At 30.2% G+C, this 57,671-nt stretch carries 62 protein-coding genes, 1 tRNA gene and 1 other RNA gene (2 of these 64 only partly in view); 56 read left to right on the top strand and 8 right to left on the bottom strand.

The window, feature by feature from the left end:
• The 4 genes from dnaJ to rpsU all read left to right on the top strand — a co-directional run.
• Positions 1-552, top strand: the end of a protein-coding gene (dnaJ, locus tag GAN53_RS08325; protein WP_151410638.1) for a molecular chaperone DnaJ. Its footprint begins 567 nt before the window's first position; only the last 552 of its 1,119 coding nucleotides appear in the window; the start codon falls outside the window, past its left edge; the stop codon is at positions 550-552.
• Positions 552-1,847, top strand: coding sequence for a tRNA (N(6)-L-threonylcarbamoyladenosine(37)-C(2))-methylthiotransferase MtaB (mtaB, locus tag GAN53_RS08320; RefSeq protein WP_151410637.1), 1,296 nt, complete (start codon positions 552-554; stop codon positions 1,845-1,847). The genes dnaJ and mtaB overlap by 1 nt, the downstream gene beginning before the upstream one ends.
• A 79-nt stretch (positions 1,848-1,926) precedes the next feature.
• Complete coding sequence (locus tag GAN53_RS08315; RefSeq protein ID WP_099320534.1) at positions 1,927-2,262, top strand: histidine triad nucleotide-binding protein; 336 nt, start codon at positions 1,927-1,929, stop codon at positions 2,260-2,262.
• Between the two features lie 47 nt (positions 2,263-2,309).
• Entirely contained in the window at positions 2,310-2,492 is a 183-nt protein-coding gene (gene rpsU, locus GAN53_RS08310) for a 30S ribosomal protein S21 (RefSeq protein ID WP_099320535.1), read from the top strand.
• A 45-nt stretch (positions 2,493-2,537) separates the two neighbouring features.
• On the opposite strand, the gene rsmI is transcribed toward rpsU, so the two are convergent.
• Both rsmI and GAN53_RS08300 read right to left on the bottom strand, forming a co-directional pair.
• On the bottom strand, positions 2,538-3,371 hold the full coding sequence (gene rsmI, locus GAN53_RS08305; protein ID WP_151410636.1) for a 16S rRNA (cytidine(1402)-2'-O)-methyltransferase: 834 nt from the start codon (positions 3,369-3,371) through the stop codon (positions 2,538-2,540).
• Positions 3,372-3,383: 12 nt separating this feature from the next.
• Positions 3,384-4,085, bottom strand: a complete 702-nt coding sequence (locus GAN53_RS08300) for a tRNA1(Val) (adenine(37)-N6)-methyltransferase (protein ID WP_151410635.1) — start codon at positions 4,083-4,085, stop codon at positions 3,384-3,386.
• A 274-nt stretch (positions 4,086-4,359) separates the two neighbouring features.
• On the opposite strand from GAN53_RS08300, the gene purF reads away from it, so the two are divergent.
• Genes purF through GAN53_RS08260 form a run of 8 tightly spaced genes read left to right on the top strand, consistent with a single transcriptional unit; the run spans position 4,360 to position 16,305 of the window.
• A complete protein-coding gene (gene purF / locus GAN53_RS08295) occupies positions 4,360-5,712 on the top strand; it encodes an amidophosphoribosyltransferase (protein WP_151410634.1) in 1,353 nt (450 codons plus the stop codon).
• Positions 5,709-6,263: a phosphoribosylglycinamide formyltransferase gene (locus GAN53_RS08290; protein ID WP_151410633.1), complete on the top strand. Its 555-nt coding sequence runs from the start codon at positions 5,709-5,711 to the stop codon at positions 6,261-6,263. The genes purF and GAN53_RS08290 overlap by 4 nt, the downstream gene beginning before the upstream one ends.
• Positions 6,251-7,756, top strand: coding sequence for a bifunctional phosphoribosylaminoimidazolecarboxamide formyltransferase/IMP cyclohydrolase (gene purH, locus GAN53_RS08285; protein ID WP_151410632.1), 1,506 nt, complete (start codon positions 6,251-6,253; stop codon positions 7,754-7,756). The genes GAN53_RS08290 and purH overlap by 13 nt, the downstream gene beginning before the upstream one ends.
• Positions 7,757-7,766: 10 nt before the next feature.
• A complete protein-coding gene (locus GAN53_RS08280) occupies positions 7,767-12,659 on the top strand; it encodes a phosphoribosylformylglycinamidine synthase (RefSeq protein ID WP_151410631.1) in 4,893 nt (1,630 codons plus the stop codon).
• Positions 12,659-14,110 carry an IMP dehydrogenase gene (gene guaB, locus GAN53_RS08275; RefSeq protein ID WP_151410630.1) on the top strand — a complete coding sequence of 484 codons (1,452 nt, stop codon included), beginning with the start codon at positions 12,659-12,661 and terminating at the stop codon, positions 14,108-14,110. Before GAN53_RS08280 ends, guaB begins: the two co-directional genes overlap by 1 nt.
• A gap of 9 nt (positions 14,111-14,119) precedes the next feature.
• A complete protein-coding gene (gene purE / locus GAN53_RS08270) occupies positions 14,120-14,596 on the top strand; it encodes a 5-(carboxyamino)imidazole ribonucleotide mutase (protein ID WP_151410629.1) in 477 nt (158 codons plus the stop codon).
• A complete protein-coding gene (gene purM / locus GAN53_RS08265; protein ID WP_151410628.1) occupies positions 14,596-15,615 on the top strand; it encodes a phosphoribosylformylglycinamidine cyclo-ligase in 1,020 nt (339 codons plus the stop codon). The genes purE and purM overlap by 1 nt, the downstream gene beginning before the upstream one ends.
• Positions 15,616-15,624: 9 nt before the next feature.
• Positions 15,625-16,305, top strand: a complete 681-nt coding sequence (locus tag GAN53_RS08260; protein WP_151410627.1) for a phosphoribosylaminoimidazolesuccinocarboxamide synthase — start codon at positions 15,625-15,627, stop codon at positions 16,303-16,305.
• A gap of 149 nt (positions 16,306-16,454) precedes the next feature.
• Here the strand turns inward: GAN53_RS08260 and GAN53_RS08255 are convergent, their stop codons facing one another.
• Positions 16,455-16,904, bottom strand: coding sequence for a hypothetical protein (locus tag GAN53_RS08255; protein ID WP_151410626.1), 450 nt, complete (start codon positions 16,902-16,904; stop codon positions 16,455-16,457).
• Positions 16,905-17,247: 343 nt separating this feature from the next.
• Between GAN53_RS08255 and glmM the strand changes: the two genes are divergently transcribed.
• From glmM to rplL, 8 genes are all read left to right on the top strand, one after another.
• Positions 17,248-18,594 carry a phosphoglucosamine mutase gene (gene glmM / locus GAN53_RS08250; RefSeq protein WP_151410625.1) on the top strand — a complete coding sequence of 449 codons (1,347 nt, stop codon included), beginning with the start codon at positions 17,248-17,250 and terminating at the stop codon, positions 18,592-18,594.
• Positions 18,595-18,694: 100 nt separating this feature from the next.
• Positions 18,695-18,844, top strand: coding sequence for a 50S ribosomal protein L33 (gene rpmG / locus GAN53_RS08245; RefSeq protein WP_151410624.1), 150 nt, complete (start codon positions 18,695-18,697; stop codon positions 18,842-18,844).
• Positions 18,845-18,853: 9 nt separating this feature from the next.
• A complete protein-coding gene (gene secE / locus GAN53_RS08240) occupies positions 18,854-19,036 on the top strand; it encodes a preprotein translocase subunit SecE (protein WP_151410623.1) in 183 nt (60 codons plus the stop codon).
• A 7-nt stretch (positions 19,037-19,043) separates the two neighbouring features.
• Positions 19,044-19,646 carry a transcription termination/antitermination protein NusG gene (gene nusG / locus GAN53_RS08235; protein ID WP_151410622.1) on the top strand — a complete coding sequence of 201 codons (603 nt, stop codon included), beginning with the start codon at positions 19,044-19,046 and terminating at the stop codon, positions 19,644-19,646.
• 64 nt (positions 19,647-19,710) lie between these two features.
• Entirely contained in the window at positions 19,711-20,139 is a 429-nt protein-coding gene (rplK, locus tag GAN53_RS08230; protein WP_099320550.1) for a 50S ribosomal protein L11, read from the top strand.
• Between the two features lie 38 nt (positions 20,140-20,177).
• The gene (rplA, locus tag GAN53_RS08225) at positions 20,178-20,888 is read left to right on the top strand and encodes a 50S ribosomal protein L1 (protein ID WP_151410621.1); all 711 of its coding nucleotides are present in this window, start codon (positions 20,178-20,180) and stop codon (positions 20,886-20,888) included.
• Between the two features lie 200 nt (positions 20,889-21,088).
• On the top strand, positions 21,089-21,643 hold the full coding sequence (rplJ, locus tag GAN53_RS08220) for a 50S ribosomal protein L10 (RefSeq protein WP_151410620.1): 555 nt from the start codon (positions 21,089-21,091) through the stop codon (positions 21,641-21,643).
• A gap of 67 nt (positions 21,644-21,710) precedes the next feature.
• A complete protein-coding gene (gene rplL, locus GAN53_RS08215) occupies positions 21,711-22,094 on the top strand; it encodes a 50S ribosomal protein L7/L12 (protein ID WP_151410619.1) in 384 nt (127 codons plus the stop codon).
• Positions 22,095-22,175: 81 nt separating this feature from the next.
• Here the strand turns inward: rplL and GAN53_RS08210 are convergent, their stop codons facing one another.
• On the bottom strand, positions 22,176-23,084 hold the full coding sequence (locus GAN53_RS08210; RefSeq protein ID WP_151410618.1) for a neutral zinc metallopeptidase: 909 nt from the start codon (positions 23,082-23,084) through the stop codon (positions 22,176-22,178).
• A gap of 731 nt (positions 23,085-23,815) precedes the next feature.
• On the opposite strand from GAN53_RS08210, the gene GAN53_RS08205 reads away from it, so the two are divergent.
• The 3 genes from GAN53_RS08205 (at position 23,816) to GAN53_RS08195 (ending at position 24,849) form a co-directional block, all read left to right on the top strand.
• A complete protein-coding gene (locus GAN53_RS08205; RefSeq protein WP_151410617.1) occupies positions 23,816-24,046 on the top strand; it encodes a hypothetical protein in 231 nt (76 codons plus the stop codon).
• A gap of 11 nt (positions 24,047-24,057) precedes the next feature.
• The gene (locus GAN53_RS08200) at positions 24,058-24,258 is read left to right on the top strand and encodes a hypothetical protein (protein WP_151410616.1); all 201 of its coding nucleotides are present in this window, start codon (positions 24,058-24,060) and stop codon (positions 24,256-24,258) included.
• A 183-nt stretch (positions 24,259-24,441) separates the two neighbouring features.
• Positions 24,442-24,849, top strand: coding sequence for a type II toxin-antitoxin system HicB family antitoxin (locus GAN53_RS08195; RefSeq protein WP_151410615.1), 408 nt, complete (start codon positions 24,442-24,444; stop codon positions 24,847-24,849).
• Positions 24,850-25,221: 372 nt separating this feature from the next.
• Here GAN53_RS08195 and GAN53_RS08190 read toward each other — a convergent pair.
• Positions 25,222-25,297, bottom strand: a tRNA-Thr gene (locus tag GAN53_RS08190).
• A 124-nt stretch (positions 25,298-25,421) separates the two neighbouring features.
• Between GAN53_RS08190 and tuf the strand changes: the two genes are divergently transcribed.
• Entirely contained in the window at positions 25,422-26,618 is a 1,197-nt protein-coding gene (gene tuf, locus GAN53_RS08185) for an elongation factor Tu (RefSeq protein ID WP_151409903.1), read from the top strand.
• 419 nt (positions 26,619-27,037) lie between these two features.
• Positions 27,038-28,411 (top strand): putative glycoside hydrolase, encoded by a 1,374-nt coding sequence (locus GAN53_RS08180; protein ID WP_151410614.1) that lies wholly within the window; start codon positions 27,038-27,040, stop codon positions 28,409-28,411.
• Positions 28,412-28,483: 72 nt separating this feature from the next.
• On the opposite strand, the gene GAN53_RS08175 is transcribed toward GAN53_RS08180, so the two are convergent.
• Positions 28,484-29,341, bottom strand: coding sequence for an AraC family transcriptional regulator (locus GAN53_RS08175; RefSeq protein ID WP_151410613.1), 858 nt, complete (start codon positions 29,339-29,341; stop codon positions 28,484-28,486).
• 335 nt (positions 29,342-29,676) lie between these two features.
• Between GAN53_RS08175 and dnaG the strand changes: the two genes are divergently transcribed.
• The 8 genes from dnaG (at position 29,677) to GAN53_RS08135 (ending at position 38,634) form a co-directional block, all read left to right on the top strand.
• On the top strand, positions 29,677-31,323 hold the full coding sequence (dnaG, locus tag GAN53_RS08170) for a DNA primase (RefSeq protein ID WP_151410612.1): 1,647 nt from the start codon (positions 29,677-29,679) through the stop codon (positions 31,321-31,323).
• Positions 31,324-31,340: 17 nt separating this feature from the next.
• Positions 31,341-33,155, top strand: coding sequence for an RNA polymerase sigma factor RpoD (gene rpoD, locus GAN53_RS08165; protein ID WP_151410611.1), 1,815 nt, complete (start codon positions 31,341-31,343; stop codon positions 33,153-33,155).
• Positions 33,155-33,847 carry a tRNA (adenine(22)-N(1))-methyltransferase gene (locus tag GAN53_RS08160; protein WP_151410610.1) on the top strand — a complete coding sequence of 231 codons (693 nt, stop codon included), beginning with the start codon at positions 33,155-33,157 and terminating at the stop codon, positions 33,845-33,847. Before rpoD ends, GAN53_RS08160 begins: the two co-directional genes overlap by 1 nt.
• Positions 33,829-34,602 (top strand): Nif3-like dinuclear metal center hexameric protein, encoded by a 774-nt coding sequence (locus GAN53_RS08155; protein ID WP_151410609.1) that lies wholly within the window; start codon positions 33,829-33,831, stop codon positions 34,600-34,602. Before GAN53_RS08160 ends, GAN53_RS08155 begins: the two co-directional genes overlap by 19 nt.
• Positions 34,603-34,643: 41 nt before the next feature.
• Positions 34,644-34,980, top strand: an RNA gene (gene rnpB / locus GAN53_RS08150) — RNase P RNA component class A.
• Between the two features lie 211 nt (positions 34,981-35,191).
• Positions 35,192-36,808 (top strand): C40 family peptidase, encoded by a 1,617-nt coding sequence (locus GAN53_RS08145; RefSeq protein WP_192574104.1) that lies wholly within the window; start codon positions 35,192-35,194, stop codon positions 36,806-36,808.
• A gap of 45 nt (positions 36,809-36,853) precedes the next feature.
• The gene (locus GAN53_RS08140) at positions 36,854-37,645 is read left to right on the top strand and encodes a bifunctional 5,10-methylenetetrahydrofolate dehydrogenase/5,10-methenyltetrahydrofolate cyclohydrolase (RefSeq protein ID WP_151410607.1); all 792 of its coding nucleotides are present in this window, start codon (positions 36,854-36,856) and stop codon (positions 37,643-37,645) included.
• A 2-nt stretch (positions 37,646-37,647) separates the two neighbouring features.
• A complete protein-coding gene (locus tag GAN53_RS08135) occupies positions 37,648-38,634 on the top strand; it encodes a lipid II:glycine glycyltransferase FemX (protein ID WP_151410606.1) in 987 nt (328 codons plus the stop codon).
• A 43-nt stretch (positions 38,635-38,677) separates the two neighbouring features.
• On the opposite strand, the gene tpx is transcribed toward GAN53_RS08135, so the two are convergent.
• Positions 38,678-39,184 (bottom strand): thiol peroxidase, encoded by a 507-nt coding sequence (gene tpx / locus GAN53_RS08130; protein ID WP_151410605.1) that lies wholly within the window; start codon positions 39,182-39,184, stop codon positions 38,678-38,680.
• 118 nt (positions 39,185-39,302) lie between these two features.
• Here tpx and GAN53_RS08125 point away from each other — a divergent pair, with 118 nt between their 5' ends.
• The 6 genes from GAN53_RS08125 (at position 39,303) to GAN53_RS08100 (ending at position 42,944) form a co-directional block, all read left to right on the top strand.
• Positions 39,303-39,944, top strand: coding sequence for a 50S ribosomal protein L25 (locus GAN53_RS08125; RefSeq protein WP_151410604.1), 642 nt, complete (start codon positions 39,303-39,305; stop codon positions 39,942-39,944).
• A gap of 147 nt (positions 39,945-40,091) precedes the next feature.
• Entirely contained in the window at positions 40,092-40,715 is a 624-nt protein-coding gene (gene tmk / locus GAN53_RS08120) for a dTMP kinase (protein ID WP_151410603.1), read from the top strand.
• Position 40,716: 1 nt separating this feature from the next.
• Positions 40,717-41,046, top strand: coding sequence for a cyclic-di-AMP receptor (locus GAN53_RS08115; protein WP_151410602.1), 330 nt, complete (start codon positions 40,717-40,719; stop codon positions 41,044-41,046).
• The gene (locus GAN53_RS08110) at positions 41,043-41,831 is read left to right on the top strand and encodes a DNA polymerase III subunit delta (RefSeq protein ID WP_151410601.1); all 789 of its coding nucleotides are present in this window, start codon (positions 41,043-41,045) and stop codon (positions 41,829-41,831) included. Before GAN53_RS08115 ends, GAN53_RS08110 begins: the two co-directional genes overlap by 4 nt.
• A 4-nt stretch (positions 41,832-41,835) precedes the next feature.
• Positions 41,836-42,642 carry a stage 0 sporulation family protein gene (locus GAN53_RS08105; RefSeq protein WP_151410600.1) on the top strand — a complete coding sequence of 269 codons (807 nt, stop codon included), beginning with the start codon at positions 41,836-41,838 and terminating at the stop codon, positions 42,640-42,642.
• Between the two features lie 128 nt (positions 42,643-42,770).
• A complete protein-coding gene (locus GAN53_RS08100) occupies positions 42,771-42,944 on the top strand; it encodes an indolepyruvate ferredoxin oxidoreductase subunit alpha (RefSeq protein ID WP_151410599.1) in 174 nt (57 codons plus the stop codon).
• 66 nt (positions 42,945-43,010) lie between these two features.
• Here GAN53_RS08100 and GAN53_RS08095 read toward each other — a convergent pair whose 3' ends face one another.
• A complete protein-coding gene (locus tag GAN53_RS08095) occupies positions 43,011-44,168 on the bottom strand; it encodes a nucleotidyltransferase family protein (protein ID WP_151410598.1) in 1,158 nt (385 codons plus the stop codon).
• Positions 44,169-44,296: 128 nt separating this feature from the next.
• On the opposite strand from GAN53_RS08095, the gene efp reads away from it, so the two are divergent.
• The 17 genes in view from efp to miaB are tightly spaced (at most 60 nt apart) and all read left to right on the top strand, a layout consistent with a single transcriptional unit that may run on beyond the window.
• Positions 44,297-44,854 carry an elongation factor P gene (gene efp, locus GAN53_RS08090; RefSeq protein WP_151410597.1) on the top strand — a complete coding sequence of 186 codons (558 nt, stop codon included), beginning with the start codon at positions 44,297-44,299 and terminating at the stop codon, positions 44,852-44,854.
• A gap of 10 nt (positions 44,855-44,864) precedes the next feature.
• Positions 44,865-45,191 carry an Asp23/Gls24 family envelope stress response protein gene (locus tag GAN53_RS08085; protein WP_151410596.1) on the top strand — a complete coding sequence of 109 codons (327 nt, stop codon included), beginning with the start codon at positions 44,865-44,867 and terminating at the stop codon, positions 45,189-45,191.
• A complete protein-coding gene (gene nusB / locus GAN53_RS08080; protein ID WP_151410595.1) occupies positions 45,191-45,565 on the top strand; it encodes a transcription antitermination factor NusB in 375 nt (124 codons plus the stop codon). The genes GAN53_RS08085 and nusB overlap by 1 nt, the downstream gene beginning before the upstream one ends.
• Positions 45,565-46,752 (top strand): exodeoxyribonuclease VII large subunit, encoded by a 1,188-nt coding sequence (gene xseA / locus GAN53_RS08075; RefSeq protein WP_151410594.1) that lies wholly within the window; start codon positions 45,565-45,567, stop codon positions 46,750-46,752. Before nusB ends, xseA begins: the two co-directional genes overlap by 1 nt.
• Positions 46,745-46,930, top strand: a complete 186-nt coding sequence (gene xseB / locus GAN53_RS08070; RefSeq protein WP_151410593.1) for an exodeoxyribonuclease VII small subunit — start codon at positions 46,745-46,747, stop codon at positions 46,928-46,930. The genes xseA and xseB overlap by 8 nt, the downstream gene beginning before the upstream one ends.
• Entirely contained in the window at positions 46,923-47,750 is an 828-nt protein-coding gene (locus GAN53_RS08065) for a polyprenyl synthetase family protein (RefSeq protein WP_151410592.1), read from the top strand. The genes xseB and GAN53_RS08065 overlap by 8 nt, the downstream gene beginning before the upstream one ends.
• Before the next feature lie 9 nt (positions 47,751-47,759).
• A complete protein-coding gene (locus GAN53_RS08060) occupies positions 47,760-48,212 on the top strand; it encodes an arginine repressor (protein ID WP_099320584.1) in 453 nt (150 codons plus the stop codon).
• Entirely contained in the window at positions 48,212-49,906 is a 1,695-nt protein-coding gene (gene recN, locus GAN53_RS08055; RefSeq protein ID WP_151410591.1) for a DNA repair protein RecN, read from the top strand. The genes GAN53_RS08060 and recN overlap by 1 nt, the downstream gene beginning before the upstream one ends.
• Positions 49,899-50,459, top strand: a complete 561-nt coding sequence (locus GAN53_RS08050) for an NUDIX hydrolase (protein ID WP_151410590.1) — start codon at positions 49,899-49,901, stop codon at positions 50,457-50,459. Before recN ends, GAN53_RS08050 begins: the two co-directional genes overlap by 8 nt.
• On the top strand, positions 50,443-51,138 hold the full coding sequence (locus tag GAN53_RS08045) for a segregation and condensation protein A (RefSeq protein ID WP_151410589.1): 696 nt from the start codon (positions 50,443-50,445) through the stop codon (positions 51,136-51,138). The genes GAN53_RS08050 and GAN53_RS08045 overlap by 17 nt, the downstream gene beginning before the upstream one ends.
• Before the next feature lie 6 nt (positions 51,139-51,144).
• On the top strand, positions 51,145-51,678 hold the full coding sequence (gene scpB / locus GAN53_RS08040; protein WP_151410588.1) for an SMC-Scp complex subunit ScpB: 534 nt from the start codon (positions 51,145-51,147) through the stop codon (positions 51,676-51,678).
• Positions 51,668-52,369 carry a pseudouridine synthase gene (locus tag GAN53_RS08035; RefSeq protein ID WP_151410587.1) on the top strand — a complete coding sequence of 234 codons (702 nt, stop codon included), beginning with the start codon at positions 51,668-51,670 and terminating at the stop codon, positions 52,367-52,369. The genes scpB and GAN53_RS08035 overlap by 11 nt, the downstream gene beginning before the upstream one ends.
• Entirely contained in the window at positions 52,366-53,580 is a 1,215-nt protein-coding gene (locus GAN53_RS08030) for an NAD(P)/FAD-dependent oxidoreductase (protein WP_151410586.1), read from the top strand. Before GAN53_RS08035 ends, GAN53_RS08030 begins: the two co-directional genes overlap by 4 nt.
• Entirely contained in the window at positions 53,577-54,230 is a 654-nt protein-coding gene (gene cmk, locus GAN53_RS08025) for a (d)CMP kinase (protein WP_151410585.1), read from the top strand. The genes GAN53_RS08030 and cmk overlap by 4 nt, the downstream gene beginning before the upstream one ends.
• The gene (locus GAN53_RS08020) at positions 54,220-54,837 is read left to right on the top strand and encodes a lysophospholipid acyltransferase family protein (protein ID WP_151410584.1); all 618 of its coding nucleotides are present in this window, start codon (positions 54,220-54,222) and stop codon (positions 54,835-54,837) included. Before cmk ends, GAN53_RS08020 begins: the two co-directional genes overlap by 11 nt.
• On the top strand, positions 54,815-56,953 hold the full coding sequence (locus GAN53_RS08015; RefSeq protein ID WP_151410583.1) for a bifunctional 4-hydroxy-3-methylbut-2-enyl diphosphate reductase/30S ribosomal protein S1: 2,139 nt from the start codon (positions 54,815-54,817) through the stop codon (positions 56,951-56,953). Before GAN53_RS08020 ends, GAN53_RS08015 begins: the two co-directional genes overlap by 23 nt.
• 60 nt (positions 56,954-57,013) lie before the next feature.
• A protein-coding gene (gene miaB, locus GAN53_RS08010; RefSeq protein ID WP_151410582.1) for a tRNA (N6-isopentenyl adenosine(37)-C2)-methylthiotransferase MiaB crosses the window boundary here: on the top strand, positions 57,014-57,671 show its beginning. It continues 692 nt past the right edge of the window; only the first 658 of its 1,350 coding nucleotides appear in the window; it begins with the start codon at positions 57,014-57,016; its stop codon lies beyond the right edge, outside the window.

Below are 57,671 nucleotides of genomic sequence, written 5' to 3'. Positions count from 1 at the left end.
TGTCATGGAAGCGGAAAAATAATTGAAAAGCCTTGTAAAGTTTGCCATGGTGATGGAAGAGTTTATAAATCAGAAAGAATAAAAATCGATATACCTTCAGGTGTTGAAACAAATAATATAATGAGAGTTTCTTCTAAGGGAAATGCCGGCTATAACGGTGGTCCAAATGGCGATTTGTATGTAATTATGGAAGTAAGCGATCATGAAATTTTCAAAAGAGATGGCCTTGACATATACTTTGATATGCCAATCTCATTTGCAACAGCAACCTTAGGTGGAGAAATAGAAATTCCAACACTCAAAGAAACTAAAAAATTTGAAATTCCAGCAGGAACACAAAGTGGAAGCAAATTTAAGTTAAGAAAAGAAGGTATTACTGATTCTAGGAGAAATAGAACGGGAGACTTATATTTTTACGCCAATATAATCACACCAACTAATCTTAACAAAGAACAAAAAGAAGCCCTTGAAGCCTTTGCAAAAACAACTGGTGATGATGTAAAAGAAGAAACAAAGGGATTTTTTGCCAAACTAAAGGATTTATTTGAATAATGGCATATACATTTAATATCATAACTCTAGGATGTAAGGTAAATCAATATGAATCTGAAGCCATCGAAGAAATATTTTTGAAAAAAGGCTACAAAAAATCTATCCACCACGCCGATATTTACGTTATAAATACTTGCACAGTTACAAATATGAGTGATAGAAAGTCTAGACAGATGATATCAAGGGCTAGAAAAGATAATCCAGATGCAATAATTGCTGTAATGGGTTGCTATTCTCAAGTCAAACCAGAAGAAGTTTCTGAAATTCCGGGAGTAGATATAGTTCTTGGTTCAAGAAATAAGGAAAATGTAGTAGATCTTTGTGAGGATATTTTACAAAATAAAAACGCCCAAGATAAAATAATCATGCCAAGTGAAAGTAAAACTTTTGAAGAGCTTCAAATTTCAAACCAGTCCGAGATGACTAGAGCTTATATAAAAATCCAAGATGGCTGTAATATGTATTGCTCATACTGCTTAATTCCCTATGCCAGAGGCAATATCGTAAGTAGAGAAATTTCTGAAATCGTTAGTGAAACAGAAAGACTTGCTGCAAATGGTTTTAAAGAAATCGTCCTAACAGGAATTCATGTTGCAAGTTATGGCAAAGATTTACAATCAGATCTAAGTTTAATCGATGTTATAGAAGAAATAGCGAAAGTTTCTGAAATCAAAAGAATTCGCCTATCATCAATGGAACCAAGGCATATTACAAGAGATTTTTTGATGAGAATGAAAGCTACTGGCAAAGCTTGCGATCATTTCCACCTATCGCTTCAATCTGGTTCAGATGAGATTTTAAAAGCTATGAATAGAAAATACGACAGAAAATTATATGAAGAAAAATGTAATTTAATTCGTGATATTTTCCCAAATGTAGGTCTAACTACAGATATTATCGTTGGTTTTCCAACAGAAAGTGAAAAAAATCATAGAGAGACCATAGAATTTGTAGAAAAAATAAAATTTTCAAAGACTCATTTGTTCAAATTTTCACCTAGAGAAGGCACTAAGGCTGCTAAAATGACTGGACAAATAAATGGCAATATCAAAAAACAAAGGCTCCACGATTTAGAAAAAATAGAAGAAAAAAATAGGATTGCATTTTTACAAAGTCAAATAGGAAAAGCTTTGGAAGTTCTAATAGAAAGCAAATCTGATTATAAATATTACAGTAGTGGCTATTCTACAAACTATTTGAAAGTAAATATAAAAGAGAAAATCCCAGCAAATTCTCTAGTAAATGTAAAAATAACAGATCTTTTAGATGATCAACTTATTGGAGAAATTATTTAAAGTTTAAACGCCTAATTACCAATATTTTATTGACGTGATTTTTTTATTGTGGTATATTATATAGCAATGGGGGTGAAGTATGGATTGTGTATTTTGCAAGATTGCTAGTGGAGAAATCCCAACCGATGCAATCTACGAAGATGAAAATTTAATTGCTTTTAATGATCTTGATCCACAAGCGCCTATCCATTTTCTTGTTATACCAAAAAAGCACATAACAAGTTTAAGTACGCTTAGCGATAGTGATAGCCAATTAATAGCTGAAATAATGAAAGTTATTAGAGATTTGGCAAAAAAATATGACCTTACAGGTTATAGAGTTGTCACTAACATAGGCGAAGAAGGGGGACAAAGCGTTCCTCACTTGCATTTTCATGTTCTTGGAGGCAGATCTTTTCACTGGCCACCAGGTTGATTTGCTAAGAATTGAAAAAATTGTGTTATACGAGAGGGGGGATAGAGATGACAGAGATTAGAGTTGGAGAAAATGAATCTATCGATAGTGCAATTAAAAGATTCAAAAGACAATGCGCAAGATCCGGTGTACTTTCTGAATATAGAAAAAGAGAACACTACGAAAAACCAAGCGTTATAAGAAAAAAGAAAAATGACGCTGCTAAGAGAAAAAATAGAAAAAATAAATAATTTAAGAGGCCTTCGGGTCTTTTTTATTTGAAAAAATCTAAGAGTTTAAGATCTCTTAGATTTTTGTTCTTTTAAAATATATTCGTAAATATCATTTTTTGGGAAATTTGATTTTTCACTGATGATTTTAGAAATTTCTTTTGTTTTCATGCCCTTATCAAGCATTTCATCGATTTCTTCTTTAAAATCATCTAAAGAATTACTTTCTTTTTCGACTTTGCCAGATAAAACCAAGACAAATTCACCTTTTAATGTTATATCTTCTTGATCTATATTATCAATATCAACCAAGAGATATTCTTCGAATTTTTTACTCAGCTCTCTTGCCAGGCACAATTTCCTTTCTGGAAATATTTCCTTAAAATCCTTAATAGTGTTTGAGAGATTATGAGGAGTGTCAAAGATTATTGAAGTTTTATCTTCTTTTGATAATTTGTCATAAAGAATCTTCTTATCTTTTTGTTTTTTTGGGATAAATCCATAATAGGAAAAACTATCGTTATCAAGGCCAGATCCCACCAATGCTGTTATTAAAGCACTCGCTCCAGGCAAAATCGTGTAAGAAATATTTTCTTCTATGCATTTTTTAATCAAAATATGACCTGGATCAGAAATACCAGGCATCCCTTGATCGGTAATTATTCCATAACTTATACCATTTTTAGCATTTTTTATAATCTCTTCACTTTTACTTTGCTCATTAAACTTATGATAAGAGGTTGTAGGTTTTTTTATTTTGTAATAATCCAACAATTTTTTGCTTTCTCTAGTATCTTCGCAAGCTATGATATCAACTTCTTTTAGGGTGTTGATTGCTCTAATTGTCATATCTTCCAAATTTCCAATCGGTGTTGGAATAAAATATATTTGATAATCCATAAATTTTCCTAACTAAATTCTCCCACTAATTTCATTCATTTCTTTGCTATATTTGCCATTTTCATAAATTATTAATGGATCTTCAATTTTTAAGCCATCTTTGGCATTTTTTACAAACTCTATGAGCATAAATTCTGGTTTTGTACTGGCTTTGGAGCTAACAAATCTAAGCCTTTTTGCCTTTAAATTTGCTGATTTTGTAAAAATTTCTACCATGCGATTGGGCTTATGTATCATAAATAATTTACCCTTATCTTTTAAAGTTTTGTTGGCAAAAGTAAATATATCATCTAAGTTTAGGTATTTTTCTTGTCGAGATATTAAAAACTCCTCTGAAGTGTTTGAAATATTATCACTTATTTTATAATAAGGAGGATTTGTTATTATATAATCTGTACTATTTATTGGAAAATCAACATCATTAAGATCTTCATTTAATATTTCGATATTTTCTATATTATTTAACTTTAGATTTTCTTTTAATAAATTAGCCTTAGATTCTTGAATCTCTATGGCGGTGACTTTTTTTAGCTTGTATAAATCATTGGCTCCAAGAGATAATATTCCTGATCCTGCACCTATATCTATTAGAGTCTTATTTTTTTTCATTTTTGCAAAGTTTAAAAGAATTATTGAATCTATGCCAAAAGAATAAGATTTGGGTATATGTATCATTTTTATCTTTGTTTTTGGTATGTAATCTAGTTTATTCATGAAATAATTATAGCATAGACTTGCAATAATTATAAAAATATTTATAATATTAACATATAAAGAGATTTTTATTGAAGGAGGATACGATGAATAAAAGACTTATTTTCAAAAATTTATTTGTTTGTCTATCTTACTCAATTTTTTCTTTTATAAAAAAATTAAGACTTCCTATGGAATTTGTTTGCCATGCTTTCAATTAGAACCCACTCTTGGGTTCTCTTTTTTTATATTGGCAAATTAATCTGATGAAGTAAGGAGAAGAAAAGAATAGTTTATGAGTGGTGTAGTAGGTATAAAATCAAACGGGAATATTTCCCAACAACTTTTTTATTCCTTAAGTTCTATCCAACACAGAGGCCAAGATGCCGCTGGAATTATCTTATCTGATGGTAAGGATTTAAATAGAATTAGGGGAATGGGACTTGTAAATGAAGTTTTTGCCAATGAGGATCTTATTGATACAAAGGCAGAAATTGGTATAGGTCATGTTAGATCAGCTCCTGAAGGAGCAAATAAAGATTATAATGTTGAGCCTCTTGTAAGTTTTGCTAAGAATAATGAATTTTCTATTGCTCACGATGGAAATTTGGTAAACTATTATTCTTTAAAAAGAAAAGAAGAAGATATAGGCATGGCTTTTCACACCCATACCGATAGTGAATTAATTTTATTATTAATTACAAGATATTACGAAGGGGATATCGTAAAGGCGATAAGAAAAGCTATGGAAGATATTAGGGGAGCTTATTCTTGCGTACTATGTATGCCAGATAAAATAGTAGGATTCCGTGATTACTACGGTATGCGACCACTAACTCTTGGTTGGGATGAAAATACTACAATTATTGCAAGTGAAAATTGTGCTGTGGAAATTTTAGATATTGATAATTATAGGGATATTGAAGCAGGTGAAATTGTAGTTGTCGATAAAGATGGAATTACATCTTACAAAACCGACAAAGAAATTAAAGCAAAGCATTGCATTTTTGAACATGTATATACAGCAAGACCAGATGCCAATATTGAAGATGTAAACGCCTATATGTTTAGGAGAAGGTGTGGTGAAAAATTATACGAGCAAGCACCTGTAGATGCTGATTTGGTTTGTCCAGTTCCAGATTCAGGAACGCCATCTGCTATTGGTTTTGCTCAAAGATCAGGTATTCCATTTGCGGCAGGACTTGTTAAAAATCGCTACATGGGAAGAACTTTTATCAAATCAACCCAAAAAGAAAGAGAAATTGCTGTAAGATTAAAATTAAATCCTCAAAAATCAGTAATAGAGGGCAAAAGAATTGTTTTGGTAGATGATTCTATTGTAAGAGGAACAACCAGTGCAAAACTTATCAAAAGAATAAGAGAAGCTGGAGCTAAAGAAGTTCATTTTAGAGTGACTTCTCCTCCTTTTGTAAATCCTTGCTACTACGGAGTAGATACTCCTCACAAAGATAATCTGATAGCCTCAAAATTATCAACAGAAGAGATTAGAAAACAAATTGGAGCAGATACCTTAGAATTTTTGACCTTAGAAAATTTAACCTCTCTTACAAAAAAACCTAAGGATTATTGTCTAGCTTGTTTTACGGGCGATTATCCAATAGAACCAGTGGAGATAGAAGAGATATGAATTTAGCCGTATTTATTTCTGGAACAGGCACAAATCTAAAAGCGTTAATTGATTCTGAAAAAAATAAATATTTTAATAGCAAGATAAAAATTATAGTTTCTAACAAAAACGCCAAAGGCTTAGACTTTGCCAAGGCCAACAATATCGATTATCTTATAAGTAAGGACGATGATGAAATTATCTTAGCTTTAAAAAATCATGACGTAGATTTGATTGTTTTAGCTGGATATTTGCCAAAAATTAGCCCTAAACTAATAGCTAATTATAAAATAATAAATATTCATCCATCTCTTTTACCAAAATATGGTGGTAAGGGTTTTTATGGAATGCACGTTCACGATGCAGTTTTCGCCAACAAAGAAAAAATTTCTGGAGTTACAGTTCATTATGTAAATGAAAATTTGGATGATGGGGACATAATTTTACAAAAACAAGTGGATATAAGTTTTTGCAAAAGTGCTGAGGAAGTTAGTAAAGAAGTGTTGAAGGTTGAGCATGAAACTTTAAAAGAAGTAATAAAGAAATTGGAGGAAGAAAGATGCGAGCATTAATATCAGTAACAGATAAGACAGGAATTGAAAAATTAGCTAAGGGTCTAAGCGATTTGGGAATTGAAATTGTTTCAACTGGTGGTACATACAAGAAAATTCACGAAGCAGGAATTGATGTAATTGAAATTGATCAGATTACAAATTTTCCAGAAATTCTTGAAGGCAGAGTAAAAACTTTATCTCCATATGTTCATGGTGGAATACTTTATAAAAGAGATAGCCAAAGTCACATAGATACAATCAAAGAACACAATATAAAACCAATTGATATAGTTGTAGTTAACCTTTACGAGTTCCAAAAAGCCTTAGAAAAAGGAGATCCAGATAATATTATAGAAAATATAGATATTGGTGGACCATCTATGGTAAGATCTGCTGCCAAAAATCACAAAGATGTTTTGATAGTTACAGATCCTAGTGACTATGATGAACTTTTACAAAGACTAAAAGATGACGATATAGATCTTTCTTATAGACAAAAATTAGCTATGAAAGCTTATAATTTGACAGCTTTTTACGATTCAGTAATAGCAAGATACTTCTCACAATTAACTGGAGAAGAAAGCCAATATAAAACTTATGGTTTCAAAAAAGAAAGCGAATTAAGATATGGAGAAAATCCAGGTCAAAAAGCAGCTTTATACGATGATCCATTTGTAAAAGGTCTTATGGAAAATATAGAAGTAATTCATGGCAAAGAAATGAGCTACAATAATTATAATGACCTAAATCCAGCTCTTGAGCTGGCTCAAGAACTTGGAGAAAATGCAGTCGTAGCCTTAAAACACCAATCTCCTTGTGGTGTTGCTGTTGGTGAAAATGTATACGATTCATATATTAAAGCCTTTGAATGCGATAGCCAATCAATATTTGGCGGAATTGTTGCAGTAAACGGAGTTGTAGAAGAAAAAGCCGCAGCAAAAATGAATGAAATTTTCCTAGAAATTATAGCGGCAAGTGATTTTACCAAAGAAGCTCTTGAGATTTTAACCCAAAAGAAAAACGTAAGACTTGTAAAAATAAACTTTGATAACGAATCTGTCAAAGAAGAGATAAGATATCTAAATGGAAAAGTTCTAATTCAAGATAAGGACTTTGGAGAAGATCAAGTAGAAATAGTTACAGAGAAAAAACCAAGCGAAGAAGAAATAAAAGACCTATTATTTGCACAAAAAGTTGTAAAATATGTCAAATCAAACGCAATCGTTGTTGCAAAAGGAATGAAAACTTTAGGTTGTGGTGCTGGCCAACAATCTAGAGTTTGGGCCTTAGAATCAATAAGAGATCACTTTAAAGATAGAGATTTCACAGGAGCAGCTCTAGGTTCTGACGCATTCTTCCCATTCCCAGATACAGTAGAACTTGCTCACCAAATGGGAATTACATCTATCATGCAACCGGGCGGATCAATCAAAGATAAAGATTCAATTGAAAAATGTAACGAATACGGCATGAGTATGGTATTTAGCAAATCACGTCACTTCAAACATTAAGGAGAATTAAATGAACATACTAATAATTGGCTCAGGAGGTCGTGAACACGCTCTGGGTTTAAAGCTAGCAAGTAAAGATAGGAATATCTTTTTTGCTCCAGGAAATGGCGGGACTTCTCAAATAGGAAAAAATATCGATATTGATGTTAGTGAAATTGAAAAACTAGTAGATTTTGCCAAGGAAAATAATATTGATTACACAGTAGTAGGACCAGAAAATCCTTTGTGCGATGGTGTAGTTGACCAATTTGAGAAAAATGGTCTCAAAATATTTGGAGTTAACAAAGAAGCTTCCCAATTTGAAGCTTCTAAGGCTTACACCAAAGAGTTTTTAGAAAAATACAAAGTAAAAACAGCAGCATATTTAAAAACAGACGATATAGAAAAAGCTTTTGCTTTTGCAAGTGAACTTTTAGAAAAAAATGGAAAAGTTGTCCTAAAAAGAGATGGACTTGCAGCAGGCAAGGGAGTTTATATCATAGATGATGAAGATGATTTAAAAGCAAGGCTTGATGAGATATTTGCCCTTGATAAATTCCTTGTTATTGAAGAATTTATCGATGGTTTTGAGATGAGTCTACTTTGCCTTACAGATTCAAAAACCATAATTCCTTTGCCAACAGCCAAAGATCATAAGAAAATTTTCAATAGAGAAACAGGCCCTAATACTGGCGGTATGGGAACTTATGCTCCAAATGTTGAGGCTGAAGCTTTCAAAGATGAAATACAAAAAGAAATATTGCCTAAAATCATAGAAGGCTTTAGAAAAGAAAATATTGATTACAGAGGAGTTTTATTTATAGGATTTATGATAAACGAATCTGGCATCTATGTTTTAGAATTTAATGTTAGATTTGGAGATCCTGAAACTCAAGTCGTTTTAGAATTAATCGATAATGATTTGTTAGACTTACTAATGGCAACATCTGAGGCTAAATTAGATGAAGTTAAGCTTAAAGTTAACGATAAGAAAGCTCTTTGCCTAGTTTTAGCTTCCAGTGGTTATCCAAATGCTTATGAAAAAAATAAAGAAATAACATTTGCAGATGGAATAAATTCAAAAATAATCCACGCAGGAACAAAAGAAGCTGATGGAAAAATCCTAACTTCTGGTGGAAGAGTTTTAAATATTGTTTATACTGCTGATAACTTTGATCAGGCGATAAAAGAAGTTTATCAAGATGCAGACAAGGTAAATTTTGAAGGCAAATATTATAGAAGAGATATCGGTCCTTCAGTTAAAAGAGTTTATGTTAGAAGAAAAGATCAGTTTGATTTTCAATCACAAAATCTTAAAGAAAAAATCAAAAATACTCTAGGAATTGACCTTTCAAATCTAAAAATCTACAAGAGATATGACCTTGAAACTAGTGATGAAAATTTGAAAAAAATCCTAAAAACAGTTCTAGCAGAAGCTCCAGTTGATGAAATATATGCTTTTGATGATGCTTTGAAATTGCAAGCAAATTTTGACAAGACAATTGTTAGTCAATATCTTCCGGGACAATTTAACCCAAGAGAACAAGGTGTAATCGATGCTAGTTCTTTAATAATCGATGACAAAAACTTTTTAGTAAAATCATCTACAGTCTATGAAATTACAGGCGTTTCTGATAAAGATTTAAAAGAAATTGAAAAATTCATTATAAATCCAGTTGATTCTCATAAGGTGAATTTACTTGGAATTCCAACAACTCTTAAAAGTAAAAATAAGAAGAATTTGGAAAATATATCTTATTTAGAATTTAAAGATTTTAACGAAGAAAAACTTAATGAGTTTTTAATGGATAATTCTTTGGCTATGAGCTTGGATGATTTAAAACTTGTTAGAGATTATTTCAAAAGTGAAAATCGTGATCCAAATGAAACTGAAATAAAAATTTTGGATACTTACTGGTCTGACCATTGCAGGCACACAACATTTAACACTTACTTGGATATTGAATTTGATACTGCAACTTTATTGGATGAAGCTATCAGAGATTCATTTGAAAAATATTTGCAAATGAGAAGAGTTTTGGATATCAAAAAGCCTATCAATCTTATGAGCTTTGGAACAATTCTTGCCAAATATATGAGGACAAATAATAATTTTGCTGATCTTGAAGTTAGTAATGAAATAAACGCTTGTTCTGTTTTTACAAAAGTTAGAGTTGTTAAGGATGGCAAAGAAAGTCTTGAAAATTATCTTTTGATGTTTAAAAATGAAACTCACAACCATCCAACAGAAATTGAACCTTTTGGTGGGGCATCAACTTGCTTGGGCGGAGCTATCAGAGATCCTCTTTCAGGAAGATCTTATGTTTATCAAGCAATGAGATTAACAGGTGCTGGAAATATCAAAGAATCATACGATAAAACCTTAGAAGGAAAACTTCCTCAAGCAAAAATTACCCACGAGGCAGCTTTAGGTTATTCTTCTTATGGAAATCAAATTGGTCTTGCGACAGGTCTTGTAGATGAATTTTATCATGAAGGTTACAAGGCAAAAAGACTTGAATGTGGAGCAGTAATTGCTGCTGCACCAGCTGAAAATGTCAAAAGGTTAGATCCAATACCAGGAGATATTGTTATACTAATCGGTGGCAAAACTGGTAGAGATGGAATTGGTGGAGCAACAGGTTCATCTAAATCTCACAAAATTAGCTCAATAAAAACTGAATCAGCTCAAGTACAAAAAGGAAATGCACCAGAAGAAAGAAAAATCCAAAGATTATTTAGAAGAAGCGAAGTAGCAAAACTTATTAAAAAATGTAACGACTTTGGAGCAGGTGGAGTATCCGTTGCCATTGGTGAATTAGCTGATGGAATTGATATTTACCTAGATAGAGTTCCACTAAAATACGAGGGGCTTAAACCTTTTGAAATTGCAATTTCTGAATCACAAGAAAGAATGGCAGTTGTAATAGATAAAAAAGACAAAGAATTATTTATGCAATATGCCAAAGAAGAAAACTTACAAGCAACAGAAGTTGCAACAATTACTGATAATAAAACAATGACCATGTATTATGAAGATACAGTTATTGCTAAGCTTTCTTATGATTTTATAAACACTGATGGAGCAGAAAGATTTGCAAAAGTTGATGTAGTAAGCGAAGATTTGCCAGAAGTTTTAGTAGAAAAAGATGAAGATCCAGAAAAATTCTACGAATTAGTAAAAACTCTTGATATATCTTCAAAGAGAAATCTTATAGAAATGTTTGACTCATCAATAGGAAGAAACACAGTTCTAAACCCATTAGGGGGAAAAAATCTACTAAATCCAGCTCAAGTTATGGCAGCAAGAATTCCAACAGAAGAAGGAATTTCAAAGACGGTTTCTTTAATGACTTATGGCTTTGACCCTAAATTATCTGAAGAAAGTCAATATTTAGGTGGTTATTATGCAGTTGTCGAATCCATTTCAAAATTAATAGCGGTTGGCTCTGATTTAGAGAAAATAAGATTATCTTTCCAAGAATTTTACGAAAAAATGGAAGATAGCAAAGCTTGGTCAAAACCTTTAAAATCCCTATTAGGTGCCTTTGAGGTAAGTAATTACTTTGTAAGCCCACCAATTGGCGGCAAAGATAGCATGAGTGGTAGCTTTGAAAATATAAAAGTTCCACCTACTTTAATATCTTTTGCAGTAACAACTGAGGATGTTGAAAATATAATTACAAACGACCTAAAAGGAAAGGGCAAAATCGGCTTGGTAAAAACAAATTACAAGGAAGATGGCACTTTAGATTTAGGCGAATTAGAAAGTAATTATAAAAAACTTATAAAAGATATAAGAGATGGTAATATAATCTCAGCCATAGCTCTTACTAGAAAGGGACTTTTGGCAGATATTTACGAGCAAGCTATTGGAAATACTGGCTTTGATATCAAATACGACAATTTATATAATCCAATGTTTGGATCATTTGTTGTCGAATATAAAGACAATCGTGAATTTATAGAAAATATAGGAACTTTCACTGAAGAAATAATTGTAAATGGAGTTTCTTTAGATAAAGAAAAACTATACGATTCTTATATCCATAATTTAGATGAAGTTTTCCCAGCTTACGAAAATATCAAATACCAAAAACTTAATCCACAAAAAGTTCAAAGAAAGCTAAAATCTGACAAGCCTTGCCAAAAGCCTCAAGCTTTAATTTTAGCAGCTCCAGGAACTAACTGTGAATGGGATACAGCTAATGCTTTGAAAAATGCAGGAGCTCAAACACAAATACTTGTATTTAGAAATCAAGACGAAGAAGAAATTAAAGATTCTATAGAAAAATTAGCAAAAGCTTTAGAAAATTCACAAATTTTTGTAATACCTGGCGGTTTCTCTTTAGGGGATGAACCAGATGGTTCTGCAAAATTCTTAGCAAATATTCTAAGAAACGAAAAAGTTTCTAAGGCAATTAAGCATTTGTTAAATGAAAATGATGGTTTAATATTGGGAATTTGCAATGGCTTCCAAGCTCTTGTAAAAACTGGACTTTTGCCTTATGGAGAAATTAGAATCCCTGATGAAAATGACCCTACATTGACAAATAATACATCAACTCGCCATATAGCAACTTTTGTAAATACAAGAACTCTTACAAATAATAGCCCATGGACTCTTGGAACTGACTTAGATAAAACTTACAGAATTCCAATATCTCATGGTGAGGGAAGATTTATAGTAAGCGATGAGAAATTAAAAGATCTTTTAGCAAATGATCAAATATTTTCAGTATATGAAAATTCCCCTAATGGTTCCAATTACAATATCGAAGGAATAATTTCTAAAGACGGAAAAATTTTAGGTAGAATGGGTCATGCTGAAAGAATTGATGAAGATTTGTTTAAAAATGTTTATAATGTAAGCCGTGAACCAATCTTTGAAAATGCAGTGAAATATTTTAGAAAGGATAAGTAATGAAATTTTTAGGAGAAGGATTAACATTTGATGATGTCCTATTAGTACCAGGCCCATCAGAAGTTTTACCAAATGAAGTAGATACAACAACTTATTTGACAAAAAAAATCAAATTAAACATACCAATGATGTCAGCTGGTATGGATACAGTTACAGAATCTCAAATGGCAATTGCCATGGCAAGACAAGGTGGAATAGGAATAATTCACAAAAATATGCCAATAGCTGAACAAGCTAGACAAGTAGATGTGGTAAAAAGATCAGAACATGGAGTTATAACTGATCCATTTTACTTACATCCAGAAAATATTTTGCAAGATGCCCTAGATATTATGTCAAATTACAAGATTTCCGGTGTACCAATTGTAGATAAAGAAATGTATCTAAAAGGCATACTAACTAATAGAGACGTTAGATTCCAAGATGATCCAAGTCGTGTAATCGATGAAATAATGACCAAAGAAAATTTAGTAGTAGGTTATGAAGGAATCAAAATGCAAGAAGCTATCAAACTTATGGAATCTGCAAAAGTAGAAAAGCTTCCGATAGTTGATGAAGATAACAAATTAAAAGGACTAATTACAATCAAAGATATTGAAAAATCAAGACAATATCCGCAATCAGCAAGAGATGCTAACAATAGATTAGTAGTAGGGGCTGCAGTTGGAATCACAAATGATATGATGGAAAGAGTAGATGCTTTAGTTGAAGCAAAGGTTGATGTCATCACCTTAGATACTGCTCACGGTCATTCAAAAAACGTAATAACAGCTCTAAAAAAGATTAAAGCAAAATATCCAGATTTAGATGTAATAGCAGGCAATGTTGCAACAGCAGATGCAACTCGTGATTTAATAGAAGCTGGAGTAGATGCAGTAAAAGTTGGTATAGGACCAGGTTCAATTTGTACAACAAGAGTTGTAACTGGTATAGGCGTACCACAAATAACAGCAATTATAGATTGTGTTAACGAAGCTAATAAATACGGCATTCCAATAATAGCAGATGGTGGTATCAAATACTCAGGTGATATTACCAAAGCCCTAGCTTGTGGAGCAGCTGTAATCATGGCAGGTTCTCTATTTGCAGGAACAGAAGAATCTCCAGGAGAAACTATTGTATTTGAAGGTCGTCAATACAAAGAATATCGTGGAATGGGATCCCTTGCAGCAATGAAAGATGGATCTGGCGATAGATATTTCCAAACCAATACCAAAAAATTCGTTCCAGAAGGCGTTGAAGGACGAGTTGCTTACAAAGGTCCAGTTGGGGAAGTTGTTTACCAACTACTTGGTGGTCTAAAATCTGGTATGGGATATGTAGGAAGCAAGGATTTGGCAGAACTTTACGATAAGGCTAAATTTATAAGAATTTCTTCTGCATCACTAATAGAAAACCATCCACACAACATTACAATAACAAGAGAATCACCAAACTATTCTAAAAACTAGGAGGAAAAAATGACAGATGTAAGAGTAATAATGGGTTCAGCTTCAGATATTGAAGTAGCAAAAAAAGTTACCCAAATATTAAAGAAATTTGAAATTTCCTATGAAGTTTCTGTAATATCAGCTCATAGAGCCTTAAACATTTTAGAAGAAACCATAAAAAAAGATGATTGTAAAGTTTATATAGGAATTGCAGGAATGGCTGCTCATCTTGCAGGAGTTATGGCTGGTATGACAATAAAACCAGTTATAGGAATTCCTGTTGGTGGCTCAAATACAGCAGGTCTTGATGCTTTATTATCTATGGTACAAATGCCAAAAGGCGTTCCAGTTGCAACAGTAGCTATAAATGGTGGCAACAACGCTGGGCTTTTAGCTATACAAATTCTAGCCTTAGCTGATGAAAATTTGGCAGAAAAACTAAAATCTTACAAAAAAGAAATGTTAGATAAAGTTATTGAAGATGATAAAAATCTTGAGGCAATATAATGGCAAAGCTCACATATAAAGATGCTGGAGTTGATAAGGAAAAAGGCTACCAAGAAGTAGAACTTATCAAACAAATCGTCAAAAAAACCCATAGCGATGAAGTTTTGGCGGATATTGGTGGCTTTGCTGGTGCCTTTGCCCCAAATCTAACAGGGATAAAAAATCCCGTTCTTCTTAGTGGAACAGATGGAGTTGGAACAAAAATAAAACTTGCAATGGATATGAATAAACACGATACAGTTGGAATTGACTGTGTTGCTATGTGTGTTAATGATATTCTTTGCCAAGGAGCAAGACCTCTGTTTTTCCTAGATTATATAGCAACAGGAAAATTAGACCCACATAAAATGGCAGAACTAGTAAGTGGAGTTGCTGAGGGATGCAAACAATCAAATGCAGCTTTAATCGGTGGAGAAACTGCAGAAATGCCAGGAATCTATAAAGAAGATGATTATGATTTGGCTGGATTTGCAGTAGGACTAGCTGATAAGGATAAGTTAATTACAGGAGAAAAACTAGAAGAAGGAGATATAGCAGTTGGCCTATACTCATCAGGAGTTCACAGCAATGGTTTTTCACTTGTTAGAGCTTGTTTAGATCAAGCAGGAATTTCACTTGATGATAAGTTTGACGATGAAATAACTATTGGAGAAAAACTTCTAACACCGACAAAAATTTACGCAAAAGAAATTAAAGAACTTACAGAAAATGTTGAAGTAAAAGCCATTGCCCACATTACGGGTGGTGGACTTTATGAAAATATTCCTAGAGTTTTAAAAGAAGATCAGGCAGTAGAATTTGACCTAAGTGATTTAACCATCGACCCAATATTTGAAAAAATTCAACAATGGGGAAATATTGATACTGATGAAATGTATCATACATTTAATATGGGCATTGGAATGGTTGTTTTTATTGATCCTAAAGACTTAGAAAAAACTTTAAAAATTGTAGCTGACAAAGGTCAAAAAGTAGGTAAAATTATAAAGGGCAAAAAAAATATAATAATTAATTTATAGGAGTAAATTATGGAAAAAGTATATACAGGAAAAACAAAAGACGTTTACAAATTAAATGACGAAGAATATTTATTAAAATTTAAAGATGATGTTACAGGAAGTGACGGAGTTTTTGATCCAGGTGCTAACACGGTTGGTCTTACAATGGAAGGTGCTGGTCATCAAGCTGTTGCAATGACAAAATTCTTCTATGAAAAGCTAAACGAAAAGGGACTTACAACTCACTATGTATCAGCTGACCTTGATAAAAACGAAGCAGTAGTTAAAAAAGCTGAAGTCTTTGGTCACGGAGTAGAAGTTATTGTTAGATATTATGCAGTAGGTTCATTTATCAGAAGATATGGACAATACATCGAAAATGGAACAAAAATCAAACCATATGTAGAAATCACCTTAAAAGATGACGACAGAAATGACCCACTAATAACAAAAGATGCCCTAGCCTTACTAAACATCATGACAGAAGATGAATATGAAGAATTAAAAGAATTAGCACTTAATATTGGCGAATTTGTAAAAGAAGAATTAGCTAAAAAAGGCCTTGACTTATACGATATCAAATTTGAATTTGGTAGAATAGAGGGTGGTAAAATTGCTCTTATAGATGAAATATCTGGTGGAAACATGAGAGCTTACCAAGGCGATAAATATATCGAACCTCTAGAATTAGAAAAAATAATGCTAGGCTAAAATCATATTTCGAGATTATTTATAATTTTGAGAATAAAAACCTCCTGATTAGGTAAACAAAAACTAATCAGGAGGAATTTTTATGCTAGAACAGACCAGAAACAAAATTACAAAAAGTATTTACAGGACAACAAAACTTTTTACATACACTAATTATTCACTATGCTAAACTCACCGTTAATATTATCAAAAATAATTAATTTTCTATCTCTCGCGCTAAATACATACTCACCTCTAACTAATATATTTTTTCTCTTAACATATCCTAACTGATCTATTTTTATAATTTCAACGGAGTTTTTTTTCAATGTTTGTGTTGCTTGACTAATAGTGTAGTTAGGCTTCAAATATAAAAATGATATTAAACTGATTGTTGCAATGACATAATTAACTTTTAATATTTGATCATTATTGTTTTTGAAATTAGAAATTATCAAGGTCAAGAAAATTATTATATATGGAGTTAGCATTATATCTTGAGCATATAAAATAACATCAGATACGATAATTAATAGCACAATGATATTAGGAATTATTAATACTATGGAATTAATATTGACCTTGTGCTTCGGCAATTTGTGCATTTCTTGCAATTTCATCTGAAAAATCACCTCTATTAGCTTTTCGTACATTTTTTTCTTGATAAATAAATTTTTTATTTGTAAGATTAACAGCTATAACTTCTTTTTGTGTAAAATTATAAATCCATTTCTTAAAAAATATATTAATATTTTGTAATATTAAAGTAAAATCAAATTCCTAAAAATCAATGAATTTGTTAATAAGTTTTACGATATGAAAATTTGAATCTTAAAGATTATATTTGATTTTTCTTTTTTAGTTTAATTTAATTTATATCAATTAATTTAAAGAAAAAGTTTAAGAGTTTTTTATATGAGAGTATAATATTATAGTAATTTAGAAAACTCTTAAGGAGGTTTTATGAAATATTTTGGAACAGATGGATTCAGGGGAGAAGCTAACAAAGGATTAAACGTCTATCATGCTTTTAAAATCGGTAGATTTTTGGGAGATTACTTCAAAACTGATAATGGATATAATGGCAAAATTGTAATTGGTAAAGATACAAGAAGATCTTCATATATGTTTGAAGATGCTTTATCAGCAGGTATCACATCATCAGGATCAAATGCACATTTATTGCACGTAACCACAACTCCATCAGTATCTTATATAGTTAGAAGTGAAAACTTTGATTGTGGAGTTATGATTACAGCAAGTCATAATCCTTTTTATGATAATGGAATAAAACTTATAAATTCCAAGGGCGAAAAAATGAAAGACGACTTTTTGGAAGAACTTGAAAAATATATAGACTCTGACATAAAAGATATAGATCTAGCCGTAGGAGAAAAAATAGGCAGAACTGTAGATTTTATCGGTGGTCGTAATAGATATATCGGATATCTAATTCAAACTGTAAATAAATCTTTTGAGGGAATTAAAGTTGGATTAGATTGTGCAAATGGTGCAAGCTTTACAATAGCAAAACCAGTTTACGATGCTCTTGGAGCAGATACTTATGTAATAAATGACAAACCAAATGGCTTTAATATCAATGTTGATTCTGGATCAACTCATATAAATGCTCTACAAAAATACGTTGTAGAAAATGGTCTTGATATTGGCTTTGCTTTTGATGGCGATGCTGATAGATGTATAGCAGTAGATTCTAAGGGAAATGTAGTAGATGGCGATGGTATAATATATGTTTGTGCAAAATATATGAAAAATGAAGGCAAATTACCAAGCAACACCGTTGCAACAACTATCATGAGTAATATCGGTCTTTACAAAGCTTTAGATCAAATTGGTATTTCTTATGTCAAGACAAAAGTTGGCGATAAATACGTTCATCAAGCAATGGAAGAAAATGATTATGAGATAGGTGGAGAACAATCAGGCCACATAATATTTAGAAAATACGCCAACACTGGAGATGGAATATTAACTTCTCTAAGAGTAATGGAAGCGATGATAGATCAAAAAACTGATTTAAAATCCCTTACAAGAGATCTAAAAATATATCCACAAGTTTTGGAAAACGTAAAAGTAAAAGATAAAGAAGAAACTTTGTCAAATGAAAAAGTATGTCAAATGATAGATCAAGTAAATAAAGAACTTGCCGATAGTGGTAGAGTTTTGGTAAGAGCTTCAGGAACCGAACCTTTAATAAGAGTAATGGTAGAAGCAGAAAGCGATAACAAAGCAAAAGAATGTTGCCAAAAGATAATTGATACCATAAAATCAGAAAATTTGACCATATAAAATAAATGAATTTATCTTTGAATAATGTTGACAAAGACAGCTATTCAGGGTATCATAATCACTTGTAGGAATTATCCGTATAAAAATAGGAGGTGTTTAAATGGCAGATAAAGTAAAATTGGAATGCACTGAATGCAAAAACAGAAATTACGATACTACTAAAAACAAAAAAAATAATCCTGAAAGATTAGAATTTAGAAAATATTGTCCATTCTGTAGAAAGCATACAATCCATAAAGAAACAAAATAGGAGCATATAATGGCTAAAAAAGAAGAAAGCTTTTTCTCAGCAGTTAGTAAGGAAAGAAAAAAAATTCAATGGCCAGATAAAAAAACCACTCTTGAATATACAATAATTATTCTAATAATTAGTACTATCACAGGTGTGGCTATTTGGCTATTAGACCAATTATTTGCTTTCCTATTAGGATTTTTGATGTAGGTGAAAGATGCCAGAAACTTTCGATAGGAATGAATCCTTAGAAGAAAAAGCAAATGTAGTAGAAGATACTAACGATGAAGAAAAAAATTCTTCTGATCAGGCAAAATGGTATGTAGTGCATACTTACACTGGCTATGAAAATAGAGTTTGCGATAAAATCAGATCAATGATTGAAAATGAGCAAAATCCTGACATAGTTGATGTTACAGTGCCGACAGAAGAATATGTAGAAATCAAAAACGATCAGAAAAAAGTAAAAACAAGAAAGCTATTTCCAGGCTATGTAATGGTAAAGATGAATATAACCAACAAAAGTTGGTATATCATCAGAAATACTCAAGGAGTTACAGGTTTTGTAGGTCCTGATAGAAAACCAGTACCTTTGACCAACGCTGAAGTAAGAAAATTTGGCGTAACAGACGAGAAGGTAGTTATAGACTTAGATGTAGCAATCGGAGATGATGTAAATATAATTGCAGGTCCATTTAAAGATTTTGTGGGCAAAGTTACAGAAATTGACAAAGAAAAGCAAACAATAAAAGCTTTTGTAGATATTTTTGGTAGAGATACATCAATCGATTTAGAATTTTCTGATATAGAAACAATCTAAAATTTTAGATAACTGTCAGAGAGTGGGAGGGAAATCCCCCGATATGACCACAAGGAGGTAAATTATGGCAGAAAAAGAAGTACAAGCAGTAGTCAAATTACAAGTACCAGCAGGAGCAGCATCTCCAGCACCACCAGTAGGTACAGCATTAGGTCCTCACGGAATCAATATAATGGACTTCGTGCAATCATTTAATTCAAAAACAGCCGACCAAGCTGGAATGATTATACCGGTAGTATTAACAGTATATACGGATAGAAGTTTTACATTCATTACAAAAACACCACCAGCACCAGTATTAATCAAAAAAGCTATCAACCTTAACAAGGGAAGTGGAGAACCAAACAAAAACAAAGTTGGTAAAATCACTCGTGCACAATTAGAAGAAATTGCTAATACAAAAATGCAAGATCTTAACGCTGCAAGCTTAGAAGCAGCAGTAAGCATGATAGCAGGAACAGCTAGAAGTATGGGAGTCACAGTAGAAGACTAGTGGGAGAGTTAACTCGATAACCACTAAGGAGGAATTAAATGGCAAAAAGAGGAAAAAAATATTTAGAATCAAAAAAATCTTATGATTCAACAAAAGAATATGAGCTTGATAAAGCTTTAGAGATAGTAGAAAGTGTTGCTAAGGCAAATTTTGACGAAACAGTAGAACTTCACGTAAAACTTGGTGTTGATAGCCGTCATGCTGATCAACAAGTAAGAGGTACAATCGTACTTCCACATGGAACAGGTAAAGAACAAAAAATTCTTGCATTTGTAAAAGAAGACCGTATAGATGAAGCACTTAATGCAGGTGCTGATTATGCAGGTGGAGAAGAATTAGCAGAAAAAATTCAAAAAGAGAACTGGTTGGATTTTGATGTTGTAATTGCAACACCTGATATGATGGCAACAGTTGGTAAGTTAGGTAGAGTTCTTGGACCACAAGGATTAATGCCAAACCCAAAAACTGGAACAGTTACAATGGATGTTAAACAAGCAATTTCTGAAATCAAAGCTGGTAAAGTTGAGTATAGAACAGATAAAGCTAACTTAATACATGTACCAACAGGCAAAGTATCTTTCGGTAAAGAAAAATTAAGCGAAAATATCAGAGCGCTTATATCTGCAATAGTTAAAGCAAAACCTGCAGCAGCAAAAGGTAAATACATTAGATCAATTACCTTAGCAAGCACCATGGGTCCTGGAGTAAAATTATCTGCTCAAAGAGCAATGGATCTAGTAGAAAAATAATATTTGCAAAAAAAACAAATTGTGATATAATATCATAGTCAAATAAACAGGCTACCAAAGACTACGCAGACCTAACGGTTTAATAATTGCGTATAGGTGGGAAAAATTACTTACAATCCCCACCATTGTAAGCATAGTTACTATGCTTAGATAAAGTGGGGTTTTTTAATACCTACCAAAAGCCTTTAGGAGGTGAAAAAGTGAGCGAAAAAGCTATAGCAGCTAAACAAGAAGTTGTTAATGAGATTAAAGAAAAAATCGAAAACGCAAAGTCAATAACAATAGTTGGTTTTGACAAAATGGACGTTGAAGAAATAACAGATCTTCGTAGCAAATTCAGACAAGGAAACTCAGAATACAAAGTATACAAAAATACAATGATGAGATTTGCTTTCCAAGAACTAGGTTTTGAAGAATTAACAAAAGAACTTAAAGGTTCAAATGCATTAATTTTCTCAAATGAAGATTCTGTAACAGGTCCAAAAGTAGCAGTAGATTTTACTAAAGAAGGAGATCTTCAAAAAGAAAAACTTCTAATAAAAGCAGGTTTAGTAGATGGTGTAGTCCAATCTAGCGAGCAAATGATTGCAATAGCATCATTACCAAACAAAGAAACACTTTACTCAATGCTTGCAAATGTAACACAAGCACCAATTAGAGCTCTTGCAGGAGATCTTAACAACACCATTGCAAAAATTGCCCTTGCACTTGATGCAGTACGTGCTAAAAAAGAAGAAAGTGAACAAGCAGCTTAATATTTATAATTTTAGAAAATTAAGCTTAAATTAAACATTATTTAAAAAATTAATTAAGGAGAATAAAATGGCAAGTGAAAAAGTAACACAAATATTAGACGAAATTAAAGAATTAACAGTATTAGAACTATCAGATCTAGTTCACGCAATCGAAGAAGAATTTGACGTAACAGCTCAAGCAGCAGTAGTAGCAGCAGCACCAGCAGCAGCAGGTGGAGCAGAAGCAGCAGCTGCAGAAAAAACAGAATTTGACGTAGTATTAAAATCAGCTGGACAAAGCAAGATCAACGTAATCAAAGTTGTTAAAGATGCAGCAGGCTTAGGATTAAAAGAAGCTAAAGCATTAGTTGATGGTGCTCCAGCAAACGTACTAGAAAAAGTATCAAAAGATGAAGCAGAAGCTCTAAAAGCTAAATTAGAAGAAGCTGGCGCTGAAGTAGAATTAGCATAGTAATAAAAATATTGAGTCCCTTATGGGGCTCTTTTTTTCAGCAAAAAAATAGCTTGCAACAAAAATTGCAAAGCTAAAATTTTAATTAATATTTTCAAAAAATACCATTGAATTATTAATATCGTGATATTTATAACCTAAATCAAAAGCTTCTTTTCTTTGAGAAGATGAACCATGAGTAAAAGTGTCAACATTTACATTTCTTCCACTCATTTCTTGGATTCTATCATCACCTATAGATGCTGCAGCATCCATAGCTTCTTCAATATCGCCTGGATCAAGATAGCCTTTTTGTTCCACATAAAAAGCAAACAAGCCTCCAAAATAATCAGCTTGAAGCTCTTGAGCAACAGAATATTTGTTATATTCTTTAGTCGGTAAAGTTTGTCTAAGTTTACTAGTTTTATCTAAAATCCCCAATTGATTTTGTACATGATGGCCAACTTCATGAGCTAAAACATAAGCAAAAGCAAAATCTCCACCGGCACCAAATTGATTTTTTAACTGCCTATAAAAATCAACATCAATATAAATACTTTCATCAATTGGGCAATAAAATGGGCCCATATCAGAACTTGCAACTCCACAAGCAGATCTAGTTGATTCTTCGAACAAAACCATTGTAGGTTCAACATATTCAGCATTCATCTCTTCAAACTTTGCATGCCAAACATCCTCAGTGTCTTTAAGCACAACAGAGAGAAAATCTTCTAATGTATCTCTAGCATTAGCTTGATCAGTGCTTTGATTTTGATATTGCTTAGGGTTATCCATATTCTGATTATTAGTGTTATTAATATCAGATCCAATTCCAGATATCCCTTTAAGCAAAAACATTATTATCAAAATGAAAATAATAGAGCCTAAACCACCTTTTCCGCCTCTAGGAATAAAAATTGGTCCAGAACGCCTAGGTGATCCACCAAAACCACTATTTGCTTTTGAACCTTTTCTAACATTGGAACTTCTCTGCCTATCTTGCCATTTCATAATGCACTCCATAAAATTAAAATAATTATATATATTATATACCCGATTCATTCAAAAAGAATAATACTTTAAAATATTAGAATATCAGGATAATATCGAGAGATAAAATAGAATGCAAATATTGGATTATACTTTTTATAATAATCATAATATTGTTTTTAAAAATAAGTAAAATGATAGAGAAATTTGCCTAGAAATTTATATTGACAGAAAAGGATGATACTAACAAATTTTCATAAAGTAAGAACTACCGTAAGTTACATAAATTATTCTTCAACAAGAAAAGCCAATTTTATAATGACATGGCTAATGTTAGAATTTATATAAACAATTCAAAAAAGGGTAAAGATATATTAAGTATAGGACTTGATGAGGAAGAAAAAAAGCAAAAGAACGGGAAGAAGAGCTTGAAAGACGATATGGAAAAAATGCAAGTAAACAAAAGCAGAACTAATTTTAATAAAATAGTACAAAAATAAAAGTTATAAACTAATTTTACAAAATACCATGTTAAAAATAATTATCATATTTAAATAATTAGAGGTGGTGATATTGATTATTTAAGAATAAACTAGACGGTTTTTATAGAATTTAAAAAATTACAAAAAAATTTGACAAAGAAAGGGATTTACCATCAACAGATTTTGAGATTAGTTTACTATCAGCCATATCAAATCTTTATATGCTTATATAGTACAATAAACATATGTACTTTGAATTAGGATAAAATTATGGTTACTTTTGAAAAATACAAAATTAAAGTTATAAAAGAATTTAAAGAATTATGGCCTAGCCTAAGTGATGAGGAAGTTAACGAATACTTTGAAGGCGAAGGTGAAGAAACTACAAGAGAAGATTATGAAAGGTACATAAAAAGGTTAAAAAATAATGAAATAACAGAAGATATATTTATGCATGGTTGTGTAGGATCAACTGCTTATGAATTATCTCTTATGTATTAGTGGAAATAATTATGCAAAAGAATAAAAATACAAACGTAAAAATCACGTTCACAACACAAAAAGAAAAACAAGAATGGTTAAATTTAAGCGAAGAAGATAAAAAAGAATGGCAAGAAATAGCTAACTATTTAAAAGAGGAATGGCCGGATATTGTAACAGACGACTCATTGAGTTATTGGGAAGTAAAAATGATGAATAATTCAGGAATGTAAAACTTAATAAATTTAACACAAACACGTTAGTATTTTCTAACGTGTTTTTTTGTGCAAAAAAGATGCTGAAAATTTTCAAAGTTAGATAGGAACTTAATTAAGAGATCGAAAGCTTTTTTTTGCATTTAATAGCTTGCAACACGTGTATCTACACGTATAATAATAAATATAAAGGAGTGTGTTATGAAAGATAAATATGTATATCCAGCGATTTTCGAATATGGTGATGATGGAATTAATATAGTTTTTCCTGATTTGCCTGGTTGTTTTTCTTGTGCTGATACAGACGAAGAAGCATTGCTTATGTCCGAAGAGGTACTTGGACTATATATGGAAGTTATGGAAACCGATGGAGAAGAGATCCCAGAACCTACAGCATTAAAAGATTTAGAGATTACTGATAATCAAAAGACTGTATTAATAAGCGTTTGGATGCCACTTGTAAGAAAAGCCATAAATAACAAATCGATTAAAAAAACATTAACCATACCTCAATGGCTTGATATTATGGCTAGAGAGCAAGATATAAACTTTTCTTATGTTTTGCAGGAAGCTTTGAAACGAGAGTTAAACGTTTCTGAATATAATTAAAGCAATAATTTGTGAGTTTCCTGATATGCAGACTCTTTTTTGTTTTTCTGTATAGATATTAGTATATAAAAAGATTTTAAAATCACTTATAAGTGAAAATATGAACGATTGTGAATGTTTAAACGTTAATAGTAGTGTTTTAACTTAGATTAAAAAAAGTGAAAAAATAGGGTATTTACACCAAATAATATGGTTGCCTTATCAATAAAAAATATCATAAATAAATTTGATGACAATCTAGATATCTAAGTTATAAGAATTTAGGTCTTGTTTTTTAGTTACCATCATGTTACCAACCGAGGCAGAAAACCACGTTAATATAAGAAAAATTATTATTAAAAACGTTGAAATACCTACAAATAGGCAAAAAAATGGAGCCACTTCCCGGAATTGAACCGAGGACCTCATCCTTACCATGGATGCGCTCTACCTACTGAGCTAAAGTGGCATTACTTATTTATATTACCATATAATAAATAAAAAATCAAGCTCTTTAAAAATATGATATGTAGAAATTTATTGCATATTATGGTAAAATATAAATATATGTATAAGATTCATTAGGAGGAAACATGAGTAAACAACAATTTGAAAGAACCAAACCACACTTGAATATCGGAACCATTGGCCACGTAGACCATGGTAAAACAACAACAACAGCAGCAATAACCCAAGCACTAAACAAAAAATACGGCACAGGTGAATACGTAGACTACGAACACATCGACAAAGCTCCAGAAGAAAGAGAAAGAGGAATCACAATCAACACCTCAGTAGTAGAATACGAAACACCAAATAGACACTATGCACACATAGACGCACCAGGCCACGCAGACTACGTTAAAAACATGATCACCGGAGCAGCACAAATGGACGGAGCAATCATAGTAGTAAGTGCAGCAGACGGTCCAATGCCACAAACAAGAGAACACATCCTACTAGCAAGACAAGTAGGCGTACCAAAAATAGCAGTATTCCTAAACAAAGAAGACCAAGTAGACGATCCAGAACTAATCGAACTAGTAGAAATGGAAGTCAGAGACTTACTAAACGAATACGAATTCGATGGAGACAACTGCCCAGTAGTAGTAGGCTCAGCACTAAAATCCCTACAAGAAGGTGGCGAAGGCCCATGGACAGACAAAATCCTAAAACTAATGGAAGAAGTAGACGAATACTTTGACATCCCAGAAAGAGACAACGACCTACCATTCCTAATGCCAGTAGAAGACGTAATGACAATCTCAGGCCGTGGAACAGTAGCAACAGGAAGAGTAGAAAGAGGAACCCTAAAAGTAGGCGACACAGTAGAAATCGTAGGACTAACCGAAAAAACAAGCCAAGCAGTAGTAACAGGCGTAGAAATGTTCCACAAATCACTAGCCCAAGCAGAAAGTGGAGACAACGTAGGAATCCTACTAAGAGGCGTACAAAGAGACGAAATCTCAAGAGGTCAAGTACTAGCAAAACCAGGCAGCGTACACCCACACACAGAATTCGAAGGTCAAGTATACGTACTAACCAAAGAAGAAGGAGGACGTCATACTCCATTCTTCAGCGGATACAGACCACAATTCTTCTTCAGAACAACAGACGTAACAGGTGATATCCAACTAGAAGAAGGCGTAGAAATGGTAATGCCAGGAGACAACGCAACATTCAAAATCACCCTACAAAAACCAATCGCTCTAGAAGAAGGCCTAAGATTCGCAGTAAGAGAAGGTGGAAGAACAGTAGCATCTGGAGTAGTAACTAAAGTAGTGAAGTAGTCCCGCCATACTGGGTGGAAAATGCGAAGCATTTTACATTTTCGAGGCAAAGCGAAGCTGAGCCCGAAAAACTAAGCGAAAAGCACTGCAAGTGCTTTGAGAGGACAAACGCCATACTGGGTGGAAATTGCGAAGCATTTTACATTTTTGAGATAAGCGTAGAAACGTAATTTCTCCTGAAGAAGCCGGGTGGAAAGTGCGATTACAAAAACTAAAGCTTATAATGAGTAAAGTGATTTGAGATGATAGAGTATTGAGAAAAAACTTATATGATTTTCCAAATTCAATATCTATCATAGATTTTCTCGGATTAAATTTAAAATATATATTAGAATAATCTTAATGATGATTCAATAATATAAGTTCATTCATAAAGAGCGGGCAAGCTTGCTCGCTCTTTACTACTTAAAGGAGCGAATATGAAAAAAAGAATGTGGATATTTTCACTTTTTTTATCATTTGTATTAATTCTTAGCTCTTGTAATTTTAAAGACTTAAAAAATATTTCTAAAGATTCATCTGATAGTCAAATTACAAATGAGGTTTTAGAAAAAGATACAAGCAAAGAAAAAACCACAAATACTTATGATTCTTTAGAGAAAGATTCAGAGGATGAAAAAGCTTTGGATAATAATTCTGAAAAAGGACTTATAAACGAAGCTATAGAAAAAGAAGAAGGCAAACCATATGAAGTTGGTGTAACTCCAGATGATTATAACATGGATTATGATACGTCAAGACTGCTTTCTCTTGAAGAGAAAAAATGTAAATACTATCCAAAAGATGGAGTTAAGGGTCTTTATCTAAATACCACAGCAATTACTAATCCTGAAATTTACAATAGACTAATTAATCTTATAGAAACAACAAAACTAAATGCGGTTGTTGTTGATGTTAAGGATGATTGGGGCAATGTTACGATGAATTTTGACACAGATGATGAGGATGTATTACATTCTAAATCTGATTCTGTTGATTATAAAACTATGCTTAAAGATTTTCACGATCGAGGAATTTATGTAATTGGGAGAATTACAACTTTTAAAGATGGGGTTATAACTGAAAAATACCCAGAATGGGGCTTTACCCTTAAAGATGGAAGCTTGTGGAAGAATAATCGTGGTGAAGCTTTCATGAATCCATTTTTAAAAGAAGTTTGTGATTATGATTTAAAAATTGCAAAACTTGCTGCAAAGGCAGGTTTTGATGAGATACAATTTGACTATGTGAGATTTGCTGAAGGATTTGAGACTTTTTCAGATACCTTAGATTATTCAAGAGGCGAATATGAAGATGCCAACGACATGACCGAAGGTGAAAAAAGAGTTGCAGCTATTACAGGTTTTGTAAAAAGAGCCCGTGAAGAACTCCAAAAGTATAACGTTCCAATTTCTGTTGACGTTTTTGGTTACGCCTTACAAGTAAGGCGTGCTGAGGGTATAGGTCAAGATTTTGATGAAATTTCAAATCAAACCGATGTAATATCTTCAATGATTTATCCATCTCACTGGGGAAGTTGGTCATTTGATATAGAAAAGCCTGACTTAGAACCTTATAATTTAGTATATAGATATTTAGAAGAAGAACAAAAAGTTCTTAAAGAATTAGAGCATCCACCTATTTCTAGACCATGGTTACAAGATTTTACTGCAACTTGGATAGGAGAAGGAAATTGGATGCAATATGATGCAGAAGCTGTACAAGCAGAAATTGATGCCTTATACGATCAAGGACAAAATGAATTCTTATTGTGGAATGCAGCTGGAGATTATAGCGAAGGCTGCGAATATTAAAAAAATTGCTGGAAGTAAAAAATACTTGCCAGCAATTTTTTATTGTAATTATATTTTTCATTTCATATATTTTTAGAGTCTGTGTTTTTTTCTAAACTGTGATGGTGTAAGACCACATTTTTTCTTAAAGACTTGATTAAAATAACTTTGAGAATTAAAACCAACCATGGCAGAAATTTCCTCCATAGAATGGTTTGTTGATATCAGTAAATTCTTTGAAATCTCGATTCTTTTTAGGATCAAATATTCAATTGGTGTGATCCTATAGGATTGCTTAAATTCTGAAATCAAATGAAATTTATTCATGTAGGCCATAGCTGAAAGTTCCTCTAGTGTTATATTATCGGAATAATTGTTATCTATATATTGTTTTAAATAATCAATTTGCCTATTTATTTTTCTTTCGTGGTGAACGGTAATTTTATCATCATATTTTCTAAGTATTTTTATTATAAACATTGCAGCCAAAGCATTTGCCATTGAATTACCAAAAACCTTATTGCTATTTTTTTCGTTAAAAATTTGCCTGAAAATATCTTTGGCGTTATTATTTACACCCAAGTTAGTATTAAAGAAATTGGTTTGAGGATATTCTACATTATTTGAATTTAGTTTAGATATAGAGATAGATTCTATACCAAAACCCATGAATTCAAAACTATTAAGATTTGCATCAACGTAAAGTGTATGTCCAATATTTGAATTAATTATTATCAAATCATCTTTTTTAATTTTTATTGATTCACTTTCTATTGCAAGTCTTGCCTGTCCATCCACTATGTAGTAGAAGTAGATGAATGGATGGAACTGAATTCTTGATGAATAATTTTTATTAATTTTATATTTTTGAGCATCAAGAACTTTTATGGATAGCTCAGAAAGCTTATTATCTTTTTCTAATTCTTTTAAATTAATATTTTCTGAATTCATTAGTTTCTCCTAGGGACAATACGTATTCTTTTTGTTGTCTTATATTATAATATATTATTTTAAAAAATTAAAGTATAAAAATATATTTAACTGAAAAATAATCATTGATAATTGATAATATTAAAAATTTATTTAAAGTGAAGAGCTTTATTGCATAAAATTTTTTTACTATATCTACTAATTTTCTATAGAAAATTTTATAAATTTCTTATATTTTTGATAAATATTTTTTAATTATAATTAGCTAACAAATGAGATGTTAATTTGTTTTAATAATAACAGCAATTGAAGAGAGCTTGATTAATTAGTATAGTTAACATACAAGAGGTGGTTTTATGGTGATGATTTCTAAGGATTCTATTTTAGAGATAAAATCTAGAGCTAATATAGTTGATATTATAGGCGAATATACCAATTTAAAAAGATCAGGATCCTCTTTTAAGGGATTATGCCCATTTCATAATGAAAAAACACCTTCATTTACAGTAGATGAGAAGAAACAATTATTTCACTGCTTTGGATGTGGAGTAGGAGGGGATGTTGTTTCTTTTATTATGCAAAAAGAAGGGCTTTCTTATGCAGAAAGTTTGAAATATTTAGCTGAAAAAACTGGGGTTAATTTATCCTATACTGATGATTTTTCCAACAATGAAAAAAATAAAATTCTTTATGATATCAACAAAGATATTATGATGTTTTATTATAAAAATCTTTTAACTAATAAAGATGCTATAAATTATCTAAAGAAAAGATCACTTTCATCTGCAATTGTAAATACATTTATGCTTGGCTTTGCCAAAAATTCTTGGGACGACTTATTAAGATATGTTGAATACAAAGGCTATGACAAAGATGATGTTGAAAAACTAGGTCTTATCAAAAAATCTCCTAAGGGCAAATATTACGATAAATACAGAAATAGAATTATTTTTCCAATAATTAATCATTATGGAAATGTAATAGGCTTTGGTGGTAGAAGTATTGATAATGCAATGCCCAAATATCTAAATTCGCCAGAATCAGAAATTTTTAAAAAACGTTACAATTTGTATGGGATGAATATCTTTAAGAAACAAAAAAATAAGGATATTATCTTAGTTGAAGGTTATATGGATGTTATAGCCTTAAACAACCATGGAATTGATTATGCAGTTGCATCTTTAGGTACTGCCCTAACTAATGAGCAGGCAAAACTAATAAAAAGATATGCTGATAATGTTTTTATTTGTTATGACCAGGACGAAGCAGGAATAAAAGCAACAAATAAAGCAGTGGATATTTTTTTGGCTGAAAATGTTATTGCCAAAGTTATAAAATTAGATAAGGGTTTGGATCCTGATGATTTTATAAAAAAATTTGGCAAAGATAAGTTTTTAGAAAGACAAGATATGGCTTATGATGCTTATAATTATAAATATAATAATATTTTAGATATTTATAGCAATGCTAAAGATAATGAAAAATATGAAAAATTAGATCTTTTTGTCGAATTTCTTGCTAGTATAGATAAGGATTTGACTAGGGAAATTTTTATAAATAATGTATCAACCTTATTTTCTATAGACAAAAACACTTTGAATCAAGCTATAAACAAGTATAGTAAGAATACTAGCTATAAAAAAAATAGCCTAAATACTTATGAGCAAAACAAAGAAGCTAAAATTATTGTAAGCTCTGAAAAAAGAGCCTTTAATGTTAACGAATTAGAAATTTTAAGGCTGATTTTTAATCAAAAGAGTGATTATTTAAAAAATAAAGATTTTTTTGATAAGTATTTAATCAATGAAAAGATTATAAATGTAAAAAAATTTATTATAGATAAAGATTTAGACAAATTTGATCAAAATGATGAAGATTATACTTACATTTTGAACTATATTAGAGATGATACAAATCCAATAATGACTGAAGAGCTAATGGATAAGATAAAACTTTATGAGAAGAGAAGAAAGTTAAGAGAACTAAAATCTCAAAGAAAGTAAGTTCAAGGGGAGAATTAATGACTAGCGAAAGCGATAAGTTGCTTGATGATGATGTTTTAAGAGAAATAATTGAGGAATTCCAAACAATTAGCGAATCTCAGGATGGTCTTATAACATATACACAATTATATACATTAGAAACATTCAAAGAAATTGAAGATGATAGCAAAAAATACGTCATTTCTCAAATTATTAACAGTGGGATCGAGATAGTTGAAAAACCTGAAGCAGAACTTGAGGAAGATTTAGATGATGAAACAATTGCTGATGACTTAGAAGATGAAGATCCCATAGATGATGAAAATTTAGACGATGATAAATTAACTGAAGAGATAGATGATGTAGAAAATATTTCTGGGATCAAATTAGATGATCCAGTCAAAATGTACTTAAAAGAAATAGGAAAAGTTTCATTATTAAGTGCCAGAGAAGAAATAGACCTAGCAAGAAAAATGGAAATGGGGGATATTTCCTATAAAAAATTACAGGGAATTAGACTCAATAAACAAAATAAAATAGAACTATCCAACAATATATTTTTTGGAAACATAGCTAAGGCAATTATTGATTGCAATAATCAGCTAAAGGTTTCTGATAAATTAACAGATACTTGTTTAGAAAACATAAATAGCATTATAGCCATTGGAAAATTATTTGAAGAAATATCACTAGATGAGACAGACCTAGAAAAGTTGGAAGAGTTAAAGGCAAAGATATTAATTTGCAATATAGCTCAAAATTCTGTTAGTGAAAATGAACTTTCCCAAAGCGATGCTAATTCTTTGTGTGACTTATTTGACTCCTTTGATCATTTTATAAATATAAACGAAAATGAAAATGTAGTTAATTTTGTCTATGAATCATTTACTGAACTATTATCAAAGGCTCTTAGCCAAGAATTTATGAAAACTTTTGATAAGATGACAATAAATGCTTTAATTTATGCTGGTCGCAGAGCAGAAGAATTAAAGGAAGGTTACTTGCTAAAAGAAGATGAAATACAAGAATTGGATAAATATATTAATCTAAATTCCATTTCAAGAACAATTTTAGATAAAGAATCACTTGATAGTGACGACATAGTAGCTTTAAAAAAAGCAATTTTAATATCAAAAAAAGCCAAACAAAAACTTGCTGAAACAAACCTCAGACTAGTAGTTTCTATTGCCAAAAAATATGTTGGAAGAGGAATGAGTTTTCTGGACCTTATTCAAGAAGGAAATATGGGCCTTATGAAAGCTGTCGATAAATATGATTACAATCGTGGCTTTAAATTCTCAACCTATGCAACCTGGTGGATAAGGCAAGCGATTACTCGCGCCATAGCTGATCAAGCAAGAACTATAAGAATACCAGTTCATATGGTTGAAACAATAAATAAACTTGTTAGAACCCAAAGACAACTAGTTCAAGATTTAGGTCGCGATCCTACAAATGAAGAGATTGCACATCAAATGGGCATTGATGTTGAAAAAGTTCAAGAAATCAGAAAAATTGCACAAGAGCCAGTATCACTTGAAACTCCAATAGGAGAAGAAGAGGATTCTCATTTGGGAGATTTTATTGAAGATGAAAGTGCTGTAAGTCCTGACGAGGCGGCAAATTACACCATGCTTCGTGAACACTTAAATGATGTTTTATCTTGCTTAGGATCAAGGGAAAAACGAGTTTTACAATTACGTTTTGGTCTAATAGATGGTACACCAAGGACACTTGAAGAAGTTGGCAAAGAATTTGATGTAACTCGTGAAAGAATTAGACAAATAGAAGCAAAAGCTTTAAGAAAGTTAAAGAGTCCTAACAAAAGCGACTCCTTGAAAGATTTTTTATAATGAACGATAAAAAAAGATTGATGGATATTATTAATTTAATAGACAAAGGAAAAAATGTTATAGATATAGGAACTGATCATGGATTAGTTCCTTTATATTTGGCAAAAAATGGGATAAGTGAGGATATTTTGGCAACAGACATATCTGAAAAATCCTTAGAAAAGTTAAAATTAGCTTTAGATGAAGATACGAAAGAAATAATTAGAACAAAAGTTACCGATGGTTTTAAAAATATTAAAAAGGCTAATAATCAAATAGCTATAATTGCTGGCATGGGAGCAAATACAATTATGGATATAATAAAAGATTCATTGGATTTTGCTAGAAATTTAGATTATATGATTCTTGCAAGCAATATTAACACAGAAAAATTGAGAATTTTCTTATCGGAAAATGATTTTGAAATAATTAACGATTTCTTATCTTATGAAAATGATAAATATTACGATATAATAAAAACTTCTTACAAAAAAGGAAAAAAATTAAACCTTGCAGAAACTTACTATGGGAAGGATGACATAAAAAATAAAAGCAAATTGCTACAAGAGAAGCTTGGAATAGATTATAAGAAGAATATGGCTTTTAAAAAAGACATTTTGGAAAAATCTCAGGATAAAAATGCACTTTTAAGAATAGATGAAAGACTTAAAGCAATTGAGGAGATAGAAAATATATGGAAATTAGAGAGTTAATAGATAAATTGTGCAAAAAATACCCTTTAGATTTACAAGAAGAATGGGATAATTCAGGACTTCAAATTGGAAATCTTAACAATAAATTAAAGGGCGTTTTGATAAGTTTGGACTTAGAAGATGAGGGGATTGATTTGGCTTTAGAAAATAATAACTGTAATCTAATCATAACTCACCATCCATATTTATTTAAGCCAACAAATTCCATAGATTTTGCAGATCCTTTTTATAGACGATTAGAAAAAATAGTAAAAAATGATATTACAGTATTTGCCATGCACACAAACTTAGATATAGCCTTTGATGGACTAAATGATAATTTGTGCGAAATTTTGGATATAAAAAATCCTAAAGTTTTAGAATATGGAAAAGAAATTGGCCTTGGTCGATTTGGTAATATAGATCTAATTAGTGCTGATAAATTTTCAAAAATAGTTAAAGGAAAATTAAAAGCAAATAAGCTTATTAGCTATGGAAATTTAGATAAAAAAATAGAAAAAATTGCAGTTTGCGGTGGTTCAGGTTCATCTCTTTTTGATGATGCAATAAAGCAAGGCTGTGATTTGATGGTAACTGGAGATGTTTCTTATCATATGGCTATGGATTATTCAAACAGAGGTCTAATTATAGTTGATCCCGGTCATTTTGCCAGCGAAAATCATATTATTTATAAATTAGAAAAAGTAATTAAAGAAATGACTGATGTCAAAGTTTGTACTTTTTCTAAAGAAGATTCATTTAGAACTTTTATTTAAGAGAATTTTACAAATCAAATTAAATTGGTATATTAAATCATGGAGTAAGCCAGATAATCGCGGCTTAGTACGAGGAAAGTCCGTGCACCACAGAGCAAGGATGCTTGATAACGTCAAGTGAGAGTGATCTTAAGGATAGTGCAACAGAAAGTATACCGCCAATTTTTTGGTAAGGTTGGAATGGTGAGGTAAGAGCTTACCAGCTATATGGTGACATATAGGCTATGTAAACCCCATCCGGTGCAAGAACGAAGGGATGTAAAACAAGACTTGCTCGGTCTTGATCCAGAATGGTTGTTCGCTTGAGCTTATTGGCGACAGTAAGCCTAGATAGATGATTATCAAATACAGAACACGGCTTATAGGTTTGCTCCTTACATAAAGGTTACAAATTGTAACTATTTTTAATAAAAAATCATTTTTTTATTACACTTTTTCTCATATTACAAGGAAATTTTACAAAAATTTTCCATAAATATGTTAAAAGTGTAATTTTTTTGTAATATATTGTTGACTAATTTGTAAAAATAAGATAACATATAGAAAGATTAATTAAGAATATAAAATTTACCAGGAGATGATTAATAATATGAATAAAAAAAATATAGGAGCAGCTTTTTCTGTACTAGCCGCAATTTCTGCAGGTGCTACAGTTTATGCTTCTACAATGAATAATTTAGATTCTGATAAAAATACAAATTCAATGATTAAACCTCATTATACAGATAATATATACGACCAATACTCATTGGCAAAATCAGATTATACCAAAGATATAAAAAACACCTCAATTTCAAATGAAAAAAGAGAAGTTAAAAAAACTGACGATAGCAAAGTAGAAGTTTTACAAATAGAAGTGGCAGCAAAAGAGATTGTGCTAGATACAATTACTGCTGTTTATGAGAATGAAAAATATGAAGAAGATGATCCAATGAATGAAGAAAGCTTAGAAAATGTTGAAGATAATCAAGAAAACTTGGAAGATTCTAATGAAGAATTAGTAGAAAATGACCAAAGAGATTTAAATGAAAATTCCTCAGACGAGATTGAAGCATCAAATAAAAAAGATCTTGAAAATCAAAGCTATTCTAATAATGAAACATCAAATGCAAATGATAATACTAACCAACAAGCAAATGAAATTGTCAGTAAATTTGTAAACACAAAAGCCTTAAACATTAGAAGCTCAAAAGATATGGCTAGCTTTTCAAACATTGTTAATACCATTACAGCTGGTCAAAAAATTGATGGAAGTATTGACGGAGATTGGCTAAAAACAGATTATGGTTATGTAAGCTTGGCTTATCTTTCAGATTATTATCCTCAAGCTTTAGTTGAATCAATTAATGCCGAAAAAGAAAATGAAGAGCTTCACCAAGAAAATGTCAATGAAGCTAATCAGGAAAATTTTAAGGAATTAGAAAATCATAGCACAGAAACTACAGAAGAAAGTCAAATAGTAAATGAAAATGCTCAAACAGAAGAAAATAGGGCAAATGAGAATTATGAAGAATTTTACGGTCAAGCCTTTACTGGATGGGTTGCTAACTCTCAAGGTATAAATGTTAGAAATAAGCCTAATGATGGTCAAATTATTGGCGTTTTGAGCAAAAATACCAAGGTGGTCGGTGAAATTTCAAATGGTTGGGTAAAATTTGATTATAATGGATCAAAGGCTTACGCTTCATCATATTATATGTCAACATCTGAAGTCCTTGAAAATTCAGAAGCTGTTGAAGAAGTAAAACAAGAGCAAGAAATTGTTAAAGAAGAATCTGTAAAAGAAGAACAAACTTTCATTTCCAATAAAAATCAAAACTTACAAATTAATGCTAACGGAGGTAAAGCTGCAAGTATTGCTTGTCAATTTGCAGGATATCCTTATGTTTGGGGAGGAGCAAATCCATCAAGTGGATTTGACTGCTCAGGACTTGTAGTTTACGCTTATAAGCAACTTGGAATTTCCTTGCCTCACCTTGCATCTAGTCAAATGTCTGCAGGATATGCAGTAGATTATAATAATTTACAAGCAGGAGATCTAATATTCTTTTCTATGAAAGGAAATGGTATTGACCATGTTGGAATTATAACAGGTTCAGATGGTAGTTTCATTCATGCTTCAAGTCCAAATACTGGCGTAAAATACGATAATTTGTATAATAGTTATTATAAAAACTATTTCAAGGGAGCCAGAAGAATATTTTAAAAATATAATAAAACGTCCAAGGGGCGTTTTTTTATTGGAGATTATATGAAAATTTTAACTACAGATGAAATAAAAGATGAGCTAATAGAAAAGATAAGGTCAAAGAAAATTAATAACAAACTAATTATTGTATCTCAAGGGCCAAATGACGAGGGTATAGCCTATAAAAATTTTTTAGTAAAAAGATCAGTTGCCTTTAATATAGCTTATGAATATAAGAACTTTGAAATTGATGTTCCAAAAGAAGAAATCTTAGAATATTTAAATTCTCAAAGCAAAGATGATGGATTTATAATAATTATGCCATTTGCTAATAATGAATACTTGCCTTTTTTAAGAGATAAAATTCTTATCAAAGATTTAGATGGTTTTACATACAGATCTCAAGGAAGAGTTATGGCAGGAATTTTTGATTCACTGCCTGCAACAAGTAAGGCTATTGCAAGAACTATAACAAAATTTTCAGAAATCAAGAAAAAAAGTATAACTCTTGCTAATAGTACAAATTTAATTGGTCTACCTCTAGCATTATATTTGTCAAAAAATGGAGCAACTGTTAGCATTATGAACAGCTCAACAAAGAATCCAGTTGAACTTGTAAAAAATTCAGATATTTTTATATCTGCTATTGGCAAGGCTAATTATTTTGACAAAAAATACTTTAGAGATGGTCAATTGCTTATAGATGTAGGAAGCTCTGTAGTTAATGGTATGGTAATTGGTGATATTGATTATGAAAATTTAGAAGACTTGGATGTAAATGTTATAACTCACAAAAAAGGTATTGGAGCAATTACCACCTTAAGTCTAATCGAAAGTTTAATAAGCAAGGAGTAAAAATGCCAATAGTTGATAATGAAACAGATTTTCAAAGATACATAGATTTTGTAAGAAATAGTCCTTACGCTAAACCAATGCAAGATCCTAATTGGTCAAAAATTAAAAACAATTGGACTAGTGATTATGTATATTTAGAAGAAAATAAGCAAATAATAGCAGCTTTAAGCGTTATAGGAATAAAAAATACCAACGGTAAACATTTTTTATATGCACCAAGAGGTCCAGTGTGCGACTTTTGGGATTTTGACTTAGTTGAAAGATTAATCGAAGAAGTAGCTCCTCTAAAAGATAAATACGATGCTTTTTTGCTTAGGATTGATCCGGAAATATTATTTAATGAAAAAATAATCTACGAATATCAAAATAGGGGTTATGAATTTAGGACATATCCACTAACTAACCATGCTTTCACCCAACCTAGACATAATATGGTTTTGGATATTAATTTTAGAGATGAAGATGAATTATTAGCAAGTTTTTCAACATCATGCAGAAGAAATATTAGAAAGGCCTACAAAAACAAGCTAAAAACTATCCATACAAAAGACCTATCAGAAGTAGATACATTTTATGAACTAACAAAAATTATGGCAGAAAGACAGGGCATAGGACATAGACCAAAGGATTATTTCCAAAGACTAATGGAATATATGGATGGCCACATTTTCACAACTTATTACAATGATAAAGCCTTATCTTCGTCTTTACTAATACCATATAATGACAAAGTTTATTATTTGTATGCTGCAAGCTCAAATGAAAATAGAGAATTGATGCCAAATTATCAGATGATTTGGGAAGAAATTAAATGGACTATGAAAAATGATTATAGGTACTTTGATTTTGGTGGAGTATTCTCTCTAGATATTAAAGATGGTTTATATCGCTTCAAAGAAAGATTTACAAGAAGTGAAGGTATTTATAATTTTATTGGTGAATTAGATGTAGTTTATGATAAAGAAAAATACCAAGAATTTATTAAATAAACAATAAGGGACTAAAAGTTTTAAGCTTTAAGTCCCTTTTATATTATAATTCTTTAGCGGCTTTGATAGCCTTATCTATATCTGGTAAATTTGTGTTTTGATCTAAATATTCAACATATCTAATGGTTTTATCCTCATCAATTATAAAAATCGCTCTGTTGAGTAGCTTTAACTCTTCTATTAGAACTCCATAGTTATTGCCAAATTCTCTTTTTATATAATCAGATAAAAATGTCATTTCTTTTGAATCTTTTTCTTTTATGAATCTCTCTTGAGCAAATGGCAAATCATTTGATATGGTAATGATATTAAATCTATAATCATTTTCTTTATTTGCTTTATTTAGTAAAAATGTTTGTAATTCACATACAGATGTATCCAAAGAAGGAACTACTGACAAAATTACTGGAAATTTTGCATCTTTATAAAAATTAAAATTTGATAAATCTAGATTTGTTGCATTAAAATCCATAGCTTTATCACCGACTTTTAACTTGTCACCACTAACATTTAATTCAAGAGTTCCAAATTTAACTTTCCTATCTGCCATAGTAATCTCCTTAAAATATTATTATAACTTATATATACATTCTATAATAAATAAAAAAAATTGTAAAGACGTTTAAAATAGGGTATAATTAGCAGGTATGAATATATAAGGAGGGAATATGGCAGACTTAGTTTTAAACGCAAACAAGAGAGAAGCTATTGGAAAAAATAAAGTTAATAAATTAAGAGCAGAAGATATAGTTCCAGGCGTTGTTTATGCCAAAAACGAAGATAATATTAATGTTCAAGTTATCTCAAAAGATTTTGATAGAATACTTAGACAAGCTGGTACATCAACAATTATCACATTAGATATAGATGGTGAAAATAAAGATGTACTTATTAAGGAATATCAAACACATCCATACAAAAATCAATTTTTACATGTAGATTTCCAAGCAATCAACCAAAATGAAACAATCAGAGTTTCTGTTCCTATAGTATTGATAGGAAGAGATGATATTGAAATTGCTCAATCAGTACTTGTACAAAATTTGGATACAGTTGAAGTTGAATGTTTACCAAAATACATTCCACAAACAGCAGATGTTAATGTAGCTGACATTCAAATTGGAGATAATAAAACTATAGCTGATCTTGATATTTTTGCCAATGAAAATATTACTATTCTTGGAGAAGAAGATGAAGTAATTTGCTCATTACAAGAAGTTAGTGAAGAAGAAATTTCAGAAGAAACTGAAGAAACAAGCGCAGCTGACGTACCAACTGTTGGTGAAACAGAGCAAGAAGAAGAAAATTAATCATCAAAAGATAAAGACCTTAGGGTCTTTTTTTATTTGTAGAATTTATAAATATTGTCAACAAATTAATATAAATATTCTAATAATTTAATATGATATAATTGTATAATATTGAAAAACTTTCCTTTAATCTGATATAATATATCTATGAATGGGAAATTTATTGTTTTTGAAGGACCTGATGGTTCAGGCAAAACTACGATACTAAAAAAAGTAAATGAAGTATTAACTAATCAAGGTTACAAAGTAAATGTCTTTAGGGAACCAGGTGGAACAAAAATATCAGAAAAAATTAGAGATATTATAATCGACAATGATAATAAAGAGATGGCTGATAAAACCGAAGCTTTGTTATTTGCCGCAAGTCGTGCTCAATTGGTTGAAGAAAAATTCAAGCCCTTACTAAACAAAGGTGAAATTATTTTTTCTGATAGATACGTTCTAAGTTCTTTGACATATCAAGGTGTTGGCAGAAAACTTGGTATAAAAGAAGTAGAGGAAATAAATAATTTTGCAACAAGTGGCATAAAACCTGACATAACCATATTTTTTGACATCGATTATAAAGAAGCTTTACTTAGAAAAAGAGCGAATTTTTCTGCTGATAGACTAGAAAATGAAGATTTTCAATTTCATAAAGATATTTTTGATGCATATTTGGATATGGCAGAAAAATTTAAAGAAGATATTGTAAAAATTGATGCTAGTTTAAGCGTTGATGAAGTTACAGATAATGTTTTAAGCTTGATATATAAAATTTTGGAGGATTAATATGAAATTATTAATAGCAATAGTTCAAGATGCTGACGTAAATTTTTTGATGGACGCTCTTACTGAACATTCTTATAGAGTTACAAAACTTTCAACAACTGGAGGATTTCTAAAAAAAGGAAATACCACTCTTTTGATAGGTGTTGAAGAAGATCAACTAAAGGAAGTTTTAAATATTATTGAATCTAATTGTAAGAGAAGAAATACAACTACTACAATAATTAATCCATCATCAGAAAGTTCTTTATTAACAAATACAGTGCCTATAGATATTACAGTTGGTGGTGCAACAATTTTTGTAGTCGATGTGGATCAATACATTAGACTATGAGGATTTTACAAGAACAAATAAATAATAATTTATTATCCAACGCTTATATTTTTGAAGGAATTAATGAATCAGAAAATTTATCTAAAGCTTATGATTTTGCAGAAAAAATATTTAGCAAAAATGGAATAAATTTAAAAAAAGAGTTAAATCCTGATTTATTTGTTATTGACAAAAACTTAGATACAATAGATATTAATACAATAAGAGATCTTATAAAAGATATCTATCTAAAGCCAAGAAATGACAAGGTTAAAATTTACATAATACACCGTAGTCAAAATATGAATAAAATCGCATCCAACGCCTTACTAAAAACCTTAGAAGATCTTAAAAGTTATAATATTATTATATTTACAACAACAAATAAAGATTTATTGTTATCAACTATTAGATCTAGGTGCCAAATAATTAGAATAAGCTTTGAGGAAGAAAAATCAAATATTGATTTAGAAAAACTTTCCATGATAATTTCTGAAGTCTATAAAAAAAATATAGCCGTATTTTATGAAAATAAAGATTTTTTTCAAAATAAAGAAGAGAAATACGAAATTATAGATGGATTTTTATATATATTTAAAATTATTATTAATAAAAAATACTATGGCGATGAATTAGAATGCGAAGAACTATCATATAATATTTTTAATTTGTGTCAATTAAATTTTGACCAATTAGAAGAAATTGTTAATTTTATTAGCGATATTAGATTAGAACTAAAAAATAATGTAAATTTTGATTTGGCAATAGAAGAGATTATTTTTAACATATACAATAAAGGAAGGTAGAAATTTGATTGTAGTCGGTATTCGATTTATAGAAGCTGGGAAAATAGATTACTTTACATCAAATAATTTAGATTTACACTTAAAACAAAAAGTTGTAGTAGACAGTGAAAACGGATTAGAAATAGGAGAGGTAGTTGTTTTAAAAATAGATGAGGATAAAAGCAAGTATAATAATGGACTAAAAGAAATTATAAGAATTGCTAGTGATAAGGATCTAGAACAACAAAAAACCAATAACTTAGATGCTAAAGAAGCTTTGGAGATCTGTCAAAAAAGAGCGGACTTTTATAAATTAAATATGAAAATAGTAAAAAGTGAATATACTTTGGACAAAGTTAAGCTAACATTTTACTTTACAGCAGCTAATAGAGTTGACTTTAGGGAATTAGTAAAAGATTTAGCAGCAAGATTTAAAAGCAGGATAGAGCTAAGGCAAATTGGCGTTAGAGATCACGCTAAATTATTAAAACACTACGGTTCATGTGGTCAAGAGTGTTGCTGTTCTAGACATCTTACAAATTTTACACCCTTATCTATAAAATTTGCTAAAGATCAAAATATTAGCCTAGATCCAAACAAAATTTCAGGTGTTTGTGGTAGACTTATGTGTTGCTTGGGATATGAAGAAGATTGTTATGAACAAATAAAGAGAACCATGCCAAAATGTGGTAGCGAGATAATTACTGACGAAGGAGCTGGAATTGTAATTAAAAATGATTTCGTAAAAGAGGAATGCCTAGTTAGAATCAAAAATGATGAAGACCAGCTAATTGAAAAAACTTTTACTTTGTCAGAAATACATGGAGATTAGAATGATATTCATTATCAAAATGAATAAATTTTCTTTAAAATTGCTAAATTTAGCATAAATATAACCAAATATTGACAAAAATGAATAAGTATCGTATACTATCTATATAATAATTAGGAGGTAATACAATGGCTTATAAAATTGAAGCAGATACATGTATATCTTGTGGAACTTGTGCAGGTGAATGCCCTGTAGATGCTATCTCAGCTGGAGATGATGCATACGTAATAGATGCAGATACTTGCATAGATTGTGGAACTTGTGCTTCTGTTTGTCCAGTAGACGCAATCGATCCAGAATAAAATACATATAATATTAGACATATAAAGTGATATCAAAAATTGTAAAAGATTTTGATATCACTTTTTTTATAATTTTATAATCTTGTTTGTATAATCAAAGTTTAAAGGTCTTCCTGTTGCTAAAGAAAATAAATTTGAAGCTTCTATCATTTTATCTAAAATAATTTTATCAGTAGGGGATAAATTTTTTCTATCATTTTTGCAAAGAAAGGAATTTAAATTTGGATTTCTTAAAATAGCTTGTGATTTTTCATTAAAAGCCAATACTTTATAAAAGTTTATATCAAAGTCGTTGAAATTTTGTGTGATTCCCAAAATGTAATTAAGTATTAGTCTTTTTATTCTTGAAGTAGTAAATCTTTTATTTGTTGATCTTTCAAGAAATAAATTTATGTCTTTTTCTACATAAGCTATTTTTTTAAGATAATTATCAAGTCCTTCTTCGTAACCAATAATATTTTTCATATCTTTATCTTTTATCAATAATAGAAATTTGAAAAGATCATAAAAATAATCGTAATTAGTAAAGTTGTACAAGTCTTTGAAATTTTCAATCTCATTATAAGAATAAGTTGGCAAATGCTTCTTATAATCTCCATAAATATTTTTCCTAATAGCAGTTGAGGATGAAAAAAAATCTTCCCTTAGATAATCATCTTGATTTAGAGATGAGATTCTTTTTATTGGTAGGACATTAATATTTGAATTAATATTATTTATTGCCCTAATATACTCAAAGGCCAAAATATTGTTTGAAGAGATGAAATTATCATCATTAAGTAAGCTAGCAATAGAATCATATCTGGCTTTTGCGAACGATTTATTTTCAAGATTATCTCTAGTGAGCTTTTCAAGTTTATCATTATTTTCTATCAAAAAATAAGATTTATTCAAGAAATCATCAGCTTCTAAATTTTCGATTCCAAAGCAAAGATAGTCCACTCCTATTTTATCAAGCATAATAACCGAACCTTTAGCAAAAAATTCCGCTGCTTGCAAGCTTATGTGGATTGGCATTTCAATAATCATATCAAAGCCGGCATCCATTGCAGATTTGGCCCTTGAAAATTTATCAATAATACTTGGGTCACCTCTTTGGACGAAATCACCACTCATTAAGCTAATGGCAGTGTAATTTTTTAAAATATTCTTTGATTTTTCTAAGATGTATTTATGCCCGTTATGAAAGGGATTAAATTCTGAAATAATAGCAAAAGTTTTCATAAGAGTTTTATACCCTAATATTGTATAATTTCCTAATTATTATATAAAAATCATAAATATTTATAAATTCTAGTACCAATAAAATACAAAATATGGTATAATAATGTGAGAAAATATTAGGAGGATTTATGATATCTGCAAATGAATTAAGAAAAGGTGTTACCTTTGTTTATGATAATGATGTTTATCAAGTAATTGATTTCCAACACGTTAAACCAGGTAAGGGAGCTGCTTTTGTTCGTACAAAAATTAGATCAGTAATGGCTGGAGGAACAAAAGATGTTACTTTTAATCCAAATGAAAAATTTGAAAACGCAATAATTTCAACCAAAGAAATGCAATATTTATACAACGATGGACAACTTTATTATTTTATGGATCCAGAAAGTTTTGAACAAATTGGTATTGAATATGAAGCTGTTGAAGAAGCTATAAAATATGTAAAAGAAAATGATTCTGTTCAAATAAAATTCTACCAAGGAAAACCATTTAATGTCGATGCACCAAATTTTGTTGAATTAAAAGTTATCGAAACTGAACCAGGAATCAAGGGTGATACAGCAACAAATGTTACAAAACCTGCTACAGTTGAAACAGGAGCAGTAATTAATGTTCCAATTTTTGTAAATGAGGGTGATGTTATAAAAATTGATACAAGAACTGGAGATTATTTATCAAGAGTATAAGGAGAAATAGATGGCTAATTCTTTTAGACATGGCAATGTAAAAATAGCAAATGAAATACTTGAGCAATTGGCTATAAGAGCCTGCAAAGAAGTAAATGGTGTTTATAATTTAGAGGATTCATCTGTAACAACTAACCACAAAGACCTAGAACCTAAAGCACTTGTAAATCAATTAGACGAGAAAATTAATATCGATTTGACTATAAATTTGAGCAAAAATGTAAATGTAAGAAAGATTGTCAAAGAGATCCAAGAAAATGTAAAAAGAGTTATTGAATCTATGACTGGTCTTACTGTTGGTCGCATAAATGTTAATGTGGGAAAACTTGAAATCTAATGAATAGAAAGACACAAAGAGATTGGATATTTAAGCTCATTTACGAAGATAGCATTAATAAAATTGAAAATTTAGACAAAGTTTTAGAAAATCATAATTTATCAGAAGAAACGTTTATAAGAGAATCTATAAATTCATACAACGAAAACTATGAAAAGATAGAAGAAATTCTCAAAAACCATCTAAAAAAAAGATACAATAGGCTTTCAAAAGTTGAAAAATCCATTTTATTTCTTTCGGTAAACGAAATATATTTTATGGATATTCCTCACCAAGTATCAATAAACGAAGCTGTTGAACTAGCTAAAACTTATTGCAACGACAATGATTATCAAATAATTAATTCAGTCTTAGGGAAAATTGTAAGATCATAATGTTAAAAGCTTTAAGTGTCAAACAATTTAATGAATATATAAAAACAAGCATCAAACATGATCCGATTTTATCTAGAGTTTATATCAAAGGTAGTGTTTATAATATTAGAAATAATGGCAATCACTTATATTTTTCATTAAAAGAAGATGAAGATATAATTGATTGCGTCATTTATTATTATGAAACTAGTGATATTAGCCTTGATTTTAATAATGGCATGGATGTAGTTGTTAAAGGTAATCTATTATTAAATAATTATTCCTCAAGACTAACAATAGCAGTCAATTCTGTAGACAAAGATGGTCTATCAGAGCAATATCTTAAATTTTTAAAAATGAAAGAGGAATTTAATAATAAGGGATATTTTGACGAAAATAATAAAAAAGAGATTAAAGATTTTCCCGACAAAATTGGCTTAATTACATCAATTGATGGCGCTGCGATTGTTGATTTTATTTCTGTCATTAATCAAAAACCTAACGATATTACGATCAAATTACTACCAGTAAAAGTACAAGGCCAAAAAGCTGTTAGCAAAATTTGTAAATCTTTAGAATATCTAGATCAATTATCTTTAGATGCAATAGTTATAACTAGGGGCGGTGGCTCAGACATAGATTTGTCTGTTTTTAACAGTAGAGAAATTATTGAATCTGCTTTTAAGGCAAAAACTCCGATTATCTCGGCAATAGGTCATAAAATCGATACCACTCTTATCGATTTAGTAGCAGATAAGTCTTTGCAAACCCCAACCGAAGCTGGTTCTTTTATCAGTAGGAATTATTTGGATATAGAAGTCGAATATAAAAAATATTTAAGGCAAATCCAAGCTGTTGTTCAAAGAAAAATAAATTTATATACACTTAAATTGAATGTTTTATCCAAAGACTTATCCTATAAAAATCCTTATAGAAAAATTCTGGAATTAGAAAATAGTATTAAGATTTTAAAGACTTATATCGATAAAGACATACAAGATAGATTTAAAGATGAAAAATTGAAACTTAAGCTTATCAAGGCTAGGTTAGAAGCTAGTAAAAATTTAATTGAACTTAGAAAAAAACAAATAAGTATAAAAAATAAAAATGGCGAAGAAATTTATTCACGATTCTCTGTGAAAGATCGAGAAGTAATTGAAATTACTTTCTCAGATGGAAGCATAAAGGCGGTTATTGATAATGGATAAATCATTTGATGATAAATATAAACAAATGCAAGATTTGTTGACAAAACTTGAAAATAACGAAGATAACTTAGAAGAAAGTATAAAAATTTACCAGAAAGCCCAAGATTTATACAAAGAATTGAGTGAGCAACTAGACGATTATAAGGCAAAAATTGAAGTGATAGATATAGATGAATAATATTGAATTTGAACAAAGAATTAATGAAAACAAATCAATAATCGATAATAAAATAAAAACTTATTTTAATGGAAATTATAATCTAGAAACTCCTATGGATTATGCCTTGGAGGGTGGAAAAAGGATAAGGGCATCTATTTTTTTAGAAACTCTTAAGATGCTTGGAAAAACAATAGAAGATACTGATATTTTATTTGCTTTAGCTCTTGAAATGGTTCATGCCTATTCTTTGGTTCACGATGATTTGCCATGTATGGATAATGATGATCTTCGTAGAGGAAAAGCTACAGTACATACAAAATTTGGCGAGGACATTGCAGTATTAACAGGGGATGCTCTATTAAATGAAGCAGCTTCTTTGCTTTTTGAAATTTCTCTAGAAAACAAGTCATATATAAAAGCATCAAAATATCTTTTAGATCATGCAGGATACAAAGGAATGTTAGGTGGCCAAGTTTTGGATCTAAAAAGAGATATAAAAGCCACAAAAGATTATATCTTTAAAGTCTATGATAAAAAAACTGCCGATTTATTTAGGGTAAGCCTAGTAAGTCCTGGTCTAATATTGGATTTATCAGAAGATAAATTAATAAAATTAGAGAACTATGCCAAAGCTATTGGCCTAGGATATCAGATCAAAGATGATTTGCTAGAAGAAAATTACAAAGGTGAATTAAATATTTTAAATATATTAGATAAAGAAGATGCTATAAATTTATTAGAAGAAGAAAATAAAATAGCAAGATTAAGTATCGTTGATTTTGATGATAACGATTTTTTGCTTGAGCTAATAGACTATTTAACTAAAAGAGATATGTAGGGATTGAAGATGAAAAAATACACAAGACAAAGATTAATTCTTGATATCATACAAAACAATGAAGTGAAAACTCAAAGTCAATTATCTAAAATGCTAAAAAGCCACGGAGTAGATGCAACTCAGGCTACAATATCAAGGGATATCAAAGAACTAAGAATATCAAAAGTACAAACAGATGATTATGAGTATAAATACACAGTAGTTGACACAGTTTATGATACCTTAAATGAAAGAATGGAAAAAATATTCAAAGAATCAGTGCTATCGGTAGAAAAATCAGCACAGCTTTGTGTAATTAAAACAATATCTTATTGCGCAACTGTATGTGGACAATTTATAACAAATGCAAAGTTAGAGAATGTTGGTGGAATGGTAACTGGCATAGATACTATTTTTATAAGCCCAAAAGACTATTCTAATTTAGATCAACTAATAGAACAAATTAGAGATATGGTTAAATAATGTTAGCAGAACTTTTTATAGATAATTTTATAATTATAAAAAGAAATCATATAATTTTTGAAGATGGCTTTAACGTACTTACTGGAGAAACTGGATCAGGGAAATCTCTAATACTTGAAGCCATTAATTTGTTATTGGGGAAAAAAGTGAATAAAGATGTTATCGGTAGATTTTCTGAGAAAACAACTATTGAGGGAATATTTATCTTAGATGAAAAAAATAAAAAAATTTTAGAAGATAACACAATAATATTTGATGAAGATGACAATAAGCTAATAATTAATAGAACAATAGGAAAAAAATCATCAACACTTAGAATTAATGGAAGAATAGCAAATCTAACAAGTTTAAGAGAAATAGCCCCAATTTTGATTGATATTTATAAGCAAGGCGATTCAAATGCTTTTATGAATAAGTCAAATTACGTCTATCTAATTGATAGTTATTCAAACGATAAAGAAACCATTGACTTAAAAAAAACCATAAGATCACTAGTTGGTCAAAGAAATGAATATATAGAAAAATTTGAGAATTTGAATTTAACTGATGAGGAAATTAGTAGAGAGCGCGACCTAATAGAATATCAAATTTTTGAAATTGATCAAGTAGATTTATCAAATATTAACGAAGAAGAAATAGATGAGGAATACAAAAAATTAACTAGTATTAACGAGATTAGAGAAGCTATTGAAAATTCGAAAAATATTTTAGATTCATCTGATTATGATACAATATCTGCAACAGAAATGATAAATAGATCTATGACAGAATTATCAGCTCTTACAAACCTTGATGAAAAATTAAGTGTTTTTTACGATAGATTATCCTCATTAAATGATGAAATAGGCGATATATATTCTGAAATGGATTTATACGAAGAAAATCTCGTAGGTGATCCCTATCGACAACAAGAGCTTGAAGATTTAATGGAAATAATTTTTAAGCTAAAGAGAAAATACGGTCACAGCATAGAAGATATATTAAACTTCTATGATAATATTTCTAATAGATTAGAAGAACTAAACGAAATTGACGATCTAAAGAATAATCTTGACAAATTCATAAACGAAATTGATGGCAAATTAGAAAAAAATGCGCTTAAATTACATGAAATTAGAAACAAAAAAAGTAAGATTATTGAAGAGAAGATAAATAAATCTATAAGAGAGTTAAATATCAAAAACGGTCTATTAAAAATTAAAATTTCAAGAAAAGACAAAATTGATGTAAATGGCTTTGATGATGTTGATTTTCTAATAAGAACTAATAAGGGAGAAGATTTAAAATCTTTGCAAGATACAGCTTCAGGTGGCGAAATTTCAAGAATTATGTTAGCTTTTAAAGAAATTTTTGCTGATTTTGATGATGTTGACACCATGATATTTGATGAAATCGACACAGGAATTTCAGGAAGAACGGCTCAAATAGTAGGAGAAAAGATACTTGATTTATCTAAAACTAGACAGGTAATTTCAATAAGTCACCTACCACAAATAGCAGCTTTGGCCAATAATCACCTATTAATCAGTAAGAAAGATGAGGGGGACTTTACAATTTCAAGCACAAAAAAGATCGAAAATAAAGATAGAGTAGAGGAAATTGCAAGACTTATTGGTGGAGTAAATATAACTAACAAAACAATTGCATCTGCAAGTGAAATGCTTACAATGGCACAGGAGTTAATAAATGAGTGAAGATAAATTTTATGAAAAATCTATTAAATCTGATACTATTTACGATGGAAAAATTTTAAAACTTAGAGTCGACACTGTTGAGCTTTATAACAAAAAATATTCCAAAAGAGAAATCGTTGATCACCAAAAAGGTGTAGGAATAATAGCTTTTGATGGTGAAAATAAGTTATGGCTAGTAAAACAATATAGGATAGCAATTGATAAAGTAACCCTTGAAATACCAGCAGGTTTAGTTGAAAGCAACGAAGTGCCAATCGAAGCTGCAAAAAGAGAACTTCAAGAAGAAATTGGCTATTATCCAGAAAAAATAGACTTTTTATTCAATATGCACTCATCACCTGGTTTTACCAATGACAAATTATCATTTTTTAAAGCTAGTGAGCTTAAAGAATCAAAACTAGAAGAAGATGAAGATGAAAATCTCATTGCAAAATCATATAATATTGATGATTTATGGGAAATGGTATTAAATGGTGAAATTACAGATGCTAAAACCGTAATTGCCATCCAATATGCTAAGAATTTGAAATTAAAAAATGAATTTAAAGATTGAACTAGAGGGCTTTACTGGCCCTTTTGATTTGCTGGTAAATCTTATTGAAAAAAATAAAATTGATATTTATGATATCAAACTAGAAGAAATTACAAATGAATATCTAAAAGAAATTGAGAAATTAGATCCTCAGATAGACGATTTAAGTGAATTTATTTATGTGGCTGCAATCTTACTAAATATCAAATCGAGAAAATTGTTGCCACAGGAAGATGACGAGGAAAATCTTGAAGAAGATTTTATAAACTACCTAATTGATTATAAAAAAATTAAATCAGTCCAAGAAGATTTAAAATATCTTGAAGATGAGGCAAATAAAATATATTCAAAATATCAAGAAGATCTCAGTCAATTTTTGGATAATGAAGAAATAATTATTGCTGACGCTAAAATTTTAGCAAAACAATATGAAAAGCTACTAAAAAGTTTCGATGAAACTCCAGATAGCAAAGAATTATTGTCGATTAGTAAATTGCCTGATGTAAATGATTATCTTATAAACTATAGGAAAGCATTAGACATAAGAAGCGAATTAAGATTAGATTTAATTATAAATGATATTCACAATAAAAGTGAATGTATAGCTAGTTTTTTGGCTTTGTTAGAGCTTTTCAAATTGGACGAAATATATTTACTGCAGGATAAGGGCAACAAATTTTATATAAAAAAAAGATTGTAGGAAATAATGGAAAAAGAGTATTTAAAAGGACTTATAGAAGAAATCTTATATGTGTGGGGTGAACCTTTAGATATTAGTGATCTATGTCAAATAATCGAAAAGGCAAGCAAAAAAGAAATAATAGAAGCCCTAAATGATATGAGCTTACAAAGAGAAAAAAATGAAAGTGGCTTGCTTTTAAAAAAATTTGGCAATACTTATCAACTTGTAAGTAGGAATAAGCACCACAAGTATTTTGAGAAATTTGTAGAAAATACTCCAAAAAAATTAAGCTCTTCAGCCCTTGAAACTCTTTCTATAATTGCTTACAAACAACCCATAACTAGGGTCGAAATTGATAAAATTAGGGGAGTAAATTCACAAAGATCTATCGATAATTTGATAGAAAAGGGACTGGTTTTGGAAAATGGTAGGCTTGATAAAATTGGAAGACCGATAATTTATATAACAAGTGACTTGTTTTTAAGATATTTTGATTTAGAAGATTTATCACAATTACCCAAAATAGAAAATCAAGAAGAAATAAACAATGAGAATTAATAAATACATAGCAAAATCAGGATTTTGTTCTAGAAGAAAAGCGGATTCACTTATAAGTTCAGGCAAGGTTAAAGTAAATGGAAAAATTTTAGAAGATTTTTCTTATGATACAAAAGATGATGATGTTATAAGCGTTGACGGCCAAATTTTGCAAATAGAAAAACATTTTTATTACAAATTAAACAAACCTATAGGCTTTATAACCAGCAATTTTGATCCTCACAACAAAAAAGATCTAAATGATCTGATATTTATGGATCAAAGATTTTTTGCAGCAGGAAGGCTTGATAAAGATAGTCATGGACTTTTGATAATTACAAATGATGGGGATTTTGCTAATGCTTTAACTCATCCTAGTCATGAGATAAGCAAAGAATATATTGTAAAAGTAGATAGGATTTTGTCAAAAAAAGATGAAGAAAAATTTAAAAATGGTCTAGATATAGGAAATGGTGAAATAACTTGCAATTCTTACCTTAAATTAATTGGAACAAATACCTACCGAGTTATTATAAAACAAGGTTATAACAGACAAATTAGAAGAATGTTTCAAACTTTAGGATCAAATGTAACTGACCTTTGCAGGATAAGAATTGGTGCAATTAATCTAGATGGTCTTAAACTTACTTCTTACAAAGTTTTTGATAAAAAAGAAATGGAATTTGTAAAACTTATTAAAAATAAAATATGAAAAAAATTGGAATCATTGGTGCAGGAGCAAGTGGACTTTATTGCGCGATTAATTTAAAAAATGCAAATACAGATGTCACTATATTGGAAAAAAACGATGAAATTGGAAAGAAAATTCTGATAACTGGAAATGGGAGATGTAATCTTACAAATACCAAAACTTATAACGAATTTTTAGAAAATATAGTTTCAAATAAAAAATTCCTTTACTCATCTTTTTCAAAACATGATAACTTTGCTACAATTGACTTTTTCACAAAAAATGGCTTGGATTTAATTACAGAAGATGACGATAGAGTCTTTCCAAAATCAGAAAAAGCTAAAGATGTAATTAAATTTTTTGAAAATAAAATCAAAGAAAAATCAGTCAAACTTATTACAAAGCAAGAAGTTATAGATATAATCAAGGATAAAAATTTTATTGTAAAAACTCAAAATAAAAGCTATGAATTTGATATTGTTATCATAGCCACAGGAGGACTTTCATATCCTAACACTGGTTCAACAGGAGATGGCTTTAAATTTGCAAAAAAATTCAACCACAATATTACAAAAACATTTCCTTCCTTAGTTCCGATATTTTTTAAAGATAAGGACCTTTGTAATCTAAAGGCTGTAACTTTAGAAAATGTGAAGCTTACAATTAAAACAAATGAAGATATATTTTCAAAAAAAGGCTCAGTTTTATTAACAAATAAATTCATTTCTGGACCAATAGTTTTAAATCTATCATCTTTAACTATGTCTAGCAAAATAAATTCTATAAAGCTCGATTTATCTGAAGATGATTACAAAACATTGGATAAAAAATTAATAAAAGTTCTAAATGAAAATCCTAAAAAAGATATAATAAATATCTTAAAAAACTTTCTTATAGCTTCTCTTGCAGAGGTGATTTTAATAAGATTAAATATCAACGAAAATCTTAAAGCCTATGAAATTAACAAAAAACAAAGATTGGAAATTATAAATACTATTAAAAATTTCACTTTGGAATTTGATAGATTTGGAGCTTTTAACACTGCGATAATTACAAAAGGTGGAGTTGATATTAGTCAGATAGATCCCAAAACTATGCAATCTAAATTTGTTAAAGGACTTTATTTTATAGGAGAAGTTTTGGATATAGATGGATTAACTGGTGGTTATAATTTACAATTGGCATTTACAACTGCCTATCAGGCCCAAAGTTCCATAAAGGAGGACTTATGACATATATTATAGCAATTGATGGACCAAGTGGTTCTGGCAAATCTACAATTTCTGAAAAACTAGCAGAAATTTTAAAAATAGAATATTTAAATACTGGTTCAATGTATAGAGCAGTTAGTAAATATTTTTTAGACAATAATATTAAAGAAAATTCTACAGAAAGTGAAATTTCAATAGCTCTAAATAAAATAAACATAGATTTTATTAATAATGAAATCTATTTAAACGGAGAAAATATAGAAAATCTTATAAGGACTGATTTAGTTACTCAAAACACTTCCTGGGTTTCAGCAAATAAAATTGTTAGAGAAAAGTTAGTAGCTATGCAAAGACAAATAGCAAGCACAAAATCTTTTGTAGTTGATGGTAGAGATATTGGAACAGTCGTATTTCCAAAAGCCAAATACAAATTTTACCTAACTGCAAGCACAAAAGAAAGGGCTAAAAGAAGATTCTTACAAAAAGAATCTGAGCAAAGTCTAAAAGAAATTGAAGAAGCTTTAATAAAAAGAGATCTATATGATTCCTCAAGAGAAATTTCTCCACTAAAAAAAGCTTGCGATGCCATAGAAATTGACAATTCTAAACAAAGTATAGATCAGACATTACAAACTATAATTTCTTATATGGAAAAAGAAGATGTTTTATAAAATTTTACAAAAAATATTACAAATAATTATTAGGCCTATTTTCAGGATTAGAATAAATGGTTATGAAAATTTGCCAAAAGAAAATGGCTATATACTCTGTTCTAATCATAAATCCAATTGGGATCCAGTTTTTTTAGCAATAGTAATCAAAGATCCCATACATTTTATGGCAAAAAAAGAAATATTCGATTGGCCAATCATTGGAAGTGCCGTAAAATACTTAGGGGCTTTTCCTGTTCAAAGAGATGGCAGAGATATGGCAAGTCTTAAACATTCAATAAAATTGATAAAAGAAAATAAAATTCTTGGAATAATGCCGGAAGGAACAAGAACAAAAAATATTGATAGAGAAAATATGAAAGAGGGTGTAACATACATTGCTCTAAAGGCAATATGTGACATAATCCCCGTTGAAATAATTTCTACATTTAAACCCTTTAGAAAAACTTATATAAATATTAATAAAGCAATTGAAGTAGAAAAATATCTGCCATTAAAATCAAAAGAAGCAATGGCAAAAATGACAGATGAATTATTTTATAAAATTTATCAAAGTCATAATGAAAAATTAGAAAGCAGTAAAGATGGAAATTATAATAGCAAATAATTCTGGATTTTGTTTTGGGGTAAAAAGATCGGTTGACTTAGCAAAAAAAGCACTTGAAAGCAAGAAAGATAAATATTGCATTGGCCCATTAGTTCATAATCCACAGCTTGTGAAATCCCTGGAAAATCAAGGAATTAAAGTTATAACCAATGAAGAAGCTTTAAAAATAAAAGATTCTCTTATAATAATTAGAGCTCATGGAGAAAGCGAAGATTTTAAAAATCTTTTAATTGAAAACAACAATGAAGTGCTAGATGCAACTTGTCCTGTCCTTAAAAATATTTACAAAAAAATAATTCAAAAAGAAAATGAAGGATATCAAATTGTAATTGTAGGAAATAAAGACCATCCTGAAATAAAAGCTATGGACTCTTATATAAAAAATGGTATAATAATAAAAGATGAGACTGAAGCAAAAAATATTAAAAGTGAGGAGCCTATCTATGTAGTCTCTCAGACGACAAATAGAGAGGACTTTTACTATTGTATTGCGAACTTCTTAAAAGAAAATAATGATAGTAGTGTAGTAATAGATAACACAATATGCAAGGCTACTAGATTAAGGCAAGAATCTTGCAAAGATTTATCTAAAGAAGTAGATTGCATGATTGTAGTCGGTGGTTTTAATAGTTCTAATACGAACAAGCTTTTTGATGTTGCTAGTTCATATAATAAAAATGTTTTTAGGATTGAGACTGTTAAAGATCTACCTTTGCAAAAGCTCTCTGAATTTAAAAAAATTGGAATAATCGCAGGTGCATCCACACCTGATGAGATTATTGAGGAGGTAGTAAGTAAAATGGACGAATTTACAAAAGAAGATTTTATGAATTCTATTGAGGATAGCTTTAAGAAAGTTTATCCAAAGGATATTGTGAAAGGAACAGTTATCGATGTTAAAGATGATGAGGTTTTTGTTGATATTCAATATCGTGCAGATGGAATTGTAAAATTAGACGAAATGACAGAAGAAGAAAGAGAAAATCCAAAAGATCATTTTGAAATTGGCAATGAAATTGATGTGTACGTAATTAAGCTTGATGATGGTGAAGGAAATGTTTCATTATCAACAAGAAGAGTACAAGGAATGAAAGCTTGGAAAGAACTTATTGAAAAATTCGAAAATGACGAAATAGTTGAAGGTCATATTATAGGTTCAAATAAAGGCGGATTAACTGCAGAAGTTAATGGCATCCAAGGTTTTATACCAGCAAGTCAAATAGCTACATACTTTGTAAAAAATTTCAAAAAGTTTGTAGGTGAAACTTGGGAACTTAAAATATTATCAATAGATGAAAGAAAAAATAGACTAGTATTATCTAGAAAAGATGTTTTAGAAGATGAACTAGAAGAAAAATGGGAATCACTTGAAGAAGGTCAAGTTATAGAAGGCAAAGTAGCAAGACTAACAGATTTTGGTGCTTTTGTTGAAGTAAATGGTTTAGATGGATTACTTCATGTTTCTGATATCGCTTGGTCAAGAGTAGAGGTTCCTTCTGATGTTCTTAACGTTGGAGATAGTATAGAGGTTAAAATTCTAAAATTAAACAAAGAGAAAAATAGAATCTCTCTTGGACGTAAACAATTACTAGAAAAACCATTTGAAGCATTTGTAAACAGCCACGAAGTTGGGGATGTAGTAAAAGGAAAAGTAGTTAATCTACTTGACTTTGGTGCTTTTGTTGAATTAGCTGATAGCGTTGAAGGTTTGGTTCACGTTTCAGAAATATCTTGGGATCATGTTGAAAAACCATCAGATGAATTAAATATAAATCAAGAAATCGAAGTTAAAATTATTTCTATAGATAAAGAAGCTGAAAAAATTGGTTTATCAATTAAACAATTACAAGAAGCTCCAGCAAGACCAGAAAAGAAAGTTAGAAGAGAAAATAAAGCTAACAATAGACCAAGAAGAAAAGTTGAAAAAGATCACAGTCAAAACTTTAGTTCTGATGCTGACCTAAACAACAACTTAGGAAACCTTCTTGAACAAGCTTTGTTTGAACAAGGTGGTTCTGATTTAATAGCAAGTGAATCTAATGATGAAACTTCTAACCAAGAAGAACAAGCTATTGAAGAAAATAACGAAGTTGACGAAAACAACGAAGCATTATAAAAATAAAATGTTAATAAAAGGAAGATGATTTAAGTCATCTTCTTTTTAAATGAGGAATAGATGGAATTAAAAGAAAAATATTTAGAATATTTCAAAGGAAAAAAATATAATATAACTACTTTTGGTTGTCAAATGAATGAGCATGATTCTGAAAGAATATCCTATATCTTGGAAGATCTAGGTTATACTTATACTTCTGATAGAAATAGTGCTGATTTTATATTATTTAATACTTGCTTAGTAAGAGAGAATGCGGAACTAAAGCTATATGGACAAGTTTCATCCTTAAAAAAACTAAAAAAAGAACATCCGGAAAAAATAATAGCTGTTTCTGGATGTATGATGCAAACTTCAACTGCAAGAGAAGTTATTGTTAATAAACATAAAGAGGTTGACATAGTTTTTGGAACAAAAAATATCAATTCCTTAGCTGATCTAATTTATAGATATCTTGAAACTGGTCAAAGAGTTATAGATATTTCAACAGATTATGGCAAAGATGATTTTGAAAAATATAATTCGACCAATAATTTTCAAGCTTATGTAAATATTATGCGAGGCTGTGATAATTTTTGCTCATATTGCATAGTTCCACAATCACGTGGTAGAGAAGAATCTAGAAGACCTTACTCAATAATAGAGGAAATTGAATATCTTGTGGATCAAGGCTATAAAGAATTTACACTTTTAGGACAAAATGTTAATTCATACGGAAATA

It is taken from the genome of Anaerococcus sp. Marseille-P9784, from assembly GCF_902500265.1.
Taxonomy (GTDB): domain Bacteria; phylum Bacillota; class Clostridia; order Tissierellales; family Peptoniphilaceae; genus Anaerococcus.
This window is presented reverse-complemented; position numbering and strand designations above follow the sequence as displayed.

Coding starts and splice junctions, on each gene's coding strand:
- GAN53_RS08135 (WP_151410606.1), top strand. CDS start 37,648: ATGCCAATAGTTGATAATGAAACAGATTTTCAAAGATACATAGATTTT.
- GAN53_RS08175 (WP_151410613.1), bottom strand. CDS start 29,341: ATGAATTCAGAAAATATTAATTTAAAAGAATTAGAAAAAGATAATAAG.
- GAN53_RS08050 (WP_151410590.1), top strand. CDS start 49,899: ATGAGTGAAGATAAATTTTATGAAAAATCTATTAAATCTGATACTATT.
- rpmG (WP_151410624.1), top strand. CDS start 18,695: ATGGCAGATAAAGTAAAATTGGAATGCACTGAATGCAAAAACAGAAAT.
- rpoD (WP_151410611.1), top strand. CDS start 31,341: ATGACTAGCGAAAGCGATAAGTTGCTTGATGATGATGTTTTAAGAGAA.
- GAN53_RS08180 (WP_151410614.1), top strand. CDS start 27,038: ATGAAAAAAAGAATGTGGATATTTTCACTTTTTTTATCATTTGTATTA.
- GAN53_RS08115 (WP_151410602.1), top strand. CDS start 40,717: ATGAAATTATTAATAGCAATAGTTCAAGATGCTGACGTAAATTTTTTG.
- GAN53_RS08160 (WP_151410610.1), top strand. CDS start 33,155: ATGAACGATAAAAAAAGATTGATGGATATTATTAATTTAATAGACAAA.
- recN (WP_151410591.1), top strand. CDS start 48,212: ATGTTAGCAGAACTTTTTATAGATAATTTTATAATTATAAAAAGAAAT.
- nusB (WP_151410595.1), top strand. CDS start 45,191: ATGAATAGAAAGACACAAAGAGATTGGATATTTAAGCTCATTTACGAA.
- rpsU (WP_099320535.1), top strand. CDS start 2,310: ATGACAGAGATTAGAGTTGGAGAAAATGAATCTATCGATAGTGCAATT.
- scpB (WP_151410588.1), top strand. CDS start 51,145: ATGGAAAAAGAGTATTTAAAAGGACTTATAGAAGAAATCTTATATGTG.
- mtaB (WP_151410637.1), top strand. CDS start 552: ATGGCATATACATTTAATATCATAACTCTAGGATGTAAGGTAAATCAA.
- GAN53_RS08260 (WP_151410627.1), top strand. CDS start 15,625: ATGGAAAAAGTATATACAGGAAAAACAAAAGACGTTTACAAATTAAAT.
- purH (WP_151410632.1), top strand. CDS start 6,251: ATGCGAGCATTAATATCAGTAACAGATAAGACAGGAATTGAAAAATTA.
- cmk (WP_151410585.1), top strand. CDS start 53,577: ATGACATATATTATAGCAATTGATGGACCAAGTGGTTCTGGCAAATCT.
- GAN53_RS08030 (WP_151410586.1), top strand. CDS start 52,366: ATGAAAAAAATTGGAATCATTGGTGCAGGAGCAAGTGGACTTTATTGC.
- GAN53_RS08110 (WP_151410601.1), top strand. CDS start 41,043: ATGAGGATTTTACAAGAACAAATAAATAATAATTTATTATCCAACGCT.
- glmM (WP_151410625.1), top strand. CDS start 17,248: ATGAAATATTTTGGAACAGATGGATTCAGGGGAGAAGCTAACAAAGGA.
- GAN53_RS08140 (WP_151410607.1), top strand. CDS start 36,854: ATGAAAATTTTAACTACAGATGAAATAAAAGATGAGCTAATAGAAAAG.
- GAN53_RS08125 (WP_151410604.1), top strand. CDS start 39,303: ATGGCAGACTTAGTTTTAAACGCAAACAAGAGAGAAGCTATTGGAAAA.
- xseA (WP_151410594.1), top strand. CDS start 45,565: ATGTTAAAAGCTTTAAGTGTCAAACAATTTAATGAATATATAAAAACA.
- tpx (WP_151410605.1), bottom strand. CDS start 39,184: ATGGCAGATAGGAAAGTTAAATTTGGAACTCTTGAATTAAATGTTAGT.
- tmk (WP_151410603.1), top strand. CDS start 40,092: ATGAATGGGAAATTTATTGTTTTTGAAGGACCTGATGGTTCAGGCAAA.
- efp (WP_151410597.1), top strand. CDS start 44,297: ATGATATCTGCAAATGAATTAAGAAAAGGTGTTACCTTTGTTTATGAT.
- dnaG (WP_151410612.1), top strand. CDS start 29,677: ATGGTGATGATTTCTAAGGATTCTATTTTAGAGATAAAATCTAGAGCT.
- rplK (WP_099320550.1), top strand. CDS start 19,711: ATGGCAGAAAAAGAAGTACAAGCAGTAGTCAAATTACAAGTACCAGCA.
- GAN53_RS08015 (WP_151410583.1), top strand. CDS start 54,815: ATGGAAATTATAATAGCAAATAATTCTGGATTTTGTTTTGGGGTAAAA.
- guaB (WP_151410630.1), top strand. CDS start 12,659: ATGAAATTTTTAGGAGAAGGATTAACATTTGATGATGTCCTATTAGTA.
- GAN53_RS08035 (WP_151410587.1), top strand. CDS start 51,668: ATGAGAATTAATAAATACATAGCAAAATCAGGATTTTGTTCTAGAAGA.
- rsmI (WP_151410636.1), bottom strand. CDS start 3,371: ATGGATTATCAAATATATTTTATTCCAACACCGATTGGAAATTTGGAA.
- GAN53_RS08200 (WP_151410616.1), top strand. CDS start 24,058: ATGCAAAAGAATAAAAATACAAACGTAAAAATCACGTTCACAACACAA.
- GAN53_RS08020 (WP_151410584.1), top strand. CDS start 54,220: ATGTTTTATAAAATTTTACAAAAAATATTACAAATAATTATTAGGCCT.
- rplA (WP_151410621.1), top strand. CDS start 20,178: ATGGCAAAAAGAGGAAAAAAATATTTAGAATCAAAAAAATCTTATGAT.
- GAN53_RS08195 (WP_151410615.1), top strand. CDS start 24,442: ATGAAAGATAAATATGTATATCCAGCGATTTTCGAATATGGTGATGAT.
- GAN53_RS08210 (WP_151410618.1), bottom strand. CDS start 23,084: ATGAAATGGCAAGATAGGCAGAGAAGTTCCAATGTTAGAAAAGGTTCA.
- GAN53_RS08145 (WP_192574104.1), top strand. CDS start 35,192: ATGAATAAAAAAAATATAGGAGCAGCTTTTTCTGTACTAGCCGCAATT.
- GAN53_RS08205 (WP_151410617.1), top strand. CDS start 23,816: ATGGTTACTTTTGAAAAATACAAAATTAAAGTTATAAAAGAATTTAAA.
- GAN53_RS08255 (WP_151410626.1), bottom strand. CDS start 16,904: ATGAAATTGCAAGAAATGCACAAATTGCCGAAGCACAAGGTCAATATT.
- GAN53_RS08100 (WP_151410599.1), top strand. CDS start 42,771: ATGGCTTATAAAATTGAAGCAGATACATGTATATCTTGTGGAACTTGT.
- rplL (WP_151410619.1), top strand. CDS start 21,711: ATGGCAAGTGAAAAAGTAACACAAATATTAGACGAAATTAAAGAATTA.
- purE (WP_151410629.1), top strand. CDS start 14,120: ATGACAGATGTAAGAGTAATAATGGGTTCAGCTTCAGATATTGAAGTA.
- nusG (WP_151410622.1), top strand. CDS start 19,044: ATGCCAGAAACTTTCGATAGGAATGAATCCTTAGAAGAAAAAGCAAAT.
- GAN53_RS08045 (WP_151410589.1), top strand. CDS start 50,443: ATGAATTTAAAGATTGAACTAGAGGGCTTTACTGGCCCTTTTGATTTG.
- purM (WP_151410628.1), top strand. CDS start 14,596: ATGGCAAAGCTCACATATAAAGATGCTGGAGTTGATAAGGAAAAAGGC.
- tuf (WP_151409903.1), top strand. CDS start 25,422: ATGAGTAAACAACAATTTGAAAGAACCAAACCACACTTGAATATCGGA.
- GAN53_RS08060 (WP_099320584.1), top strand. CDS start 47,760: ATGAAAAAATACACAAGACAAAGATTAATTCTTGATATCATACAAAAC.
- GAN53_RS08290 (WP_151410633.1), top strand. CDS start 5,709: ATGAATTTAGCCGTATTTATTTCTGGAACAGGCACAAATCTAAAAGCG.
- GAN53_RS08095 (WP_151410598.1), bottom strand. CDS start 44,168: ATGAAAACTTTTGCTATTATTTCAGAATTTAATCCCTTTCATAACGGG.
- GAN53_RS08280 (WP_151410631.1), top strand. CDS start 7,767: ATGAACATACTAATAATTGGCTCAGGAGGTCGTGAACACGCTCTGGGT.
- GAN53_RS08085 (WP_151410596.1), top strand. CDS start 44,865: ATGGCTAATTCTTTTAGACATGGCAATGTAAAAATAGCAAATGAAATA.
- GAN53_RS08155 (WP_151410609.1), top strand. CDS start 33,829: ATGGAAATTAGAGAGTTAATAGATAAATTGTGCAAAAAATACCCTTTA.
- GAN53_RS08300 (WP_151410635.1), bottom strand. CDS start 4,085: ATGAATAAACTAGATTACATACCAAAAACAAAGATAAAAATGATACAT.
- GAN53_RS08065 (WP_151410592.1), top strand. CDS start 46,923: ATGAATAATATTGAATTTGAACAAAGAATTAATGAAAACAAATCAATA.
- xseB (WP_151410593.1), top strand. CDS start 46,745: ATGGATAAATCATTTGATGATAAATATAAACAAATGCAAGATTTGTTG.
- GAN53_RS08315 (WP_099320534.1), top strand. CDS start 1,927: ATGGATTGTGTATTTTGCAAGATTGCTAGTGGAGAAATCCCAACCGAT.
- purF (WP_151410634.1), top strand. CDS start 4,360: ATGAGTGGTGTAGTAGGTATAAAATCAAACGGGAATATTTCCCAACAA.
- secE (WP_151410623.1), top strand. CDS start 18,854: ATGGCTAAAAAAGAAGAAAGCTTTTTCTCAGCAGTTAGTAAGGAAAGA.